Source organism: Salmonella sp. 32082101201600294FB01SM01 (assembly GCF_017572865.1).
Classification (GTDB): Bacteria; Pseudomonadota; Gammaproteobacteria; order Enterobacterales; family Enterobacteriaceae; genus Salmonella; species Salmonella enterica.
The window spans coordinates 634,388-692,058 of record NZ_JAGESB010000003.1; the positions used below are offsets into that span (position 1 = coordinate 634,388).

Below are 57,671 nucleotides of genomic sequence, written 5' to 3' on the forward strand. Positions count from 1 at the left end.
CATATTTCTTTTTAATACGCGTTATAATCATACGTATTTAATAAATTTGCCTCCAGAGGATAAAATGAATTTTCACAATTAAAACATAGGGTCATAGGGACTTCAATATAACTTAAATCATTAAAAATATAATAAGTGGGGAGTAAAAAATCAGAATTGCGTAAAAAAATACATAAATAAAACCATTTTTTATATAAAGCCAGCTATAAGTAACAACTTTATCTTCAGCAATTAAAAATAAAGCAAGATGCACATATCATATTTGAGCGCATCACAAGCTAAAGCAAACATTTAATTAACCATTGATAATACCGACCATTCTCTAACGTTATTTTATAATATCTTTTTGTTGTCAAAAAATGGCTATAAATTATATATTTTGCAGATGAGATTTCTCTTTCATATTTAAGACAATCCGGGTTATTGCAGTACATTTATGAACTTCGGCTGGATAATGATGTGCCGAGGCGAGTCGGCCAGAGGCGATAAGCGACATTTTTCCGTAAGATATGCGCTTCTCTTTTTTGAAAGGGAGACAAAGACAATAATACCAGGTAAGAAAATGCCTGGTTTACACCAGGCATTTCAGCAGACGAGAACTATAGCGAAAATGCAAATAACGCTTTGAGTTTTTTACCAAAAATCAGAACGGAATGTCGTCGTCAAAATCCATTGGCGGTTCGTTAGACGGCGCTGGCGCGGATTGCTGTGGACGCGACTGCGCGCCGCCGCTGAACTGGTTGCCGCCCTGTGGCTGCTGAGGTTGTTGCGGTTGACCCCAACCCCCCTGCTGCTGACCGCCTGCCGGTGCGCCGCCGCCCTGACGACCACCCAGCATCTGCATCACGCCGCCGATCTGCGGAACGTTAATTTCAGTCGTATAGCGTTCCTGGCCACTCTGATCGGTCCACTTGCGGGTACGCAATTGACCTTCGATATACACCTGAGAACCTTTACGCAGATATTCGCCGGCCACTTCCGCCAGTTTGCCGAACATCACCACCCGGTGCCATTCAGTCTGCTCTTTCATTTCGCCGGTCTGCTTATCGCGCCAGGATTCAGAAGTAGCCAGCGTTAAGTTGGCGACAGCGCCGCCACTCGGCATATAGCGTACTTCCGGGTCCTGGCCCAGATTACCAACGAGAATCACCTTGTTTACGCCTCTGCTGGCCATAATTGAGTCTCCTGAATACGTTTCATAAATAGTGTAAACGCGTGAGTGTACCATTTCCACGTAGCATTTTAATAGCTGCGATGCAGGTTCCAGGTCACTCGCGCGAACCTCATATTGTTGCATACTTTAGCTGAAGATGCATTCCAATACTGTATATTCAAACAGGTTAAATTGTGTCATAATTAGCCGTTTCTGCCGTTTGTCCTTCAAACAAACCAGGCATCCGAGTCTCTACCGGGAAAGGTGAATGGATAAGATCGAAGTTCGGGGCGCCCGCACCCATAATCTCAAAAATATTAACCTCGTCATCCCCCGCGACAAACTGATTGTCGTGACCGGGCTTTCGGGTTCAGGCAAATCCTCACTGGCTTTCGACACTCTGTATGCCGAAGGGCAGCGTCGTTACGTTGAATCGCTCTCCGCTTACGCGCGGCAGTTTTTGTCGCTCATGGAAAAACCGGATGTCGACCATATTGAGGGGCTATCGCCCGCGATCTCAATTGAACAGAAATCGACATCGCACAACCCGCGCTCTACGGTGGGTACTATTACCGAGATCCACGACTACCTGCGCCTGCTGTTTGCCCGCGTGGGCGAGCCGCGTTGTCCGGATCATGACGTGCCGCTGGCGGCGCAAACCGTTAGCCAGATGGTCGATAACGCGCTGTCACAGCCGGAAGGCAAACGTCTGATGCTGCTGGCGCCGATTATTAAAGAGCGTAAAGGCGAACACACCAAAACGCTGGAAAATCTGGCAAGCCAGGGTTACATTCGCGCCCGTATTGACGGCGAAGTCTGCGATCTCTCCGATCCGCCGAAGCTGGAGCTGCAAAAGAAACATACTATTGAGGTGGTGATCGATCGCTTCAAAGTTCGCAACGATCTTTCCCAACGCCTGGCGGAGTCGTTCGAAACGGCGCTGGAATTATCCGGCGGCACGGCGGTTGTTGCCGATATGGACGATGAGAAAGCGGAGGAGCTTCTGTTCTCCGCCAATTTTGCCTGTCCGATTTGCGGCTACAGTATGCGCGAGCTGGAACCGCGTCTGTTCTCGTTCAACAACCCGGCAGGCGCCTGCCCGACCTGTGACGGCCTCGGCGTTCAGCAATATTTCGATCCGGACCGCGTGATCCAGAATCCCGACCTGTCGCTGGCAGGCGGCGCGATTCGTGGTTGGGATCGTCGCAATTTTTACTACTTTCAAATGCTCAAGTCGCTGGCGGAACACTATAAGTTCGACGTGGATGCGCCGTGGGCAAGCCTCAGCGCCAACGTACACAAAGTCGTGCTGTACGGTTCCGGCAAAGAGAACATCGAATTTAAATATATGAACGATCGCGGCGATACCTCCGTGCGCCGCCATCCGTTCGAAGGCGTGCTGCATAATATGGAGCGCCGTTATAAAGAAACGGAATCCAGCGCGGTGCGCGAAGAGCTGGCGAAATTCATCAGTAATCGCCCCTGCGCCAGCTGTGAAGGAACGCGACTGAATCGCGAAGCGCGCCATGTATTTGTGGAAAATACGCCGCTGCCTGCTATTTCCGATATGAGCATTGGCCATGCGATGGATTTTTTCACTAATCTCAAGCTTTCCGGGCAACGGGCGAAAATCGCCGAAAAAGTGCTAAAAGAGATCGGCGATCGCCTCAAGTTTCTGGTGAACGTCGGCCTGAACTATCTCACGCTCTCCCGCTCGGCAGAAACGCTTTCCGGCGGCGAAGCCCAGCGTATTCGTCTGGCGAGCCAGATAGGCGCCGGGTTAGTCGGCGTGATGTATGTGCTGGATGAACCGTCCATCGGTCTGCACCAGCGCGATAACGAACGGCTGCTGGGTACGCTGATTCATCTGCGCAATCTTGGCAATACCGTGATTGTGGTGGAACACGATGAAGACGCCATCCGTGCCGCCGACCATGTGATTGATATTGGCCCCGGCGCGGGCGTTCACGGCGGCGAGGTGGTGGCGGAAGGCCCGCTGGAAGCCATTATGGCGGTACCGGAATCGCTGACCGGCCAGTACATGAGCGGTAAACGCAAAATTGAAGTGCCGAAACAACGCGTGCCGGCAAATCCAGAAAAAGTGCTCAAACTCACCGGCGCGCGCGGCAATAACCTGAAAGATGTGACCCTTACGCTACCGGTAGGGCTGTTTACCTGTATCACCGGCGTCTCGGGTTCCGGTAAATCAACGCTGATTAACGATACGCTGTTCCCCATCGCCCAGCGTCAGTTAAACGGGGCGACTATCGCCGAACCGGCGCCGTATCGGGATATTCAGGGGCTGGAACATTTCGATAAAGTGATCGATATCGACCAGAGCCCAATCGGGCGCACCCCGCGTTCCAACCCGGCGACCTATACGGGCGTCTTTACCCCGGTTCGCGAGCTTTTTGCTGGCGTGCCGGAGTCTCGCGCGCGCGGCTATACGCCAGGGCGATTCAGCTTCAACGTGCGCGGCGGTCGCTGCGAAGCGTGCCAGGGCGATGGCGTCATTAAAGTCGAAATGCACTTTCTGCCGGATATTTACGTGCCGTGCGACCAGTGCAAAGGCAAGCGCTATAACCGGGAAACGCTGGAGATTAAGTACAAAGGCAAGACCATCCACGAAGTGCTGGATATGACCATTGAAGAAGCGCGTGAGTTCTTTGATGCGGTTCCGGCGCTGGCGCGTAAGCTGCAGACGCTGATGGACGTGGGGCTGACCTATATCCGTCTTGGTCAGTCGGCGACGACGCTTTCCGGCGGCGAGGCTCAGCGCGTGAAGCTGGCGCGCGAACTGTCGAAGCGCGGCACCGGGCAGACGCTGTATATTCTCGACGAGCCGACCACCGGCCTGCACTTTGCTGATATTCAGCAGTTGCTTGACGTTCTGCATCAGTTGCGCGATCAGGGCAACACCATCGTGGTGATCGAACACAACCTGGACGTCATTAAAACGGCGGACTGGATTGTCGACCTCGGCCCGGAAGGCGGCAGCGGCGGCGGCGAAATTCTCGTCTCCGGTACGCCGGAAACCGTGGCGGAGTGCGAGGCGTCGCATACCGCCCGCTTCCTTAAACCTATGCTCAAATAACCTTCACGCCGCTTTCCGATTCGCCGGGAAGCGGCATCATTTTTCCTCATCCCACCTCATTGTATCCGTGTTGAGCATTTGTGATTTGCGTGCCGCCTCGCTCTGACATGTGATAGCGCAAACGGTCTGTTATGGAAAACACCATGAAGTTGCCCTACGCAATCACACTACTGCTGTGCCTGTTTTTATCCGCCTGTACGCTGCCTGACCGCTTTAGCGCCGTGGCTTTTCAACAACTGACGCTATTACAAGCGCGCTCAACCCGCTTCCTGCAGGACGCGGCGCGAATACCGTGGCAAAAAGAGACACTGCTCAAGGATGACCGCGATATCCGCCAGACATTTTTTCAGGCTGAGCGGGTCGCCCGTCAAGGTGGGGATAAACATCGACTCGATAATCTGGCGCTGCTGAAAAATCACTATTTGCGTCTTTATGCGCGGGTTATGCAACGTAAGCAACCACTTACTTACATCCAGGCTGAGAGATACCAACAGCAAAATAATCAGGTCTGGAAATTAGCCATACAGGGTGAGTGTCTGCATTGGGGCGCACGCTGTACTCAGGGAGAAGAAAATGGCGTCTATTAACGAAATACATAACCTGATGACCACCGCCCGGGCCGAACATCCTGTAGCCTCCTCGGCGATTGCCGAGTTTATCCAGGCGTATAAGCAGGCAAGAGAAGACAGCGACGACGGTATACGCGAGTCCGCTGCGTTTATCGCCCGCGCGCTTCAGGAACATGCTCGCGGCTGGCTGGACGACGACGATATGATTATTCTGTTGGAAGGACAGCGGGACCTCGCCAGGCTACGCGCCAATAATGCGCAAATCGCCCTCGACAGCCGTATCCGGTCTACGGTCATCCGCCTCATTGATATCGCCCTGGCGTTGTTGGTCGGCGCGCTATAATCAGGACTGCGGCAACTGCTTGCGTTTATCTTCCGGCAGCGCATTTACCGCCTGTTGATAAGAGGCATCGACCAGATAATAGAGTTGTGAATCCGGCAGCGATCCGTCCAGATAGACCGTGCTCCAGTGCGCTTTATTAAGGTGCCGACTCGGTCGTACATCGCTGTGCTGCTGACGTAACAACTCTGCCAGTTCCGGGCTGGTTTTGAGAGAGGCTGCCGGGCGTCCTTCAACTTCTTTTACCATCGCGAAAAGTACATCTTCCACTTTAATTTGCGTCGCTTTCCAGTCGCTGTGGACGCTCTGCTCTGCGCCAGGTTTTGCCATGCAGTATTGCAGTAATTCCGAAATGGTCATTATCATTCCCCTTGTAGTGTCGCGATGATTTTACGTGGACCGCCGTGAATACGGTGCTCTCCCAACCAGATACCTTGCCATGTTCCTAACTGTAAACGCCCCTGGCGTACAGGCAGCAGCAACGAGACGCCCAATACTGACGACTTAATATGCGAAGGCATGTCATCTGCGCCTTCGTAATCATGTTCATACGCCGCATTATCGGGAACGGTTTTCAGGAAATGGCGCTCCATATCAGCGCGCACGGTGGGATCGCAGTTTTCGTTTAACGTCAGCGAGGCCGAGGTATGTAGTAACAACAGATGCAGCAAACCCGTTTCGACAGGCGGTAAGCCAGACAATTTATCGATAATTTCATCTGTTATCAGATGAAACCCGCGCGGCTTCTCGCTCAGTGTAATGGTGCGCTGATACCACATAGGCTGCTCCTTCCTAAAAACAAACGTCTCCTGAATAGTGTGCAGCAAGTCTGGAAAAGGTAAAAGCCAGCGGGGCAAGTTTGTGCAAAAATCATGCAAAAAAGGAGAGCCTGTCGCTCTCCTGATTTTTAGTACTCCGAGTTGACAATGACTTCCTCGCCAAACGCTCCTGCCTGCGGCAGCGGTTTGTAGGTGGAGTTAGCCGCGCGCAGGATGCGAATACCGCGGATACCACAATCACGAGCCGCAGTAATATCGTTATCCGAATCGCCGTAGAAGATACGCATATTCTTCTCCTGCAGCCACTGAACTTTCGTATTTTGTCCCGGTTTATCGCCGGCGAAAATCACCGGATTCATATTCGCCGCCGGAATATGGAAGTTATCCGCCAGCGTTTTCGACACGGTTTCCGTTTTCGTCTGACTACGACCAGTGACAAAGTAAATACTGTCGCCACGGCGAACATGCATATCAATGAGCTGTCGGGCCACTTCTTTTGGAATACTGAACTCATCCCAGCCGTTGTTCATTTTTTCCCAAAAGGCCGGATTTTTCAGATAATCGTCGCTGTCCGGGGAGTAGGTTTTCTTTCCGCGCCAGAATCCGGGGCTGGAAAATAACACGGTGTCGTCAATATCAAAGCCGACCGCCATCGGCGGGCGTCCGGTGAGGCTGTTTTCAATCTGGGCGACAGAGACCCAATGGACAGGCGCTTGTTCCGCGAGTTTTGCAACGTTAGTGCCCGGATTGAGCGTCGAAGGGGAAGATACTAACGCATTCGCGGAATGGTTTAGCGTAAACAACAAACAGACGGCACTCAGCGCCAGGGTTATTTTTTTCATGCTTTTCCCTTAAAATTCAGAATATTATAGTTATTAAGATGAGTCTTTGCTCAAAAAACTATCTGACCATAACGCCAGTAACGGTCAAAAGGAAGGATTATCTGCGGTTTTGTTACGAAAAAAGAGGATGATCACAACAGCTATTGTCAGGCCGGAGGGCACTGTTATCGCCGTCCGGCCTGAATATTACATGACAGCGGCAAATGCCTTCGCCACGCGGTGTACATTTGAATCATTAAGCCCGGCGACACACATGCGGCCACTGGCAATCAGGTAAACGCCAAACTCATCGCGCAACCGCTCGACCTGCTCCTCGCTTAACCCGGTATAGCTGAACATACCGCGCTGCTCTAACAAGTAATCAAAGTTGCGGTCAGGCATCTCCGCCTTCAGCTCCTTCACCAGCGTCTGGCGCATCGATATAATGCGGTTACGCATCGCGTCGACTTCCGCCAGCCAGCCCGCTTTTAACACCTCATCGCCCAGGACCGTAGCGACCACCTGAGCGCCGAAACACGGCGGACTGGAGTAAATTCGGCGCACCGTCGCTTTTAGCTGTCCCAGAACCCGCGCGGCAATTTCAGCATCTTCACACACCACGGACAGGCCGCCGACGCGCTCGCCGTACAGCGAGAAAATCTTCGAAAAAGAATTACTGACTAACGCAGGTAACCCGGCGCTGGCAATGGCGCGAATAGCGTAAGCATCCTCGTCCATGCCTGCGCCAAACCCCTGATAGGCAATATCAAGGAACGGAATCAGATCGCGCGCTTTCACTATCTCAATCACCGCATCCCATTGCGAAGGCGTTAAATCCGCCCCGGTCGGGTTGTGACAACAGGGGTGCAGCAGCACGATACTGCGCGCAGGTAACGTATTCAGCGTGGCCAGCAGATCGTTAAAACGGATGCCGTTGGTCGCGTCGTCATACCAGGGGTAAGTACTCACTTCGAATCCTGCCCCGGCAAATATCGCAATATGGTTTTCCCAGGTAGGGTCGCTCACCCATACGCCTGCGTCGGGGAAATAACGCTTCAGGAAATCCGCGCCCACTTTCAGCGCGCCGGAACCGCCTAATGTCTGGATAGTAGCCACGCGCTGTTGCTGAAGAACCGGGTGATCGGCGCCAAAGAGCAAAGGCGCGATAGTATGGCGATAAGTATTGAGTCCTTCCATCGGCAGGTACAGCGAAGCGCCATGCGGCTGCGCGTTAAGCCGGGCTTCGGCTTCGGCCACCGTTTTGAGCTGTGGGATAATCCCGTCTTCGTTGTAATACAGGCCAATGCTCAGATTTACTTTGTCGTGACGGGAGTCGTCTTTAAAACGCTCCATCAGTGAAAGAATCGGATCGCCGGCATAGGCGTCAACTTTTTGAAACACGCGATGGTTCTCCAGGTTTACAGAGGGCAGGAAATAACACAATAAACCGGAAGGACGAGAAGATCGAGAGGATGTTGTGGTGGATGCGCATATTGTCGGATGGCGGCGTGAACGTCTTATCCGGCCTACAGTCAATGCGCGAGACAAGCCGGATAAGCGCAAGCGCCACCCGGCCCGCCGCGTATTTAATCAATATACTTCATCGCCACCCTTGAGGTCAGGCGCGTGATAAGTTCGTAAGCACTTACTTTTGTCATTTCAGCGATACGTTCAACCGGCAGACCTTCACCCCATAAAACCACCGGATCGCCCGCGTTATCCTGCGCGTTTGGCCCCAAATCCACGCAAATCATATCCATCGCCACCCGCCCGACAATCGGGACTTCACGACCATTGACCAGTACTGGCGTACCGGAAGGCGCCGCTCGTGGGTAGCCATCGCCATAACCCATCGCCACCACGCCCAGGCGCGTGTCGCGCTCACTCACCCATGTCCCGCCGTAGCCCACCGGTTCGCCCGCTTTGTGGTCACGCACCGCGATCAAACTGGAGGTTAAGGACATCACCGGCTGAAAACCAAAATCCGGCCCCCAGGGTTTGTGCTCCAGCGGCGATACGCCATACAAAATGATGCCCGGACGCGCCCAGTCAAAGTGAGACTGCGGCCACAGCAGAATACCGCCAGACGCGGCAATAGAGCGCTGACCGGGTTTACCCTGACAGAAGGCATTAAAAATGTCGAGCTGATGTTCGGTAGCGCCGCATTCCGGCTCATCCGCACGGGCAAAATGGCTGACGATATTCACCGGCTGGCGTACATTTTTACAGTGCGTCAGACGCTGGTAGAACGCCTCCGCCTCTTCGGGACGCACGCCGAGACGATGCATACCGGTATCCAGTTTCATCCAGACCGTTACTGGCTCCGCCAGCTCCACCGCCTCCAGGGCGGCAAGCTGCTCCTGATTATGTACGGCGGTATGCAGACATTGCGCGGAAATGGTCGGCAGATCGGCGGCGTCGAAAAAACCCTCCAGCAGCAGGATAGGCTGCGTGATCCCGCCCGCTCGCAGACGTAGAGCCTCTTCAAGACGCGCCACGCCAAAAGCGTCAGCATCAGGGAGCGTTCGCGCGGTCTCCAGAAGACCGTGTCCATAAGCGTTCGCTTTCACCACCGCAACCAGCTTACTGGCAGGCGCCAGTTCACGCAGACGTTGCAGGTTGTGTCGCAGAGCGCGGCGGTTAATGACGACTGTTGCCGCTTGCATTTGAATTCCTTGTTAACAGAATGACGGAGAGTTACTCATCATCGTATTGCGGTCCCGCATAGTTATCGAAGCGCGACCACTGACCATTGAACGTCAGACGAACCGTACCGATAGGACCGTTACGTTGCTTACCAATAATAATTTCAGCAATGCCTTTTAAGTCGCTGTTCTCGTGATAAACCTCATCACGGTAGATAAACATAATTAAGTCGGCATCCTGTTCAATAGAGCCGGATTCACGCAGGTCGGAGTTCACCGGACGTTTATCCGCGCGTTGTTCCAGGGAGCGGTTAAGCTGCGATAGCGCCACGACCGGCACCTGGAGTTCCTTCGCCAGCGCTTTCAACGAGCGGGAAATTTCGGCGATTTCCAGAGTACGGTTATCAGAAAGCGACGGCACGCGCATCAATTGCAGGTAGTCGATCATAATCAGACTTAACCCGCCATGTTCGCGGAAAATACGCCGTGCGCGCGAACGGACTTCTGTCGGCGTAAGACCTGAGGAGTCGTCAATATACATATTGCGTTTCTCCAGCAGAATGCCCATCGTGCCGGAGATTCGCGCCCAGTCTTCATCATCGAGTTGACCGGTACGAATACGTGTCTGATCGACGCGGGACAGCGAGGCCAGCATACGCATCATGATCTGTTCGCCGGGCATCTCCAGACTGAAGATCAGTACCGGTTTATCCTGCAACATCGCCGCATTTTCGCAGAGGTTCATCGCAAAAGTGGTTTTACCCATGGAGGGACGCGCCGCGACGATAATCAAATCCGAACGCTGTAACCCTGCCGTCTTTTTATTGAGATCCTGATAGCCGGTATCCACGCCTGTAACGCCATCGTGCGGTTGCTGGAACAACTGCTCAATACGCGCCACGGTAGCGTCGAGAATCTGGTCGATGCTTTTCGGACCTTCGTCTTTGTTGGCCCGGTTTTCCGCGATCTGGAAGACGCGCGACTCCGCCAGATCCAGCAGTTCGTCGCTATTACGCCCCTGTGGATCGTAACCAGCGTCCGCAATTTCATGCGCCACCGCGATCATATCGCGGACCACGGCGCGTTCGCGCACAATGTCCGCATAAGCACTGATATTCGCCGCGCTTGGCGTGTTTTTAGACAACTCCGCCAGATAGGCGAAACCGCCGACGCTGTCCAGTTGGCCCTGCCGCTCCAGCGATTCCGCGAGCGTAATCAGGTCGATAGGACTGCCGCTTTCCTGCAAGCGCCCCATCTCCGTAAAGATATGGCGATGCGGGCGGGTATAGAAATCTTCCGCCACCACGCGCTCGGCCACATCGTCCCAGCGCTCGTTATCCAGCATTAAACCGCCCAACACCGACTGTTCCGCTTCAATCGAGTGCGGCGGTACTTTTATCCCGGCAACCTGCGGATCGCGGTCGCGGGCATCAGTCTGTGGTTTGTTGAAGGGTTTATTTCCTGCCATAGTGAATGGAGTTACCGAGATAGTGATTGGGTCGAAAGATTACCACATTTCTTTTGGAGGAAGCATGGCAACGCGTATTGAATTTCACAAGCATGGTGGTCCGGAAGTGCTTCAGACCGTGGAGTTTACGCCAACGGAACCGGCGGAACACGAAATCCAGGTTGAGAACAAAGCCATTGGTATCAACTTCATCGACACCTATATCCGTAGCGGACTCTATCCGCCCCCGTCGTTGCCTGCGGGCCTAGGAACCGAAGCTGCGGGTGTGGTCAGTAAAGTCGGCAACGGCGTGGAGCACATTCGCGTGGGCGATCGCGTCGTCTACGCGCAGTCAACGCTCGGCGCTTACAGTTCCGTCCATAACGTCCCCGCAGATAAAGCCGCGATTTTACCTGACGCCATTTCCTTCGAACAGGCGGCAGCCTCTTTTCTCAAGGGATTGACCGTTTTTTACCTGTTGCGCAAAACCTATGAAGTGAAACCCGACGAACCCTTCCTGTTTCATGCCGCTGCGGGCGGCGTCGGTCTGATCGCCTGCCAATGGGCGAAAGCGCTGGGCGCGAAGCTTATCGGTACCGTCGGTAGCGCGCAAAAAGCGCAGCGGGCACTGGACGCCGGCGCCTGGCAGGTAATTAATTACCGTGAGGAGAGCATTGTAGAACGGGTAAAAGAGATCACCGGCGGCAAAAAAGTCCGCGTGGTCTATGACTCCGTGGGGAAAGATACCTGGGAAGCCTCACTGGACTGCCTGCAACGTCGGGGACTGATGGTCAGTTTCGGCAATGCGTCCGGCCCCGTCACCGGCGTGAATTTAGGTATTCTGAATCAGAAAGGTTCCCTGTATGCCACGCGACCTTCACTACAGGGGTATATTACGACGCGTGAAGAACTAACCGAAGCCAGCAATGAATTGTTCTCATTGATCGCCAGCGGCGTGATTAAAGTCGATGTGGCTGAAAATCAACGCTATGCGTTAAAAGATGCCCGTCGCGCGCATGAAGTGCTGGAAAGCCGGGCCACACAGGGCTCAAGCCTGCTGATTCCGTAATAGCTCTGCAAAGAAATTGGGCTTCCACCCGGGAAGCCCTTTCTTTTTTTGTTCGGCTGTATGTAGGGTACAGCGCGATGAATTCGTTACCTGCGCAATCATGACAGATTTAATAATCGATTCCTATTTGCCTGTGAGGGCAAAGTTCCAGGTTGTGACGAACCGCTCAATACCTTAGTAAAACCGACGGTTATTGCGCTGATACTGTGGGATTTTTGGCGTTTTTACTGCTTTGATCACCCACACCACAGCCACCGCCAGCAGTAGCCACGGTAACAGCTTGATCATCAGGGCGAACATTCCGCCCAGGAACATGACGGCAGTCGCTACAACCAGCGCGGCCAGAATGCCCAGCAAGGAGACGCCCGTCACCATTAACATCAGAAAAAAGCCAAGCACAAAAAGTAGTTCCAGCATAGTCGCTCCCCATAAAGATGGCATTGCCCGGCGGCACGACGCTTACCGGGTCTGGTCAGGTAAGCTATTACAAAAATCATGCCAATATTTATATTATTGATATATAAAGAAAACGCCCTGCAAGACTGCACAGAGCGTGGTGAGATTGACTAATTTTTGGCGAACTTTTAACGCTTGTCTGCTACCAGTTTTAGCGCCTGCTCCAGTACAGCAACATCCGCGCCAGCTTTATGGGCGTTTTCGCTCAGATAGCGACGCCACTGCCGCGCGCCGGGGATGCCCTGGAACAACCCCAGCATATGGCGAGTGATATGCCCCAGATACGCTCCCTGGCTCAATTCACGCTCAATATAGGGATACATCGCGCGAACCACCGTAACCGGGTCGGCATCGGTGGTATCGGCGCCAAAGATCTCCCGATCCACCGCGGCCAGTATACCCGGATTCTGATAAGCTTCGCGGCCAACCATGACGCCATCCATATGGCGCAGGTGCTCCTTCGCCTCTTCCAGCGATTTGATGCCGCCGTTAATGGACATGGTCAGGTGCGGAAAATCCCGCTTTAGCTGATAGACGCGCGGGTAATCCAGCGGCGGGATCTCACGATTTTCTTTCGGGCTTAAGCCAGAAAGCCAGGCTTTGCGCGCATGGATAATAAACATCTCGCATTCGCCCTGACCGGAAACCGTATTGATGAAATCACACAGAAACGCATAGCTGTCCTGATCGTCAATACCAATGCGGGTTTTTACCGTTACCGGAATCGAGACGACATCACGCATGGCTTTAACACAATCGGCGACCAGTTGCGCATTGCCCATCAAACAGGCGCCAAACATACCGTTTTGCACGCGATCGGAGGGGCACCCCACGTTGAGGTTAATTTCATCGTAGCCACGCGCTTCCGCCAGCTTTGCACAATGCGCAAGCTGAGCCGGATCGCTTCCACCAAGCTGTAGAGCGACCGGATGCTCTTCTTCGCTGTAAGCCAGATAGTCACCCTTACCGTGAATAATCGCGCCCGTGGTCACCATTTCGGTGTAGAGCAGCGTCTGGCGAGACAGCAAACGCAGGAAATAGCGGCAATGTCTGTCCGTCCAGTCGAGCATAGGCGCGATGGAGAAGCGATAAGCAGGAAAAGCGGAGGACTGGGTTTCAGGCTGCATGGCGAATAAATAAGCATCCGGTTAAAAAAGGGGCGTTACTATAGCATAACGCTAAACCGGAGGCGTAGCGCCTCCGGTGAAAGCACCTCAGAATGTCATTGTAAGCTGCGCGCCTGCCCCCCAGGTTTCATCTTCGCCGTACAGTCCCATTAAGTCGAGATGCACACGGTTAAAGGGCGCAAAACCAAGACCGCCGGTAACTACATTGCTATCGTTATTTTTCACATCCGCACGATACCCTGCGCGCACCGCCAGCCATGACAACGGTCGAACTTCAGCGCCGACACCCACGTACTGTGAATTGTCTTCGCTCTTAAAGCCTTTCGTTTCCGTCAGATCGCCATCGGCGCTTACGGTCAGCAAATCGTTATGCCATGCGACGCCCGCGGTAACCAGGGGGCGGATTTGGTATGTATCTTTGTAGTTGGTGGTTTCTCCCGTCATACCATTAGTGATGTAAATATCTTTCGTATCGATATCGCGAGATACCAAATTTTGCCCGCTCAGCCCCAGCGTCCAGTTTTCACCGATATCGGCAGCAAGCCCCGCATCAATGTTAAAACCCGTATCGTCATTGCGATAACGGCTGCTATTCCAGTCGCTACTGTCGTAGTTATAAATTGAGGTGGTGTAGTTATAGAGCCAGGTTTTTTGCAGTTTTGGCGTAACGCCAATGGAAACAGGCACCTCGCCCACCACAAACTGCTTCGCCAGCGCAATACCGTAGTCAGATACAATCGCTACCCGCCCCGACGCGGTAGAGTTTAAATGCTTTGTAATTTCGTCAGACCCCAGCAAAGCAGCGCGTCCTGCTTCACGAAGCGCGACACGTTCATCATGCTGGATATCGCGCAGATACTGAATATCGTTCTGATCAATGGACGAACTCACGCGCCCATGCGCATAACCTTTGGCGATAAACGCCACGGAAAGCGTTTGCCCTGGAATACTTACCGCCAACCCGGCGCCGGCATTGGCGCGGGCGGTTTTTCCGTTGAGATATTCCAGCTCATCGGCCAGGTCGCGCGCGGCGCCCTGAAATTGATTCAGCACGTCTCGCGGATTGAGCAGAATTTGCCCCAGCGTAAGGTTATCGACGACCTCATCGTAGTAATCCACTTTATCGCTGATATCGTCAATTTCATCCTGGAGATTGTCTTTATCCGTAATCTGGACGCCGACCGCAGGAAGGACAACAGTGATATTGTCTTCCGGTTTGGCTTTTGCCAGTAACGCCGGATTTAACAGTACTCCGCTGCCATAATTCGCGGACGCGACGCCCGTCCCGCCCATTGCGTCATTACGCGCTTCCGTCCAGGTATTGGCGGCGCTCGCCTGCTTTGCCATAAAAAGCGAGACCGCGATAGCAATCAGTGAAAGTTTGACGTTTTTGTTCACAGTTAGCCCATCTTATTATCAGGTGAAGTAATCCCTCCGCCACGCTTTATCGGACAGAGGCGAACCATTGCTGTGAAATAGTGATGTTAAATCCTGTTGTTATAATATCGACCCTCATTATGTATAGATGAGAATACTGGCGCGGAAAAGCTTAGCAGGCGATATATTGTCGCGGGGTAATTTCAGAGTTTTAAGCAGCTCGTGGTAAAGTAGCGGATTAGACTTTCATGCCATTCGAGGTGCTACATGGAAAAGACCACAACGCAAGAGTTACTGGCGCAAGCTGAAAAACTCTGCGCGCAGCGCAACGTGCGCCTGACGCCTCAGCGCCTCGAAGTGCTGCGCCTGATGAGTCTGCAACAGGGTGCCATCAGCGCATACGATTTGCTCGATTTGCTGCGCGAAACGGAACCACAGGCCAAACCGCCCACCATCTACCGCGCGCTGGATTTTTTGCTCGAACAGGGTTTTGTCCATAAAGTGGAATCCACCAATAGTTATGTGGTTTGCCACCTGTTCGACCAGCCGACGCACAGCTCGGCCATGTTTATCTGCGATCGTTGCGGCGTGGTGAAGGAAGAGTGTGCCGAGGGCGTGGAAGACATCATGCATACGCTGGCGGCTAAAATGGGCTTTGCGCTACGACATAACGTTATTGAGGCGCACGGTCTGTGCCCTGCGTGCGTAGAAGTGGAAGCGTGTCGCCATCCGGGCGACTGTGGTCACGATCACTCGGTGCTGGTGAAGAAAAAACCACGTTAGCCTGAACGGAAAAACGGGCGGCAGTAGAGAGGGGCACGCCCGCATTCACAGGCAAACAGGGGGAAGCACATCCATGTACTCCTGGTAGGGGAAAACATATTACCAGCGATAGTTGTTACGGGTTTCCCAGTCAACAACCTCTTTTTCCGCCTGATCTTTCTGGTAACCGTAACGCTCCTGGATTTTACCTACCAGTTGGTCGCGTTTACCTTCGATAACGGTCATATCGTCATCGGTCAGTTTGCCCCATTGTTCTTTCATTTTACCTTTAAACTGTTTCCAGTTACCGCCGGCTTCGTCTTTATTCATCATCTTGTCCTCATCATTCGGTTAGGAATAGCAGGTGTTATTCGCCCAAATGCACTGCAATTTCTGCTGGACGTGATAATAATTGTAGGCAGGAATTCGGCCTTCGGTTTTATATTCAGAATTTTTAACCGTCACGATCTGGCAAACCATGTACCCTCGCGCCAGTGACGACGCCAGATAAGGCTCAACGACAGACCGCGAAGCGCCAGGAACACGGTTAATGCCAGCCATAAACCATGATTTCCTAATACCGGCAGGGCGAAGAGCGTCAGCGCGAATCCTCCCGCGGCGACAGCCATGCTATTGCGCATTTCGGCAGCGCGCGTCGCGCCAATAAACATACCGTCGAGCAGATAGCACCATACGCCCACCAGCGGTAATACCACCTGCCAGATAAGATACCGATCCGCCAGTAGCTGTATTTGCGGCAATGAGGTCAGTAACGCGACAATATGTTCGCCTGCCAGGGCATAGACTGTGGAAAACAACAAGGCCACAATTCCTGACTGACGACACGCCGCTCGCCAGACGTCCAGTAGCTTGCTACCGTCACGCGCGCCGTAAGCCTGACCGGAGTGCGCCTCCACCGCATAAGCAAAACCGTCCAGCGCATAGGCCGTAAAGGTGAGTAAGGTCATCAGGACTGCATTTACCGCGATAATATCGCTGCCCAGCCGCGCGCCTGACACCGTGATTGCGCCAAAACAAAGCTGAAGGAGCAATGAGCGCAGCATGATATCGCGATTGAGCGCTAAAAGGCGGCGCACGTTGCCGCGCCAGGCCTGTTTTAGCATATCCAGCGACACACCGCGGAGATGGAGAACTTTACGTACCATCATAAAGCCGATCAGTAATGTGGCATATTCTGCGATGACCGTCGCCAGGGCGGCGCCCTGCACGTTCATATGAAGTCCCATCACCAGCCACAGGTCGAGCGCGATGTTGAGGATATTGCCCACGACCAACAAGATAACCGGCGCCCGCGCATACTGAACGCCTAACAGCCACCCGAGCAGCACCAGATTCGCCAGTGACGCGGGAGCGCTTAGCCAACGAATTTCAAGGAAGCGTCTCGCCTGCACCAGGACAGCGTCGTTCCCGCCGACAATATGTAAAGCCAGCTCGATAAGCGGCGTGCGAAATAGCACAATCATCACGCCAGCGCCCAGTGCCAGCAATAACGGTTGAATGAGCGCCCGGGCTAACGCCTGCGGATTTTTGGCGCCAAATGCCTGCGCCGTTAGTCCGGTGGTGCTCATACGTAGAAATAGCAGCAGCATGAAAAGAAAGCTGGTGGCAGTCGCGCCCACCGCCACGCCGCCCAGGAAAACCGGGCTGTCCAGATGACCAATCACCGCCGTATCAACCAGCCCCAGTAAGGGGACGGTGATGTTAGAAAAAATCATCGGCAGCGCGAGACGCCAGAGAGCTTTATCAGAGGAGGTAAAAAGCGGCATGGAGAAAAGCCTGACAAGGAGTTAAACGAAACGAGCGCATTGCCGGATGGCGACGTAACGCCTTATCCGGCCTACAAATTAATCATCTCAGGAACTGCATTCCCGTAGGCCTGATAGCGCAGCGCCATCAGGCTGCACGATTGCCGGATGACGGCTTACAAGGAGATTAAAAAGAGATTACAACCATTCCCCGTTGCGAATGACGCCTACCGCCAGCCCTTCAATCGTAAAGCTTTGTTCGCGCAGATCCACCACTATCGGTGTAAACTCGCTGTTTTCCGGCAGCAGCTCCACTTTATTGCCCTGCTTTTTCAGGCGTTTTACTGTCACTTCATCGTCAATGCGAGCGACAACCACCTGGCCATTACGGACGTCCTGCGTTTTATGTACCGCCAGCAAATCCCCATCCATAATACCGATGTCCTTCATCGACATACCGCTCACGCGCAGCAGGAAATCGGCGCTGGGTTTGAACAGTGAAGGATCGACCTGGTAATGGCCTTCAATATGCTGCTGCGCCAGAAGCGGTTCACCCGCCGCGACACGCCCGACAAGCGGTAATCCGTCCTCTTCTTCCTGTAACAGACGGATACCTCGCGATGCGCCGGAAACGATTTCAAGCACCCCTTTGCGCGCCAGCGCTTTAAGGTGTTCTTCCGCAGCGTTTGGGGAACGGAACCCCAAACGCTGCGCGATTTCCGCACGCGTCGGTGGCATACCTGTCTGGCTGATGTGATCCCGGATGAGATCAAACACCTCTTGTTGCCTGGCCGTTAACGCTTTCATTCCGCCCCCTGGGTGTATATACAGTCATGCTGTGAGTATATACAGTTAAAGGTGATTTTGGAACCACAAACGGCGCAAAAAACAAGAGATTTATAAAATTTGGAACCTTTATCGAAAATGTGACCATAACAGGATGCCCCAGGTCATCAGGGCAACGAAAATAGACAGTAGCACCGCAGCCGATCCCATATCTTTCGCACGGCCGGAAAGCTCATGGTATTCAGAACCGATGCGGTCAACGACCGCTTCAATAGCGCTGTTGAGGATTTCAACAATCATGATAAGTAAAACGGAACCTATCAATAACACACGGGTAATCGCATCCACATCCAGCCAGCAGGCGATGATGACGCCCAGCAATACCGCGATACTTTCCTGGCGAAACGCTGCTTCGTGAGTCCATGCGGCGCGAAATCCTTTCCAGGAATATCCTGCCGCTTTGATAATTCTGGTGAATCCAGTGGTATTATTGGCCATCAAAAGAACCTTTTTACATTATTAACGTCAATGACATTATACGGTTGCCCTGCACGATTCGGACTGCCGTAACGCAGCGCGAAGTATGACGGGATACAACAGAAATTCGCTAAACTTTCTGATATCCTTGCACCGCATTTGCATTATTAACCAGAGGCTTTACATCGTTTATGTCCGGCTGGCCACGAATTTACTACAAATTACTGAATTTACCATTAAGCATACTGGTAAAAAGCAAGTCTATTCCGGCGGAACCCGCCCAGGAATTGGGGCTCGATACTTCTCGCCCCATTATGTATGTCTTGCCATACAACTCAAAAGCGGACTTACTGACGCTGCGGGCTCAATGTCTGGCGCACGATCTCCCGGATCCGCTGGAGCCGCTGGAGATCGACGGCGCGCTGCTGCCACGCTATGTATTTATTCACGGCGGACCGCGTGTCTTTACCTATTACACGCCAAAAGAAGAGTCGGTGAAACTTTTTCACGATTATCTCGATCTGCATCGGAGTAATCCGGCTTTGGACGTGCAGATGGTGCCCGTTTCCGTGATGTTTGGCCGCGCGCCGGGTCGTGAAAAGGGAGAAGATAACCCGCCTTTACGTATGCTGAACGGCGTACAGAAATTCTTTGCCATCTCCTGGCTGGGTCGCGATAGCTTTGTCCGATTCTCGCCGTCCGTCTCATTGCGTCGTATGGCTGATGAACACGGCACCGATAAAATCATCGCGCAGAAGCTGGCTCGCGTGGCGCGTATGCACTTTGCCCGCCAGCGCCTGGCGGCGGTTGGCCCACGCCTGCCAGCCCGTCAGGATCTGTTTAACAAACTGCTGGCCTCGAAAGCGATCGCCCGCGCGGTAGAAGACGAAGCGCGTAGTAAGAAAATCTCTCATGAAAAAGCGCAGCAAAACGCCATTGCGCTGATGGAAGAGATCGCGGCGAACTTCTCTTACGAGATGATTCGTTTGACCGACAGGATTTTGGGTTTTACCTGGAACCGACTGTACCAGGGGATTAACGTGCATAACGCCGAGCGCGTACGCCAACTGGCGCACGACGGGCATGAAATCGTCTATGTGCCCTGTCATCGCAGCCATATGGACTACTTGCTCCTTTCTTATGTGCTGTATCACCAGGGACTGGTTCCGCCGCACATTGCCGCCGGTATTAACCTTAATTTCTGGCCCGCTGGCCCGATTTTCCGTCGTCTGGGCGCGTTCTTTATTCGTCGCACCTTTAAGGGGAATAAACTCTATTCCACCGTCTTTCGCGAATACCTGGGCGAGCTGTTCAGCCGCGGCTACTCGGTTGAGTATTTTGTCGAAGGAGGACGTTCGCGTACCGGACGTTTGTTAGACCCGAAAACCGGCACCCTGTCGATGACTATACAGGCGATGCTGCGCGGCGGTACCCGTCCAATTACGTTAGTGCCTATTTACATCGGCTATGAGCACGTCATGGAAGTGGGAACCTATGCGAAAGAGCTGCGCGGCGCGACAAAAGAGAAAGAGAGCCTGCCGCAAATGCTGAAAGGCTTGAGCAAGCTGCGCAATCTGGGTCAGGGCTACGTTAACTTTGGCGAACCGATGCCGCTCATGACGTACCTGAACCAGCATGTGCCGGAGTGGCGCGAATCTATCGACCCTATAGAGGCCATACGCCCAGCCTGGCTGACGCCGACGGTAAATAGTATCGCCGCCGATCTGATGGTGCGTATTAACAACGCTGGCGCGGCAAACGCGATGAACCTGTGTTGTACCGCGCTGTTGGCGTCGCGTCAGCGCTCGCTCACCCGCGAGCAGCTCACCGAACAGCTTGATTGCTATCTCGATCTGATGCGCAATGTCCCTTATTCCACAGACTCAACCGTTCCTGCCGCCAACGCTGGTGAGCTCATCGCTCACGCGCTGCAGATGAATAAGTTTGAGGTCGAGAAAGACACCATTGGCGATATCATCATTCTGCCGCGCGAGCAGGCGGTGTTGATGACCTACTATCGTAACAATATCGCGCATATGTTGATTATGCCTTCGCTGATGGCGGCGATTATCACCCAGCATCGTCGCATTTCGCGTGATGCGTTGCAGCAGCATGTTGAAGCGCTCTATCCGATGTTAAAAGCGGAGCTGTTCCTGCGCTGGGAGCGCGAGGAGTTAGCCTCGGTCATTGACGCGCTGGCCAGTGAAATGCAGCGTCAGGGGCTAATTACCCTGCAGGATGATGAACTGCATATCAACCCGGCGCATTCCCGTACGCTGCAACTGCTGGCGGCAGGCGCGCGCGAAACGCTACAGCGTTATGCCATTACGTTCTGGCTGTTGAGCGCCAATCCGTCCATCAACCGCAGTACGCTGGAGAAAGAAAGCCGTACCGTGGCGCAACGTCTGTCTGTCCTGCACGGTATTAACGCGCCGGAGTTTTTCGACAAAGCGGTGTTCAGTTCACTCGTGTTGACGCTACGGGATGAGGGTTATATCAGTGATACGGGCGATGCCGAACCGGCAGAAACGATGAAGATATATCAGATGCTTGCCGATCTGATTACCTCTGATGTCCGTCTGACGATTGAAAGCGCGACGCAGGGCGAGTAAGCCAGTGCCTGAAATGCCCGATGGCGTAAGCTTATCGGGCAACTGATATGACGTATTGAAAATTTTGGCTTTGTAGGCCGGGTCCGCCCGGCATGACATCAGAAGTGCCAGTAACTCATCGCCAGCCCTAAAAATAGCACCAGGCCAACGTAATTATTGTTCATAAAGGCTTTAAAGCAGGCTTCACGTTCACGGTTCGCAATCAGTTTTTGCTGGTAGACAAACAGCGCGCCCGCCACCAGCACAGCCCAGTAATATCCCCATCCCAGACCATTCAACCAGCCGATCAGCGCCATTAACGCCATGACGCCAAGCTGCAGAATCCCGATAATCAATGTGTCATAACGACCAAACAGGATCGCCGTCGATTTAATGCCTATCTTGATATCATCATCTCTGTCGACCATCGCATATTGCGTATCGTAAGCCACCGCCCAGAGAATATTGGCGAGGAACATCAGCCAGCAGCTCAACGGCAGGGATTCGCTCACCGCGGCGAACGCCATGGGGATTGACCAGCCGAAAGCGGCCCCCAGCACGACCTGCGGCAGGTGGGTGTAGCGTTTCATAAAGGGATAAACCCAGGCCAACGCCAACGCCGCCACGGAAAGCAGAATCGTCATCGCGTTCAGCGTCAGCACCAACAGAAACGCCAGCAGCACCAGTACCACAAACAGGTTGCGCGCTTCTTTCTCTGTCACGGCGCCGCTGGGTAAAGGCCGGTTGACCGTACGTTTTACATGTCCGTCAAATTTACGATCGGCATAATCATTTACCACGCAGCCCGCCGCGCGCATTAACCACACGCCAGCGACAAAAACCGCCAAAATCCACAGCTGAGGCATACCCGGTGTCGCCACCCATAGCGCCCAAAGCGTCGGCCAGAGCAGCAGCAACGCGCCAATAGGCTTATCTGTACGCATCAAACGGTGAAACGCCAGCAGCTTACTCTGCGTCAGACTCCACTCCATCTTTATCTTCCTCTCAGTACAGCGGCGATGCAGGTAAAAAAAGCTCGGTAAGCAACAGTGGCTTTCCGCTCAACCGCAGTCGAGAGCGGCGCCCCCATAGCGTTGCATCGCGTCCAATTTCAATAAAATCGCGGGTCAGTGTCGATGATGTAAATAGATAACGTCCAAGCGGGGTTTTACCCAGATGTTGTAAGACCTGTTCAGGTCCGCACAGCGTGGATTCCGGTACCACGGTACGTCCGGCAAGCCAGGGCTCGCCGTCAGCGCAAAGCAGTATCTCACGTAACCAGTAGCGGGATTCGGATGGCAGTAAACCTGATGCTTCCTCGACCTCACTTTGGCCGACAAACGCTTCCCGAATCAGCGTCACGCTTACCCGCTTTCCCTGCTGCTCAAAACGTTTAGTCATAGAATCTTCCAGCAACAGCCAGTCCAGCAAATGGGGTTCAAGCGCAGGAATCGCATCAAAATAGCGCAGCGCACGCAGTTGCGTTAACGCAGGGTGTGACATGCCTTACTCTCCGATTCATAACCTAAAGTCATTGTATCTCAGAAAAGACATTACGGGGGGCGCAATCACAATTAAGTGATCTGTTGCGCAACAAAAAAATAACAATTCGCATGAAATGATAAAAAAAGGTGCGCCAGGAGACGCACCAGTTGCTGCAAAATCAGCACTGTGGGGAAACAATTACCCCTTGCCTTTTACACTGCTGATAAAGGTGGAACGGGCAGATGTCGATCCCAGACGTTCAGCCTCATCAAGCAGTTTCAGCGCTTTATCGACGTCGCCTTTCGCTACGGCATCCTTAATCGCTTTATTAAAGTAGCTTTCCGTATCGTTCAACATCGGTTCGCTTTTCTTCGGCGCGACTGGCGCTGGCGCAGCGACCGGCGCGGCGGTATTGCCTACCGTTACCGGCCCGGTACCGGACGAGCCAAACAACGGCCCGACCAATACGCTGGAGCTACTGTTGGTTTTCACCTTCAGTTTCACCACGCCGTCAGTGGTATGGCGAGCAACTGGATCGGGAATATCCGGGATAGAGTTACCGACGCCTTTGGCATAGGCTTTTGCCGGATCGAGCAGCGTAGTGGTTTGCTGAAGATCTTTTTCGGTCGTAAACACCAGAACATAGAGTTTCTGCTGCCCCAACGCAGGCGTCAGGCGCATCACGCCTTCCAGCCGGTCTGCGCTCATGACGCCCGGCTGCTGATAAGTAAAGTAACTGCTGGGGAAGAACGCCGAAGGCGTCATATTTTGGTCAAGAATCAACACGTTTGGCGCAAAAACGCTGGCTTGCTTATTGACCTCGCTGGTCAGAGTTAATGTCAGCTCGCCGATATTCGCCGGAACGCTATAAGCGGCGACCGGGCCGGTAATGCCGGCGACGTCAAGGCGCTGGCCCCCAGTCGCCAGTTGGGTAGACTGCGTTTTTGACTGATCTACAGGCGTCCAGGTTAATTGCTGTAGCGCAGCAGCAGGAATAGCAGGCGCGGCGCTGGTATTTTGCGGTACATAGTTCACTTCCGCCAGGCTGATACCCGGCACGCTGGCGAACAGCCCTGCGGTTAAACAGAGGGCGACGAGACTTTTCTTCATTTTCATTATTCTCACCTCAATAAGGCGGGTTCAGCGGTAGCCAGGCAATAGCGCGCCAACCCAAACATATCGCCGAATGGCGGCTGGCGCCTTATTCGGCTTACAAGCATCATCAGACCTGATGTTTCAGAGGGGCTTGCGCCCCTCGTTACGTCAGATGACCATCGTATTACCACCAGATTTCCATCTGGGCGCCGAAGGTCCACTCATCGCTATCGCCACGGCTGTTGGTGGAAATGCCGGAGTTAGTCGCTGCGGCATAACGGGAAATGTTATCGCCGTCTTTGATATAGCCCCATTTCTCATCCCATTTCGCGTAGGTGGCGAAAATACGGATAGCCGGACGCGACCAGATGCTGTCGCCCGCCTGCCACTGTTGCGCCAGGGTGATTTTATATTGATTGTTACGATCGCCGGTCTGCTGAGATTTCACGTTGTCGTAGCCGACTTCCAGCAGGGTACTCATGATTGGCGTCCACTTGTACATTGGACGTACGCCCACGGTCCACCACTCAGTACCCAGGTTATTATCCCAATCGATATTCTGGTACATACCGACGTACATCAAATCCCATTTATCACCAAGCGAGATGGCGCCATGATCCAAAATACGCCACATATCGCCATTATTATTGATGACCTTATTGGCATAATTAATTTTGGTTCCATCAGGCAATTCTTCAGTGAAAGATGAAGAACCGTCGGAACCACGCGCCTGGCCTTTACCCTGCGTGGTCATGGCATCGGTGGCATATTGCACGACAAACTTGTTATAGCCTTTCAACATGCTTTGCGTGTGTTCGGCGGTGAACATCCAGCCGTCTTTCGATGCCCCATCAGCCAGCTTATAACCATCGGTCGTATTGGCGCGACCGTAATCAACGCCCAGCTCCAGTACGCCGTCCGGGTTCGTTTGCAGACCAGCCAGACGTACGTCAAAGACGTCGTTAGCGGTATCTTTCACTTCATCATAAATATTCTGGCTGCTGAAGGTGTAAGAGCCGCCCGCTTCAGTAGAGCGGGTCGCCGCCAGTGAAAGCTTACCGAAGCCCAGATCGATATTTTCGATACCCGCGCCAGGACCTGAAATATCCCAGTAGTAGAAGTCGATCATGTGTACGTCATGACGCTGATAGAAGCGCTTACCGGCCCAGATGGTAGAGCCCGGCAGCCATTCAATCAGGTTTTTACCCTGCACGTTCGCTTCGCGGAAGGCGGGATCGGTCGATTCCCAGTCGTTCTGCTGGTTAACCGAATAGGCGACGTTGGTGTCGAAATAGAAGCTCTTATCGCCCTCTTTCCACACTTCCTGGCCCAGTTTCAGTTCCGCATAGGTTTCACATTCGTTACCGAGACGGTATTTACTTTGTGCACCGGTCACCTGGAAACATTGTTGTTCGCCGCCGCTTCCCGTCCAGCCAATACCGGAACGGGCGTAACCGTGGAAATCGACAGCCATTGCCTGAGCGGACATTACGCCCGCTGCGACAGCAACCGCCAGAGGGAGTTTGCGCAGAGTAATCATCATTCTATCTCCTGAGATCATTGCTTTTCTTTAAACGCTGCCACCTTCTAAAACTGCGAATGGTTTTGCGTTTCGTTTTTTTATGGAGGCCTTAAACACCCGGCTCTTGATGCAGACGACGACATGCGCTGCCATCCTCGCGGAACAGATGACAGCGCTCTGGCGGCAGGCCGATAGCGAATGTGGCGCCCTCTTCTACCAGCACCACGTCATTCTGGCGATAAACCAGGTTTTGACGGATGGCGGGGATCTGGATATGAATTTGTGTTTCGTGCCCTAACTGCTCGACCACCTGGACTTCACCTTCCAGGGTGACATCGGCGATATCGCTCGGCAGCAGGTGTTCCGGCCGAATGCCTAAAGACATATTGGCGCCGACCTGCACGCCGCGACTTTCGACCGGCAGCCAGATTTGCTGGCGATTCGGCAGTTCGACCTGGACTTGTTCAATCGCGGTGGCGGTCACTTTCACCGGCAGGAAGTTCATCTTCGGCGAGCCGATGAAGCCCGCGACAAAGCGGTCCGCCGGATAGTGGTACAGCTCCAGCGGCTTACCGACCTGCGCGACGCGACCGGCGTCCAGCACCACGATTTTGTCGGCCAGCGTCATCGCCTCGACCTGATCGTGGGTGACGTAAATCATCGTGCGGCCCAGACGTTTATGCAGGCGAGAAATTTCAATGCGCATCTGCACGCGTAGCGCGGCGTCCAGGTTAGAGAGCGGTTCGTCCAGCAAAAACACACGCGGCTCCGCTACCAGCGTGCGGCCAATCGCTACGCGCTGACGCTGACCGCCGGAAAGCGCTTTTGGCTTACGTTCCAGCAGATGCGCCAGTTGCAGCACTTCCGCCACCTGGTTGACGCGTTGATTCATTACCTCTTTTTTGGCGCCCGCCAGCTTGAGGCCGAAAGACATGTTTTCTGCAACGGAGAGATGGGGATAGAGCGCATAAGACTGGAATACCATGCCCACGCCGCGCTCGGCAGGCGGAATATCATTCATACGGGTTTCCCCGATAAACAGGTCGCCACTGGTGATGGTTTCAAGCCCGGCGATCATACGCAGCAAGGTCGATTTACCACAGCCTGACGGTCCGACAAACACCACGAACTCCCCGTCATGGATATCGAGGTTAATATCTTTCGATACCACCACGTCACCCCAGGCTTTCGTTACATTTCGTAGCTGTACGCTCGCCATGCCCTTCTCCCTTCGTTACAACCTGTCATTGACAGCAACATTCATGATGGCCTGACTATGCGCGATCCCTGACTGGGGTAAATCCTCCACCCCCCGGCTTTTTTATGGGGGAGGAGGCGGGAGGATGAGGGCACAGCGCCTGAGACCACGGGCGCGGACAGAAAAGGAATTTCGTGATGCCGCCCGCAAAAATCGGCGTGTTTTTGTGTGCGCCAGCACGCATTACTCACATTTATGCAACACAGATCACATAAAGCCGGGGTGGGGCGTAGGGGCGGGGAGGATGGAAAGAGGTTGTCGTATAAAGAAACTAGAGACCGTTAAACCACCTCTGTGTACATCACCAAAAAGGATGGGAGATATGAAGATTAAAACTGGCGTAGGCATCCTCGCATTATCCGCACTTACGACGATGATGATTTCCGCCCCGGCTCTCGCCAAAATTGAAGAAGGTAAACTGGTTATCTGGATCAACGGCGACAAGGGCTATAACGGTCTGGCCGAGGTCGGTAAAAAATTTGAGCAAGACACCGGCATTAAAGTGACCGTTGAGCACCCGGATAAGCTGGAAGAGAAATTCCCGCAGGTGGCTGCCACCGGCGACGGTCCTGACATTATCTTCTGGGCGCACGACCGTTTTGGCGGCTACGCGCAGTCTGGTCTGCTGGCGGAGGTCACTCCGGATAAAGCGTTTCAGGACAAACTCTATCCGTTCACCTGGGATGCGGTACGCTATAACGGCAAGCTGATCGCCTACCCCATCGCCGTTGAAGCCCTCTCCCTGATTTATAACAAAGACCTCGTCCCGAACCCGCCGAAAACCTGGGAAGAGATCCCGGCGCTGGATAAAGAGCTAAAAGCGAAAGGGAAGTCGGCGATAATGTTCAACCTGCAAGAGCCGTATTTCACCTGGCCTTTGATCGCCGCTGACGGCGGTTACGCGTTCAAATTTGAAAACGGCAAGTATGACGTGAAAGACGTTGGCGTCGATAACGCCGGCGCGAAAGCGGGCCTGACTTTCCTGATCGATATGATCAAAAACAAAAATATGAGCGCCGATACCGATTACTCCATCGCCGAAGCGGCCTTCAATAAAGGCGAAACGGCAATGACCATCAACGGTCCGTGGGCATGGTCGAACATCGACAAGAGCAAAGTCAACTACGGTGTCACCCTGCTGCCGACCTTCAAAGGCAAACCCTCGAAACCGTTCGTCGGCGTGCTGAGCGCGGGGATTAACGCTGCCAGCCCGAATAAAGAGCTGGCGAAAGAGTTCCTCGAAAACTACCTGCTGACCGATCAGGGTCTGGAAGCGGTGAACAAAGATAAACCGCTGGGCGCTGTGGCGCTGAAATCTTTCCAGGAGCAGTTAGCGAAAGACCCCCGTATCGCCGCCACCATGGATAACGCCCAGAAAGGCGAGATCATGCCGAATATTCCGCAGATGTCCGCCTTCTGGTATGCGGTACGTACGGCTGTGATCAACGCCGCCAGCGGCCGTCAAACCGTGGATGCCGCGCTGAAAGATGCACAAAGCCGTATCACTAAGTAATGCCGCGAGCCTGTGCCGGATGGCGGCATAAATGCCTTATCCGGCCTACAACACACCGTAGGCCTGATAAGCGCAGCGCCATCAGGCACATCTCCGGCCAGGAAGTTTCAACGCTGTAGAGGAAAACCCCCATGGATGTCATTAAAAAGAAACACTGGTGGCAAAGCGACCAGCTTAAATGGTCAGTAATTGGTCTGCTGGGCCTGCTGGTGGGTTACCTTGTAGTTTTAATGTACGTACAAGGGGAGTATCTGTTCGCCATCATGACGCTGATTTTAAGCTCTGCTGGCCTGTATATTTTCGCAAATCGTAAAACCTATGCCTGGCGCTACGTTTACCCTGGCCTCGCCGGCATGGGGCTGTTTGTGCTATTCCCGCTGGTGTGCACCATCGCCATCGCCTTTACTAACTACAGCAGCACCAACCAGCTCACCTTTGAACGCGCCCAGCAAGTGCTGATGGACCGTTCTTATCAGGCGGGAAAAACCTATAACTTCGGTCTTTACCCGACCGGCGACGAGTGGCAACTGGCCCTCACCGACGGAGAAACGGGCAAACATTACCTGTCTGACGCATTTTCCTTCGGCGGCGAACAAAAATTACAGCTGAAAGAGACTGATGCCCTGCCGGGCGGCGAACGCGCCAATCTGCGAATAATCACCCAGAACCGTCTGGCGTTGAACCAGATAACCGCCGTCCTGCCGGATGAAAGTAAAGTGATTATGAGCTCGCTGCGTCAGTTTTCCGGTACCCGTCCGCTGTACACACTGGCTGATGACGGCCTGCTGACCAATAACCAGAGCGGCGTAAAATACCGGCCAAACAACGATAGCGGTTATTATCAGTCGATCAACGCCGACGGAAGCTGGGGTGATGAAAAACTCAGTCCTGGTTATACCGTTACTATCGGCGCGAAAAACTTTACGCGCGTCTTTACCGACGAAGGGATCCAGAAGCCTTTTTTCGCTATCTTCGTCTGGACCGTGGTCTTTTCGGTTCTCACTGTGGTGTTAACCGTGGCGGTTGGGATGGTATTGGCCTGCCTCGTACAGTGGGAAGCGCTGAAAGGTAAAGCTATCTACCGCGTCCTGCTGATTCTGCCCTACGCCGTACCGTCGTTTATTTCAATTTTGATTTTCAAAGGGTTATTCAACCAAAGCTTTGGCGAAATCAATATGATGCTGAGCGCGCTGTTTGGCATTAAACCTGCCTGGTTCAGCGACCCCAACACCGCGCGGGCAATGGTGATTATCGTGAATACCTGGCTGGGCTATCCCTACATGATGATCCTGTGCATGGGACTGCTGAAAGCGATTCCGGATGACCTGTACGAAGCCTCCGCAATGGACGGCGCCGGTCCATTTCAGAATTTCTTTAAGATCACCTTACCGCTGCTGATTAAGCCGCTAACGCCGCTGATGATCGCCAGCTTCGCTTTTAACTTTAATAACTTTGTCCTGATTCAGTTATTGACCAACGGCGGGCCAGACCGTCTCGGCACCACCACGCCTGCCGGTTATACCGATCTGCTCGTCAGCTACACCTACCGTATCGCCTTTGAAGGCGGCGGCGGTCAGGACTTCGGTCTGGCGGCGGCCATTGCCACGCTGATCTTCCTGCTGGTAGGCGCGCTGGCCATCGTGAACCTGAAAGCCACGCGTATGAAGTTTGATTAAGGGAGATAATAACAATGGCTATGGTCCAACCCAAATCTCAAAAATTACGTCTCTTCATCACGCACCTGGGGCTGCTGATTTTCATCGCGGCGATCATGTTCCCGCTGCTGATGGTCATCGCTATCTCGCTACGTGAGGGGAACTTCGCCACCGGAAGCCTGATCCCGGATAAAATCTCCTGGGAACACTGGCGGCTGGCGCTGGGTTTCAGCGTGGAACATGCGGATGGTCGGGTAACGCCGCCTCCCTTCCCGGTCCTGCTGTGGCTGTGGAACTCGGTGAAAATCGCCGGTATTACCGCCATCGGCATCGTGGCGCTCTCCACCACCTGCGCCTACGCTTTCGCACGAATGCGTTTTCCAGGTAAAGCAACACTGCTCAAGGGGATGCTGATTTTCCAGATGTTTCCGGCGGTTTTGTCTCTGGTGGCGCTGTATGCGTTATTTGACCGCCTGGGACAATACATTCCATTTATCGGTCTGAATACGCATGGCGGCGTGATCTTCGCCTATCTTGGCGGCATTGCGCTGCATGTCTGGACGATTAAAGGCTACTTCGAAACTATCGACAGCTCGCTGGAAGAGGCCGCCGCGCTGGATGGCGCAACCCCGTGGCAGGCATTTCGCCTGGTGCTGCTGCCGCTTTCCGTACCGATTCTGGCGGTGGTGTTTATCCTGTCGTTCATCGCGGCGATTACCGAAGTTCCGGTCGCCTCGTTGTTACTGCGCGATGTGGACAGCTATACGCTGGCCGTGGGTATGCAGCAATATCTCAACCCGCAAAACTATTTGTGGGGCGACTTTGCCGCCGCCGCCGTCCTTTCCGCTATTCCTATCACCCTGGTGTTCCTGTTGGCGCAGCGTTGGCTGGTCAACGGCCTGACGGCAGGGGGTGTGAAAGGTTAAGTCTTATCGAAGTACCTGCCCGGCAACGGGCAATGCCACTGCCCTCAACTTATGTTATCCCCACTTATGGTCGTATTTTGGCGCTCTTCGGAGCGCTTTTTTTATGTTATTTTGCATTGCTGTTACGATTATTTCCTTTCGTGGCCCCCATCACTGCAATTATATTTACCGCCTGAAAACAGACAAATTAAACAGAATTAAGATCACAGAAAAGACAAAACATAATTGCAATGTAAAAAATGATAATTGTTTTCCCTGCCTGTTAAATTCACCATCACGACACTGATCAAAAGAGCTGTATCCTCTAAGGCAGGTCTGAATGAACACCCACTATAATTCCCGCTATATTTTTTCCATTACCTTAGTCGCAACATTAGGAGGGTTATTATTCGGTTATGACACTGCCGTCATATCCGGAACGGTAGAATCCTTAAATACCGTGTTTGTCGCTCCGCAACATTTAAGTGAATCCGCCGCCAACTCGCTATTGGGCTTCTGCGTCGCCAGTGCGTTGATTGGCTGCATCATCGGCGGTGCGCTGGGCGGTTATTGCAGTAACCGCTTTGGTCGTCGGGACTCGCTGAAAATCGCCGCTCTGCTGTTCTTTATTTCCGGTATTGGCTCCGCATGGCCAGAATTAGGATTTACCACGATTAACCCAGATAATGCCGTACCTGTTTATTTGGCCGGATATGTCCCCGAATTTGTTATTTATCGCATCATTGGTGGTATTGGCGTTGGTTTAGCCTCAATGCTCTCACCGATGTATATTGCTGAACTGGCTCCAGCGCATATTCGTGGGAAACTGGTTTCCTTTAACCAGTTCGCCATTATTTTTGGTCAACTGTTGGTGTATTGCGTTAACTATTTCATTGCCCGCTCTGGTGACGCTAACTGGCTGAATACCGATGGCTGGCGATATATGTTTGCTTCAGAAAGTATTCCCGCCCTGCTGTTTTTACTGCTGCTGTATACCGTACCGGAAAGCCCGCGCTGGCTGATGGCACGTGGCAAACACGAACAGGCGGAGGGCATTCTGCGCAAAATTATGGGTAGCAGCCTCACTACCCAGGCCATGCAGGAGATCAACCAGTCTCTGGAGCATGGTCGTAAAACCGGCGGACGCCTGTTGATGTTTGGCGTGGGCGTGATAGTCATTGGCGTGATGCTGTCCGTCTTCCAGCAGTTTGTCGGCATTAACGTCGTGCTCTACTACGCGCCGGAAGTGTTTAAAACGTTAGGGGCCAGCACCGACGTGGCGCTCTTGCAGACCATTATTGTCGGCGTAATCAACCTGAGCTTCACCGTGCTGGCCATCATGACGGTAGATAAATTTGGTCGCAAACCGCTGCAAATTATTGGCGCATTGGGTATGGCTCTTGGGATGTTCAGCCTTGGCACCGCGTTTTACACCCAGGCTTCCGGGCTGATAGCGCTGCTGTCGATGCTGTTTTACGTCGCCGCATTTGCCATGTCCTGGGGACCGGTTTGTTGGGTGCTGCTGGCAGAAATCTTCCCGAACGCGATTCGTGGCAAAGCGCTCGCCATTGCCGTCGCCGCGCAGTGGCTGGCGAACTACTTCGTCTCCTGGACCTTCCCGATGATGGACAAAAATTCGTGGCTGGTTTCCCATTTCCACAACGGTTTCTCCTACTGGATTTACGGTTGTATGGGTATTCTGGCGGCGCTGTTTATGTGGAAGTTCGTGCCGGAAACCAAAGGCAAAACGCTGGAAGAACTTGAGAAGTTATGGACGCCAGCAGAAGAGAAAACGCCGAAAGCCGCCATACAATAAGCTGATTTATCGCCACGCCGTACGTCCGTTACGGTGTGGCGACGCCTATTCTCGCCGTAGTCGGTTCGAATTACATAACCACAACGTGATAACCAACAGGAGGATCGCCGCCGAATAGAGTAATACATCCATTGGCGTTTTATGATCGACAATGATCAGGCGCACAATCGCCGTGATCCCAATGTACACGAAATAGCGCAGCGGAAAGTGAAGGCCAGACTTAAAGTACTTCACAATCAGCGCAATAAATTCGAAATAAAGAAAGTAGATCACCAGCCCTTCCACCAGTTCATATTTGCTGGCTTGCTCAGGCACGAATAATGCATCCGCCAGATGCACCGTCTCTTTACCGAGAAAAACGACCAGGATCAGACCGAGGGTAAGCAGCCCCAAATTTAGTACGTTTTGTAAAATCGTGGCGATAAACTCAAGACGTGAGCGCGATAATGGCATCATAACAGCCCCCTCTTTCTCTGCGGCGAGGTTTCTGTATAACGCACAAATGTGACGAGCATCTATATTTTTTATTTATGTTTATATTTTGTTCAATAAGATAATTTGCCGGATAGCGCTTTGAACGCCTTATCCGGCCTGAGTATTAACGGAAATTTACGCTCCTGTCACTGGTCATATCATACAGGCTAAACTTACGGCCAAGCTGTTGACCACCGTCACGCGTCAGCGGCGTCCAGCCAATTGCCGCACGACTTCGGGTTGGGCCGGACGAGAAGAGATCCAGCGGCACGGAAACATATACGCCTTTGGTAAAATCCCCTTCCCCATATTCATCCGGCGACGCATCGGTAATCGTCGCGTAACCGCCGACAACGACGCCGCTATCGAAGCGTTTGGCGATCTCCAGCGTACCGCCTTTATCGCCCGCCAGATACTGACCAACGCTGGCTTTCACCAGCACATCCTGGGCGAACGACGGCGTCCAGTATGCGGTCAAATGTCCGGTCTTCACGCTGTAATCGGTAAACTTCATCATATCCTGCGCGCTACGCCAGTCACGCTGTTTCACGTAGTTGGCATCCAGACCAAACGCCCAATTGCTGTCTACCGGGCGATACAGGACTTCCGCCCCGGCACCGCCAAACATGGTCTCCAGATAACCACCGTAGACCTGCCCATAGAAACCATTGCCAAAATACTGGAAGTAGTTGGCCTGTAGGTTATTCACATAAACATCATTCTGCACATACTCACGGACATGCGTACGCACCCGCGGCAGATGCGAATCCTTCGGCGGATTGGTGTAGTTAAATTTGTCGTAGTTGTTGGCGATATTGGCAAACACGCTGCCCGTGGTGAGCAGATGATCCGTGACCCACAGATCCGCAGTTCCCATTACGCCCAACTGATACATATAGAAGTTTTCCGGGCCGCCTACCGACTGATTCAGCACGGGATCAAGATGAAAATCAATGCGCGACTTGTCGATATACCAGCCCTGTTCAGTACTCTCTGGCACGATCGGCTCTACGCGTTTTTGCGCCAGCGGGGTTTCATGTCCCAGCGGTTCGCCTTCCAGATGGCGTTTCAGGCTGGCGACATCGGTTTCAGTGGTGACCTGCGGCAGATTAAGGCGGTTTTCCGTCACGCGGATCGTGCGGATCCCCTCCGGCAGATCGTTCATGACGATCCGGTTAGCGCGCACGATCCCTTCACGGGAATCGCGGTACTTCACCTGTTCACCGGTAACGTACAGCGTATCGCCTTTGACTTGGATTTTCGGGTCCGCCAGACCAGCATTATATTTCAATAACGTTAATTGATTAGCCACTACCGAATGTTGCAGGATGGCATCCTGCGGCTGTGGACGGTATTGCGGGCGTGAATTGTCATGATACGCGGGACGTAAATCGTTGAAATTGGTGCGCAGCGTAACGCCAAACATAAAGGTGTTGCCGCGCTCGTAGCTGAGGTTAACGTCGGCCCAATCGGTGACGCGGTAAATGGCGCCGACGTTAAACTTGCTCTTCTGCTCCAGTTTACCCGCAAAATCCTGCTGATAGTTATTGCCTTCATACTCCAGCTTCAGGCGTAGCGGTTGCCACGGGGTCTGGTATTCCACGCCGCCAAACAGCGAGGCCGGGCCGTGAAACATATCGCTACCGTCGACGGAACCTGCCTCTTTATAACTGTTATCACGCGAACAGAATTTATCACTATACGAACAGAAAGGATTAGACACATTGCCGCTGGTGCCAAGATAGCCCCAGCCGAGACCTAATGAAAAATCAAATGGCCCCCAGGCCTTACTCGCTACAATATATTCCGCATCAAACAGCCCCGTCCCGCCGATATCGCGCGCGCCAACCGCCACCTGCGGCATCCAGTAACTCTCTTCCCACAACCGCAGTTTCACATCAAACGCTTTATCTTTGTAAGTCTGGTCGCCGGAGAATGATTCCACGCTGCTGTACTTTTTCGTACGGACATCGGTATAGCGCAACGTGGTTTCCAGCCACGGGAAAAGCTGAACCGAAGCCGAGTAGTAGCGGTACTGATCGTTATCACGATAGTTCAGGCTCATCTCCCCCTCACGCGCCATACGCGCTGTCGGCGTTTGCAGCAGGCCCACGCCGCCAAAGTCAGATTGTGAAGGCCCAATAGGGGCTGGATATGTTTCGGCATGGCAGGCCGCGCTAATACCCAGCGCCAGCACGCTGAGCAGATGTGTTTTTTTCATTATTCCGGTATCCGCTGCGTCAGGGTATGAAGAATGTCGGCATTTATCGCCTCCGGCGTGCCGCGCCAAAGGGAATCGGCAAAACCGACAAAAATAATACTGCCGGGCATTGGCTCGATATGACGTTTATTCCAGTAAGCCACCGGCGCTTTTTGGCTGCGTCCATCAGGGTAAACCACCCAGGCATAGCTACGATCCGCGCCGCTGAGTAAGCGCTGACCCTCGAGATAACTGGCGACGTCCCGCCCAGGGACGAACGGCTGGCTGCCCGGCTGGCTAATCAAGCCAAAGAGCGTCACCTGCGTGGGTTGCGGCCCGACCCAGAGCGTGTAGTGACCTTGCAGCGGCGGGTTACCTCGTTCGCTCACCCGAACTACGTCAGGATCAAGATTCACGAATTGTCTGCCCGTCACCTTCACCGCCTGAATCTGTCGGCGCAGTGTATTTATCGCCGCCGCCGCATCACCGTCTTCCTCAGCGCTGAGCGCCGCCAGTCGCCCGAGAAGTTCCTGTTGCTGCTGACGCGCCGTCACGGTCGCCTGTTCTTCGCCTATCACCGCCGCAGGCCACCAGCTCGTTGCCAGGCGCGGCTGTCCGACTAAATCGAGCAGACGCTCAGCGTCTGTCAGCGTTTTAGGCTCGCTATTACCTTGGGTAAAAACGGTAACAGTGCCGCTGGCAAAGGCGGATGACGCGACAAAGGCCAGCGCCAGCGCGCTTATCGTCCTTTTCATCATGATTTTGCCGCCTTAATCAGCGTGGTTTTCACCGGAAAGTAATTCGCGCCCAAATACTGTTCCGTCTGGCGAATTTGGCCTTCGCTATCAACCCAGTAGCGATTACGCCAACGCGTTTGATCGGTCGTCACTTCTTCATCCAGCACCCGCACGGCGGTCTCTTCACTGCCGACGCTAACGCTATCGGTCCCTCGCCATGTAAAAACGGAACGGGCGGTGGCGTAACGCACCTGGCGATGTTCGGTCCAGCCCAGGGTGCGAGTCCAGGTCGCGCCATCGATAATCTGTCCTGGTTTCGCCAGCGGGTCGGCCGCCAGATTATTCACATCGATCAGGTTGTCGCCGCTGAGCAGCGTTTTGACCAGACGGCCATGGTGTGTCACGATCGTCGCGCCATCCTGCGTCACCCATTTCTGCTGCCCGTTTTCCGAGAAAGCGAGCACCACAAACAGTTGAGGACCGCCGTTAAGCTGCATGTACTGGCTGGCATAAGGCATGTTTTGAATATCGTCATCCGTTAGCTGTACGCCTGGCGTACCGAACAAACTGTCCCACAGTGAATCGCCCAAGCCTTTAGTGGTGGCCGAACACGCCTGTAATAGCAGGCAAATCAGGATAAGTGCGAGTCGCTTCACGACGCTTCTCCAGAGGGGCAAAATAACCACACCGGAGTGTGGTTATGGTTAAACGTACCGATACTACTGGGTACTGGTGGTCGTGGTGGTCGTGGTTCCGGTATTGGAACCATCGCCGCCGCCGGTTGCCGCTAACGCGACGCCCACCGCCGAACTTACGGTGCTAACGCTGGTGGCGGAGGAGCTTCCCGCCGATACCGACGTCGCTGCCGACCCTGCCGCTTCACCCACCTGAACGGGGGCTGCCGAGACAGATGTCGCCGCAAGCGCGGTTATGGCAAAAATGCCATACAGTACTTTTTTCATCATAATTTCCCTTCATTGAATGAATGGAGATTTACCCAAAAGAATTTCGGGCGCTACCGAGTATACACAACCAAAGCAGGCGGATTATGTCCGGGAGAAATAACAGCGAGGTTTTAGGATAATTAAACTTTAAAGAAGTAACGTCTACATTGTTTAATTAACAAACAAATAAAATCAATAAGTTAAAATTAAAATAAAAGACATCGGCATCCGTATAATCTGAAAATAACGCAGAGTGATTTTCTGGTTATTGCTTATTTTAGGATTAAGCTCAATATAAAATTGTGGGGATAAAGACGGACAAGCGGAATTATCTTATAAAAAAAGCCGATGTGAATATCGGCTTTTTTATTATCTTATTCTCTTTTTGCCGGATGGCGGCGAAACGCCTTATCCGGCCTACAGACGCTATGCATTACGTAGACCGGATAAGCGCAGCGCCATCAGGCGCGCCAGGCTTTATAACGGTTAATCAGACCGTTGGTAGAGCTATCATGGGACGAAATAGCTTTATCATCGCCCAGCTCCGGCAGAATACGGTTAGCCAACTGTTTACCCAACTCAACGCCCCACTGGTCGAAAGTAAAGATGTTCAGGATGGCGCCCTGCGTAAAGATTTTATGCTCATACAGCGCAATCAGCGCGCCCAGGCTGAATGGCGTAATTTCGCGCAGCAGGATAGAGTTGGTCGGGCGGTTGCCTTCAAACACTTTGAATGGCACAACGTGTTCGAGCTGCGCCGGATCTTTACCCTGATCGCGATATTCCTGCTCAACCACCTCGCGGGATTTACCAAACGCCAGCGCTTCGGTCTGCGCGAAGAAGTTAGACAGCAGCTTCTGATGATGATCGGATAGCGGGTTATGGGTGATAGCCGGGGCGATAAAATCACACGGCACCATTTTAGTACCCTGGTGAATCAATTGATAAAACGCGTGCTGACCGTTGGTGCCTGGTTCGCCCCAGATAATTGGGCCTGTCTGGTAATCCACGGCGTTGCCGTTACGGTCAACGTATTTACCGTTGGATTCCATGTTGCCCTGCTGGAAGTAGGCGGCGAAACGGTGCATATACTGGTCGTACGGCAGAATGGCTTCGGTTTCCGCGCCGAAGAAATTGTTGTACCAGATGCCAATCAACGCCAGCAGAACGGGTAGGTTTTTCTCCGCCGGAGTGGTGGAGAAATGCTTGTCCATCGCGTGTGCGCCGGAAAGCAGCTCGACAAAGTTGTCGAAACCGACGGACAGAATAATGGATAGCCCGATGGCAGACCACAGCGAGTAACGACCGCCGACCCAGTCCCAGAACTCGAACATATTGGCCGTGTCGATACCAAATTCGCCGACCGCTTTGGCGTTGGTGGAGAGCGCAGCAAAGTGTTTCGCCACGTGTTTTTCATCGCCTGCAGCTTTCAGGAACCAGTCGCGCGCGCTGTGGGCGTTGGTCATGGTTTCCTGCGTAGTGAAGGTTTTCGACGCCACCAGGAACAGAGTCGTTTCCGGGTTCACTTTTTTCAGCACTTCAGCGATGTGGGTACCATCAACGTTAGAGACGAAGTGCATAGTCAGATGATTTTTATACGGACGCAGCGCTTCGGTCACCATGAACGGGCCGAGGTCGGAACCGCCGATACCGATGTTCACCACGTCGGTGATGGCCTTACCGGTGTAGCCTTTCCACTGACCGGAGATAATCGCTTGCGAGAAAGTTTTCATTTTCTCAAGCACGGCGTTCACTTCCGGCATCACATCTTTGCCGTCCACAATGATCGGCGTATTGCTACGGTTACGCAGCGCCACGTGCAGCACGGCGCGGTCTTCGGTGCGGTTGATCTTCTCGCCGGAGAACATGGATTTAATCGCGCCGGCCAGATCGGTCTCTTTCGCCAGATCCTGTAATTTTGCCAGCGTCTCTTCGGTGATGCGGTTTTTGGAGAAATCCACCAGCATCAGATCGTCAAACGTCGCGGAAAATTTAGCAAAACGGTCGCTATCGTTCGCAAAAAGCTCAGCGATCGTAACGTCTTTCATTTCATCGTAGTGTTTCTGGAGCGCCTGCCAGGCAGAAGTCTGCGTTGGATTGATGTTTTTCATTAGCAATACTCTTCTGATTTGAGAATTGTGACTGGGATCGATTGTAACGCCAGTCACAGAAAAGTGTGATTGTTTTAGTGCCGTTGCCCCAGGCACTGTCGAATGAGGATAAAAAGTATATACCCTAAATAATTCGAGGTGCAGAAAGGCAGCAAGTGGGTGAGTCGCCGGGCGCATAGATAAGCCAACATACTACAAACGGGTATCGGGGTTATAAGCGCTGTTACTGAGCCTAAACTCAGCATAAAAAATCCGCATAATCCCAACGTTGACAGTCCAGGCCACAACTTTTATTTATAAATACGTTACTTGCATTTGCGCCTGCACCGGTTTCTGTTCTGCCCTTGTGCCATGGTCGCGTTTTTCATTTCCTGACACGAGGTTGATATGACAGAGATCGTTGTTTCCAAATTTGGCGGTACCAGCGTCGCTGATTTTGACGCCATGAACCGTAGCGCGGATATCGTACTTTCCGACGCCAATGTTCGTTTAGTCGTGCTTTCCGCGTCTGCCGGCATCACTAATCTGCTGGTGGCGCTGGCCGAAGGGATGGAGCCTGGCGAACGTTTCGCTACGCTCGACGCCATCCGTAAAATCCAGTTCGATATCCTTGATCGTCTGCGTCATCCGAATGTCATTCGCGAAGAGATTGAACGCCTGCTGGAAAACATCACTATTCTGGCGGAGGCGGCATCGCTGGCGACATCGGCAGCCCTGACCGATGAACTGGTCAGCCACGGCGAGCTGATGTCTACCCTGCTATTTGTTGAGATCCTGCGTGAACGCGACGTACAGGCCCACTGGTTCGACGTGCGCAAAGTGATGCGTACCAGCGATCGCTTTGGCCGTGCGGAACCGGACGTCGCAGCGCTTGCGGAACTGGCCGCGCAGCAGTTGCTCCCGCGCCTGAACGAAACTTTGGTCATTACTCAGGGCTTTATCGGCAGTGAAAGCAAAGGCCGCACCACGACGTTAGGCCGCGGCGGCAGCGACTATACGGCAGCGTTGCTGGCTGAAGCGCTCCACGCCGCGCGGGTTGATATCTGGACAGATGTGCCCGGTATTTACACCACCGACCCGCGCGTGGTGCCCGTCGCGCAGCGAATTGATGAAATCGACTTTGAAGAAGCGGCGGAGATGGCAACCTTCGGCGCAAAAGTACTGCATCCAGCCACCTTACTCCCGGCCGTGCGCAGCGATATCCCGGTCTTCGTTGGCTCCAGTAAAGATCCGCAAGCGGGCGGTACGCTGGTGTGCAATAAAACCCAAAACCCGCCGCTGTTCCGTGCGCTGGCGCTGCGCCGCAATCAAACGCTATTGACGCTGCACAGCCTGAATATGCTGCACTCGCGAGGTTTCCTGGCTGAGGTGTTCGGCATTCTGGCGCGGCATAATATTTCGGTAGATCTGATTACCACTTCGGAGGTGAGCGTCGCGCTGACGCTGGATACTACCGGCTCCACCTCCACGGGCGATACGTTACTGACCCAATCCTTATTGATGGAGCTTTCCGCGCTGTGTCGGGTAGAAGTCGAAGAAGGACTGGCGCTGGTCGCGCTGATTGGCAACAACCTGTCAAAAGCCTGCGGCGTTGGTAAAGAAGTGTTTGGCGTCCTGGAACCGTTCAACATTCGCATGATTTGTTACGGCGCCTCCAGCCACAATCTGTGCTTCCTCGTGCCGGGAGACGATGCCGAGAAAGTGGTGCAAAAGCTACATCAGAACTTATTTGAATAATCGCCCTGACACGACAGCGGGTGAGCGCTATCAGCGCAATACGCTGCCGGATGGCGACGCAGGCACGTCATCCGGCGGTTCCCGCGCCAGGCGCTGCCGGCGGAATACTGCTCAGGAATCCGCAACACCCTACTCGTCCCACCAACATGGGCAACTTTCCCCCTATTTATGCACTCCCCATTTTGAACCTCGTCACAAAACCACACAAAACAACACAAAGCAAAAACATAAATTAATCATTATATTTTAATGAGTTATATTTAAAAATTGATATCTTTTGGTATAAGCCCACTTTTCCATTGTTGCTTTATTTTGTTTTAGTTGGAATTATGATTGCACTACAACACAGATAACCCCCTTACCCTATTTGAGGCCGCTATGAAAAAAATTGCGATTATTGGAAGCAGTGGAGGCAACCTCTACAACCTGGGTGGCGCCGAGCCAGAGAAGTTACTCCAGGAGATTTATCAGCAGTGTGAGGCTGCGGGCGTGAATGTGGCCGCCGTACAGTTTATCGCGGCAGAAGCCTCGATGGACGTCGCCAAACCGGATACCCCGGCATCGGTTTATGCATTAACCACAGAAAACCAACAAAAACCACAGCGCATATTTCAGGGCAAACTTTCGGAGGTAAACACCTCGGTAGTAGAAAGCGATCGCCAAATCGCTGAGATGATCCGCTGCGGTGAGATCGATGGGATCGTGGTAATGAGCGCCGATCCGGTAAAGGCGAACCAGGCCGTTTTTGCCGCCGCCGTTGAGATGAAAACACCGATTGTCGGCACCGGGGGAACCTCCATGGCGCTGGTGGCGGCAAAAGGGGCGAATGTGGTCGCGACCTCCGGAACAACCGGCACCACCAGCCGTACCCGCGCCGTCTCCTTCGTGGCGTCACTGTGTAAACATTGGGGTATCAAGTACAAACCACAGTTGGGTAGCGCTTCGCCCTCGCAGAGCGGTTCCGGAAAAAGCCTGCTCAAACGTTTTAACATTCGTAGCATCATGATCCCTGCGCTACCAGGCTTTATCGCCATGGCGATTGTACTCGCCCTGAGCCACATACCAGGACTGGAAAAACTTAACGATATCTTTGAAATATTACTAAAAGGTCTGCCGGTGTTAGTCGCGGTACTGGCGGCAAAACAGATTTCCGAACTGGATGAAGTTTCAATTGTGGCCGGAGTCGTCGCTGGCGTGCTTTCCGTAGAGGGCGGTCTTATCGGCGGCATTATCGGCGGTGTAATGGCGGGGATTTTCGTCCGTTGGCTGTTCGAGCTGTGCCTGAACTGGCGCTTCCCAATGACTACCGTCAACATCGTCGCCGGTGGGATATCGGGCCTTGCCGCTGGGTTAATCATGCACTATCTGCTGAGTCCGCTGGCGCTATCTGCGGGTAATTACATCAAACTGGCTATCGAAAGCACGCTGGCATTCAGCCCAATTCTTGCCGGGCTGCTGGCTGGTCTGGTTATCTGGCCTGCCATTCTCGGCGGCGTCTATCACGCGGTGATCCTGCCGTTGGTGCTGCTGGAGATGGAAAAATCCGGCGTCAGCTTCCTCGGCGCGGTCGATATGGTCGGTCTGGTGATGGTGGCCGCAGGTATTAACCTTGCCAATGTGATCGCCCCGCGTGAAAAAAGCGAAGCTGCCGTTGCTACGCCGGGCCTGCTCATTAACCTGGGCTTTGGCACCTTTGTTGAATCCGCCTATCCCTTCATGTTCGCCAACAAAATTGTTTTTGGCTCCGCCATTTTTTGGGCCGGAATGGGCGGCATGATGCTGGGCTTTTTTAACGTCAAAGGCGTGGCCTATGTTCCGGCTTTCGCCTCACCGTTCTTATCCAGCAATGCGCTCCAGATGGCCATCGTAATGATTGCCACAATGGCGATGACCTGCCTTACCACCATTATTGCTAACCGTTTCAAACCTGTCGTACAGAGCGAATCAACAACGACAGCCGTTAATTAATGCACCAACACCAGAGGTACACCATGTTTAAAGGCGATATGAATAAAAAACGCGCCAAAGCGTTACAGAAAGTGAAAGAAGCCATCACACTTCACGGCGGGCAAACCATCCTCAGCACAGGAATAACCGGCGACGATGCGCGCCTGGCGAAAGCCGTGTGTGAGGCTGGCGTTAAGCTACTGGAGCCGAACCACCCTGCGTTGGCGCTGGCGCGTGGACACAAAGGCGTGAGCAACATGCACGCGGCGGAGCAGATTCGTCACGAAATCACCAATAGCCAGATGGCTGAGGCCGTACACGGTGTGCGTAATGTGGTCCCGGACGATATTTTTATCACCGTTGGTATCGCCGGCGGTTTTACCGAAACCTTACCGGTGCCGCTCAGCGAAACGGAAATTCTGGAGATTGCCCGCGCTGGGGCCGACGGTTTACATACGCATAAATCCGACTGGGACGATCTGCAGGACATCGTTAATCTCGCCCATCAGTATGGTCTGACTGTCGATGCCTACATTGGCCATCCTGACGATCTGCATACTTTCGGTATTCCTGCACGCACGCCGGAAGAGGTCGCCAGCGTGGCGAAGCGAATGCAGGATATCGGCGTGGATATGATTGGTCTGATGACAGGCATGAGCTATGAAGGCGTAGCGGCAGGCGATATCCCGCAGATGATTAAAGATCGCCTGCGGGCGTTGGTCGGCGCGGTGGATGTTCCGACGCTGGCGGAAGGCGGGATTAACCTCGCCAACGCGAAAGCGTTTAAAGATACCGGGGTCAATATTCTGGTGGTCGGTACTGCTATCGACAACATGGTGTGCAACGCCGCCAAAGAAGCCGTTACGCCGTTTATTGTTCATTGATATCAGGGAACGAGAGATGTTGTTGATCACCGATCTGGATGGAACATTACTCACCTCGCAGAAAACAATCAGCCCGCGCACGCGCCAGGCGCTGATTGCGTTCCGCCAGAACGGTGGTCTGCTGGCGGCATGTTCCGCCAGACCGGTCTCCTCAATGGTACGCCTGCTACGCCAGCAACAGGTTGATACGTTGTTTAGCTGGTGCGCCGGTTTTAACTGCGGACGCCTGCTGGAGATGGCGGGGCCGCGCATTATTCATGCTGCCCCGCTGACCGCCACAGATCTATGGAATATTGACCAACATATTTCTCTTTCCCGCTATCACCACCACTTTTTTAGCGCCGAAGCAATTCACCATCGTGACGATAGACTAATTGCACCCTGGACAACATATGAAGCCCGCTTATTTGAGTTACCGCTTATAACTGAAACTGCAGAAAATATCTTTAATCGTCGCAATATATATAAAATTACACTTGTTGCCGCATCTTCGGAGATAGATACTCTGTGTACAGAAGTGAATAATCACCTGCCTTGTGGATATTATGCGGTTGTCACGGGAGAAAATTATATTGATATTCAAAGAGCCGATATAAATAAAGGGTTCATAATCGATAAATTAATTCATTATTTAAATATATCTTCTGACAAGGTGGTCGCGATTGGCGATCAGCAAAATGATGTCAGCATGTTTGCCGCCGCCGGAATCAGCATCGCAATGGGCAACGCGCCGGATGCAGTAAAGCGGCAGGCCGGCTATGTGACTGCCACGAATGATGAGGAGGGTATCGTCCATGCGTTGGAGTGGTTGCGTTGCCTTACGCATCCAGTTACCATGCGCCAAAGGTTGACGGCGGCGAAAGATAATGAATCCAATTAAAAGACGAAAACATATTCTTGATGAATTAAACAAATTCGGTGAAGTCACCGTTATTAAATTATCGGAAATGCTCAACGTCACCTCAGAAACCATTCGTCGCGATCTCTCCTTACTGGAATCTGAGGGCAAAATCACTAAGATTCATGGGGGCGCAGTCAAAAAGCAAGTTGTCCAGGAGGATGCGTTTAGCGCAAGAATAGAGGCGCATCGCGAAGAGAAAATAGCGATTGGCAAACTTGCCGCCGAAATGGTCAGTGAACGGGATACATTGTTTATTGATTCCTGTACAACTAACCTTATTCTGGCCGAGCAATTACCGCCTCTCGCTTTTTCCGTGATTACCAATTCAGCCCTGATTGCCGATAAAATTAAAGAGCATAACCTGCAGGCCCGCGTGTATGTATTAGGCGGCGAATATGATTACCATTTTCGCGCCAACCTCGGCGTCTCGGTGTGTCAGCAGATTAACGCGATTCACGCGGATATCTGTTTTATTGGCGCTGGCGGCATTTCTCCCCAGCATGGCGTGTTGGTGAAGAGCTTTGAAGAAGCCTACGTTGCCAAAGCCATGATTGCGATGAGCAAAAAATCAGTGATTCTTGCCGACCATACCAAATTTGGTCAGGACGGTGTGATGTGCATCGCAAGCGTAAAAGAAATCGATAACATCATCACGGATAAAGGATTTACGTCAACGGGTTATACGCCACAGGATTTCGCCGGAAAGCTGCGGATTGCTGACTGAGCGCTATCCGCCCGTTGCGTATTGCCGTAGACTAAGAGCCTATCCCACCAGGCGTTATTGGCGCAGCCAGTTTGGACACGGACAGCGCGCAAAAACCGGAGCGTACACGTAGTACGTGAGGATTTTGAGCACTGCCCAGGTCTAAAATGGCAAGTAAAATAGCCCTAATGGGATAGGCTCTAAATGCATCGGCTAACTGAGGGCACCCGTATGGCACTCCCCCGCATTACCCAAAAAGAGATGACCGAGCGCGAACAGCGCGAACTGAAAACGTTGCTGGACCGCGCCCGTATTGCGCACGGTCGTCCACTGACCAATTCTGAGACCAACAGCGTAAAAAAGGAGTACATCGATAAGCTGATGGCGCTGCGTGAGGCTGAAGCGAAAAAAGCCCGCCAGTTGAAGAAAAAGCAGGCGTATAAACCCGATACGGAAGCGTCATTCTCCTGGTCGGCGAATACGCCGACGCGCGGCAGACGTTAACGTCCTTTCTTCTTTCGTCCCGGCGAGGTAAAGCGCTTACCGCTTGATGTCGGGCGCGCTTTCTCATTGCTTTTTTCGATCGCAACGACCGGTCGCTTAATACCCGTGGTCTTCGGCTTCGCTTTGGCCTTTGGTTTGGCTTCGGAAGAGGAACGCTCAATCAATTTAAACAGATCGATCAGCTCATCGCCCGTCAGATCGCGCCACTCGCCCAGCGGAATCCCGCTCAGGCTGACGTTCATAATGCGCGTACGCTCCAGTTTCGTCACTTCATAACCAAAGTATTCACACATACGGCGGATCTGACGGTTTAATCCCTGCACCAGGGTGATACGAAAGACAAACGGCGCCTCTTTTTTCACCTTACATTTTTTGGTGACGGTACCCAGAATCGGCACGCCAGCGCCCATACCGCGAATAAACTCGTCGGTAATCGGTTTATCCACCGTCACCAGATACTCTTTTTCGTGATCGTTACCGGCACGTAGAATCTTATTGACCAGATCGCCGTGGTTAGTCAGAAATATCAGCCCCTGCGAGTCTTTATCCAGACGACCAATCGGGAAGATACGTTTACTGTGGTTCACAAAATCGACAATATTGTCGCGTTCGCCGTCTTCAGTGGTACTCACAATGCCAACCGGTTTATTCAGCGCAATCAGCACTAAATCATCCGCTTCTCGCGGCTCAATCAACCGACCATTTACTTTAACAACATCCCCGGCGACCACCTGATCGCCAATGGCGGCGCGTTTGCCGTTGATAAAAACATTGCCCTGTTCGATAAAACGGTCCGCCTCGCGACGCGAACAGATGCCGCTTTCACTGATATATTTATTAAGCCGGATAGATGTGTCGGTCAGCATATTTACTCTCTGAGAAATTTTTCTACATAAACGTCGGGAATGTGACTTACCACATCAAATCGTCGGGAACTTTAAAATCGGCATACGGATCATCTTCGTCCTGCTCTTCCTGACTCAGCGCACTGTTTACGACAATACTGTCCGCATCTCGTTGTGCGATTTTATCGGCGACGCTCGCGGGAATAATCGCATATTCACATTCACCGCTGTTATTGATAACCAAACGCGCAATCGCGAGACGCCCATTAATCAATTGCGTCTGAGTGAGCTTATCCACGTCTATTTTTTTGATGACGTTATTATCGGTGAAGTTAAAACCAATATCGCCTTTAGATACATTGATTCTATTCATTTCAATAAGTTGCTTAACCTGAGCTTTAAACTCTTTCGCTAAAACCGCTTGTTTTTGCTGTTCACTGAGTTGTTTATCACGCTCAAGTTGCGCCTTTTTATTTTCTTCCACCGCTTCTCTGGCCTCACGAGCCTGAACGCGTGATTTTTTAGCCGTGCGCTGGACTTTGGCCATTTTTTTGCTGGTCACTAATCCCGCTTGTAGCAGTTGCTCTTGTAAGGTCAGTTTTGCCATTTTCGTCTCTAAACGTGTTAAATAATTTTGCGGATTATACCTGTAATTTTTCAGGCGATACCAGATGGCAGATCTGGCCTGTCGTCACTTTTAGCGACCGCGCTTTGCCTGTGACACGCGTAACATCATGAGCCATATCAGTAAGACATTAAATGGATAATGGTAGCATTATTACGTTTTGACATTTCCTGATGAGGTGGAGAAGTAATGGAACTGCTTTTATTAAGTAACTCGACGCTGCCGGGTAAAGCCTGGCTGGAACACGCTCTGCCGCTGATAGCGAATCAGTTGAACGGTCGACGTTCAGCCGTGTTTATTCCGTTTGCCGGCGTCACGCAAACATGGGACGAGTACACGGATAAAACCGCAGAGGTGCTTGCGCCATTAGGGATAAACGTCACAGGGATTCATCGTGTCGCCGATCCGCTTGCGGCGATTGAGAAAGCGGAAATCATTATTGTCGGCGGCGGAAATACCTTCCAGCTACTGAAAGAATCGCGTGAACGCGGGCTGCTGGCGCCGATGGCGGACAGGGTAAAACGCGGCGCGCTGTATATCGGCTGGAGCGCAGGCGCCAACCTTGCCTGCCCGACTATCCGCACGACCAACGATATGCCGATCGTCGATCCAAACGGTTTCGACGCGCTGGATCTGTTCCCGCTGCAAATTAATCCTCACTTCACTAACGCCTTGCCGGAAGGTCATAAGGGCGAGACCCGCGAGCAGCGTATTCGCGAACTGCTGGTGGTCGCGCCGGAACTGACAGTGATTGGTTTGCCGGAAGGTAACTGGATTCAGGTGAGCAACGGCCAGGCGGTTCTCGGCGGCCCGAATACCACCTGGGTGTTTAAAGCGGGCGAAGAGGCCGTGGCGCTGGAAGCGGGTCATCGCTTTTAATCCCTGGCCACATTGAATGCCGAATAGCGGCCTACGCGCATGTTCTCCGTAGGCCCCGCCATCCGGCATTTCACTTAATACTCGCCCCGTTCCTCGTCCTGATCCGGCTGTTCCAGTACGCTATAGGCGACCGAACAGAACAGTGAGTTAAGACGCTTCATATCGCCCAGCAGCCCTAAATGGAGCGAGCTGGTTTCAATGCTTTGCACGTTCTGCTGATGCAGGCGGTCGACATGCGCATGTGAGTATCGGCGATTAAGTATACGGAAGCGATGTTTACTGCGGCGCAACCGACGGGCGCTGGTGACATCGCCGGAGAAAAAGACCGACATCGCCAGTTGCAGATTACTGAGCAGTTGATCGTAAAGCGCATCCAGCTCTTTCAATCCTTCTTCTGAAAATGCCCGACGCGCCGCCAGCGACTTGTCGGCAATCTCACTGCCCATTCGCTCGATAATATCCGACGCCTGTTCGAGGTTCAGGGCCATCTCAATAATCTCCGCCCACCGGCGGGACTCCTCCGCCGCCAGCTCGTCTTTTGGCATTCGCGCCAGATAAAGCTTAATCGCGGTGTAGAGCACGTTAACGTCATCCGCCAGCTTGCGCAGCGCTTTCTCTTCACGCGGCTCGCCGTGCATGACCTTTTTTAGCCCTTCCATCATCTGTTCCATCGCATCGCCAATGCGCAACACCTCGCGGGCAGCATTAGCCAGCGCCAGCGTTGGCGTATCCAGCGCGCTGACATCCAGATGTTTCGGCTTCAGATGGGTATCCAGTTCAGGCTCATCACGAATAATTCGTTTACAAAAACGCGCCATCAGCTCGGCAAATGGCACCATCGCCAGGCAGCGCACCAGGTTATAGAAAACGTGGAAATAGATCACCAGCTCTGATTTCGGTAGCGATAGCTCATCCATCAGATTCGCCAGCGGATGGACAAACGGCAGGATGACCAGGCTGCCGATCAATTTGAACAATAGGCTGCCGAGCGCTACGCGACGCGCGGCAGCATTGGCGGCGCTGTTATTGAGCATCGCCAGCAGCCCCGATCCCAGATTGGCGCCGATGACCAGGCACAACGCCACCGGGAACGATATAATCCCCGCCGCCGTCAGGGTCGCCGTCAGCAACACCGCCGCCAAGCTGGAATAACTGATAATAGCGAACATCGCGCCAATCAGCGCATCCAGCATAATGTCGCCCGTCAGCGACGCGAAAATGACCTGCACGCCATTAGCTTGAGTGATCGGCGTCACCGCCTGCACAATCAGCTCCAGCGCCAGTAGAATCAGGCCAAGCCCGATACCGACGCGACCCAGCTGCCCGGCGCGGGACTGCTTACGTCCCAAAAAGAAAATCACGCCGATAAAAATCAGCAGCGGCGACAGCCACGAGAGATCGAAGGTCAGGATACGCGCCATTAGCGCGGTCCCCACGTCGGCGCCCAGCACAATCACCAGAGCTGGCGTCAGGGCGACAAGATCCTGGGCGACAAACGACGTTACCAATAAAGTGGTGGCGTTACTGCTTTGTACCAGCGCGGTAACACCGATACCCGCACAAAAGGCGAGCGGTTTCTTTTCCACGCTGCGGCTGAGGACAGTGCGTAGACGCGCGCCAAACACGCGCATTACGCCAGTACGAACGATATGTGTTCCCCATACCAACAGCGCAACGGCAGAAAGTAGATGGAGCAAAGTTAACACGGCGTCAGGTTCTCCTTATCGTTATACGTTTTCCTGAAGCTCACTTGCGATAAATTGCCTGATGGCGCACAGCGTTAAGGCCTGCTGGCGTTGCACGCCACCGGGCTTACCATACGTAATACGGTATGCTGGATAAGGCGTTTACGCCGCCATCCGGCAAATTCAGCGTAGAGCCTTCCTTCAGTATAAGGGTTTAATTGTAAGAAAGAGACAAGGCACCCAATGAGTGCCTTGTATGTTGTAAGGAAAAGTGACGATTTTATGAATCAGTCCGCATCGTAACCCAGGTTCGGCGCCAGCCACCGCTCAACGTCCTCAACGCTCATTCCTTTACGGAAAGCATAATCAGTCACCTGATCGCGTTGGATCTGCGCTACCGCGAAGTATTTGCTCTCAGGATGGCTGAAGTACCAGCCGGAGACCGACGCGCCAGGCCACATGGCGAAAGATTCGGTGAGCTTCATCCCGGTATGTTTTTCGACATCCAGTAGCTGCCAGATAGTGCCTTTTTCGGTATGTTCCGGGCAGGCAGGATAACCCGGCGCCGGGCGAATCCCCTGGTAGTTTTCGCGGATTAATTCGTCGTTACTCAGGCTCTCGTTCGGCGCATATCCCCAGTAAACCTTACGTACACGCTCATGCAGGTACTCGGCAAACGCTTCCGCCAGACGGTCGGCAATCGCTTTCACCATGATCTTGTTATAGTCGTCGTGTTGCGCTTCGTAAGCATCAGCCAGAGCGTCTTCTTCAAGACCGCCGGTGACGGCAAACGCGCCGATGTAGTCCGCTTTTCCGGACAGTTTCGGCGCGACAAAATCCGCCAGACAGTAGTTAGCAAAACCAACTTTCTCGGTCTGCTGGCGCAGGTGGTGGCTGACCGTCAGAACATGAGTACGGGTTTCGTCGCGATAGATTTCGATGTCGTCACCCACACGGTTCGCCGGGAACAGGCCCACCACGCCACGCGGATTCAACAGTTTCTCGGCGCTCAGTTTATCCAGCATATCATTGGCGTCTTTAAACAGACGCTGCGCCTCAACGCCCACCACCTCATCTTCCAGAATGCGCGGGTATTTGCCGGCCAGCGACCAGGTCATAAAGAACGGCGTCCAGTCGATGTAGTTGCGCAGAGTTTCGATGCTGGCTTCCACTTCCTGCACGCCCAGACGGTGGGCTACTGGCGGGGTGTAGCGTTCCCAATCGAATGCCAGATCGTTATCGCGCGCCGCTTCCAGCGTGACCGGCGGCGTGCGCGGTTTTTTGCGGGCGTGCTGAATACGCACGGTTTCGTACTCTTTGCGGGTACGGGCGACAAAGTCATCGCGCTGGGTGTCGGAGAGTAGCGCCGCCACCACGCCCACGGTACGCGAAGCATTCTGCACGTAGACCGTCGGACCGCTGTAGTTCTGCTCGATTTTCACCGCGGTGTGCGCTTTCGAAGTGGTTGCGCCGCCGATCAGTAGCGGAATAGTAAAGCCCTGACGCTCCATCTCTTTCGCCACGTTGACCATTTCGTCCAGCGACGGGGTAATAAGCCCGGAAAGACCAATCAGATCGGCATTCACTTCACGCGCCGTTCTGAGGATTTTCTCCGCTGGCACCATCACGCCAAGATCGACGATTTCGTAGTTGTTGCATTGCAGCACCACGCCAACAATGTTCTTGCCAATGTCGTGCACATCGCCCTTCACGGTGGCGATGACCATCTTGCCGTTGCTGGAGCCTTTTTCTTTGCTGGCTTCAATAAACGGCTCCAGGTAAGCCACCGCTTGTTTCATCACACGAGCGGATTTCACCACCTGCGGCAGGAACATTTTCCCTTCGCCGAACAGGTCGCCGACCACGTTCATGCCGTCCATCAGCGGCCCTTCGATCACCTCAATCGGGCGGGAGGCCTGCTGGCGGGCTTCTTCGGTATCCTGTTCGATAAATTCGGTAATGCCTTTCACCAGCGAGTATTCGAGACGCTTTTTCACGTCCCAGCTACGCCATTCCGCCTGCTGGGCGTTGGCAGCTTCGTCGGTTTTGCTGCCGCGGTATTTCTCCGCCAAATCCAGCAAACGCTCAGTGCCGTCATCGCGACGGTTAAGAATGACATCTTCAACCGCATCGCGCAGTTCGGCAGGCAGGTCGTCATAAATCGCCAATTGCCCGGCGTTGACGATGCCCATGTCCATGCCGTTGCGGATGGCGTAGTAGAGGAATACCGCGTGGATAGCCTCACGTACCGGGTCGTTGCCGCGGAACGAGAAGGACACGTTAGACACGCCGCCGGAGATCAGCGCATGCGGCAGCTCGCGTTTAATATCTTCGCAAGCGCCGATAAAGTCCTGCGCATAGTTGTTGTGCTCTTCAATACCGGTCGCCACGGCGAAGATATTCGGGTCGAAGATGATGTCTTCCGGCGGGAAGCCCACCTCTTCGGTGAGAATTTTGTACGCCCGGCGGCAAATCTCGATTTTACGCTCGCGGGTATCGGCCTGCCCCTGCTCATCAAAGGCCATCACCACCACTGCCGCGCCGTAGCGACGTAGCAACTTCGCATGATGAATAAAAGCTTCCACGCCCTCTTTCATCGAAATAGAGTTGACGATGCCTTTACCCTGAATGCACTTCAGCCCTTTTTCGATAACCTCCCATTTGGAGGAGTCGATCATGATTGGTACACGGGCAATATCCGGCTCACCGGCAATCAGGCTGAGGAAACGCACCATCGCCGCTTCGGCGTCGAGCATCCCCTCATCCATATTGATATCAATAATCTGCGCGCCGCTTTCTACCTGCTGACGGGCAACATCCAGCGCTTCGCTGTATTTCTCTTCTTTGATCAGCCGTTTAAATTTGGCCGAACCGGTGACGTTGGTACGTTCGCCGACGTTGACAAACAGGCTGTCGTCGCCAATGTTCAGCGGCTCCAGGCCGGAAAGGCGGCAGGCAACCGGGATATCCGGCAGCTGGCGCGGCGGCAAACCGGCAACGGCGCGGCTCATGGCGGCGATATGCTCCGGCGTAGTGCCACAGCAGCCGCCAACGATATTCAGGAAGCCCGCTTCCGCCCATTCGCGAATCTGTTTCGCCATGGTGTCGGCGTCGAGGTCGTACTCGCCGAAAGCGTTCGGCAGGCCGGCGTTCGGGTGCGCGGTGACGTAGCATTCGGCAATCCGCGACAGTTCCTGGACGTACTGGCGCAGTTCATCTGGCCCCAGCGCGCAGTTAAGGCCAAAAGTGAGCGCCTCGGCGTGGCGCAGCGAGTTATAAAAGGCTTCGGTCGTCTGGCCGGAAAGCGTACGGCCAGAGGCGTCGGTGATGGTGCCGGAAATCATGATCGGCAGATCAACGCCCAGCGCTTCAAACTCTTCTTTCACCGCAAACACCGCCGCTTTCGCATTCAGGGTGTCAAAGACGGTCTCAATCAAAATCAGATCTGCGCCACCTTCCACCAGCGCTTTGGTGGATTCACGGTAGGCCGCCACCAGCTGATCGAAGGTGATATTACGAAACGCCGGGTCGTTGACGTCCGGCGAAATAGACGCCGTACGGTTGGTTGGGCCAAGTACGCCCGCAACAAAGCGTGGTTTTTCTGGTGTTCGCGCCGTCCATTCATCGGCGCAGGCGCGCGCCAGTTTGGCCGCCGCATAGTTAATTTCCGCCGACAGGGATTCCATCCGGTAATCCGCCATCGCAATGGTTGTCGAGTTAAAGGTGTTGGTTTCGATGATATCCGCGCCAGCCTCAAAGTAGGCGTTGTGGATAGCGGCGATCACCTCCGGCTTGCTGAGTACCAGCAGGTCATTGTTGCCTTTCAGGTCGCAGGGCCAGTCGGCAAAGCGCTCCCCGCGGAAATCTTCTTCATGTAGACGATAGCTCTGGATCATGGTGCCCATACCGCCGTCCAGCACCAGAATACGTTCATTTAACTGCGCACGCAGTTGTTCAACTTTGCTGCTCACACTCGCTCCCGACAACGCTCCACGTAACGGGCCATACTGGCACAAAGCGTGCTGGCGGAAAAGAGAACAACGGGCAACATGAGACATGTTCAGCTTGCCACCCACTTCTATCGCTTTGTCGGATGGCGGCGCAAGCGCCTTATCCAGCCTACAAATTACTTTGGCGGCTCCCAAAGCGTAGGCCTGATAAGCGAAGCGCCATCGGGCATCCTGTGATGTCACTCATCCGATCAGTTCAGGAACTCTTGCATTATAATTGAATAAAACGAAAATGATTTCCACGATACAGAAAAAGGAGTCTGCCATGGTTGCCCCTGTTCCCGCGAAACGCGGGAGAAAACCTGCCGCTACCACTGCACCCGTAACCGGGCAGGTTCAGTCTTTAACTCGCGGTCTGAAGCTGCTGGAGTGGATTGCCGAGTCCAACGGCAGCGTCGCGCTGACCGAACTGGCGCAACAGGCGGGTTTGCCTAATTCCACGACTCACCGTCTACTCACCACCATGCAGCAGCAGGGTTTTGTCCGCCAGGTCGGTGAGCTGGGCCACTGGGCCGTAGGCGCACACGCGTTTATCGTCGGCAGCAGCTTCTTACAGAGCCGTAATCTGCTGGCGATTGTCCATCCGATTTTGCGCAAACTGATGGAGGACTCCGGCGAAACGGTAAACCTTGCCGTACTCGACCAGAGCGACCATCAGGCCATTATTATCGACCAGGTGCAGTGTACGCAGCTGATGCGCATGTCCGCCCCTATTGGCGGCAAGCTGCCCATGCACGCCTCTGGCGCGGGCAAGGCGTTTTTATCACAGCTCAGTGAGGAACAGGTTACCAGTCTGCTGCATCGCAAGGGGTTGCACGCTTATACCCATGCGACGCTGGTGTCGCCGCTGCATCTGAAAGACGATTTGGCCCAGACGCGCAAGCGCGGCTATTCGTTTGACGATGAAGAACATGCGCTCGGTCTGCGCTGCGTGGCCTCGTGTATTTATGACGAACACCGCGAACCGTTTGCGGCCCTCTCTATTTCCGGCCCCTGCTCACGCATTACTGACGATCGCGTCACCGAACTTGGCGCCATGGTGATTAAAGCGGCGAAAGAGGTGACGCTGGCCTATGGTGGAACTCGCTGAAATGAGCAGCCTGAAATTATACTGGCAGGAGAAGTACCCACAGGCCTTCTGTTGGTCTTTCGGTGATTCGCCGACGCTGGCCGACGAGCTGGCGGCGCTAGTGGTCGCCGGTAAAAAGCGTGGCACCTGTAGCTCGCTGGTTAGCTATCAGAAAGAGCAGCCCCCTGTCACGCCCGGGTCATATCACATTGTGCTCAACGGCACAGGCGACGCCGTGTGCGTCATACGCACGCTGGCGCTCAGGCTGATCCGTTTTAACGAGATGAGCGCCGATCTCGCCGCACTGGAAGGCGAAGGCGATCTTAGCCTGGCGTACTGGCAAGCGGCACACAGGGCCTTTTTTGAGCGCGAGGGTAATTGGTCGCCGGAGATGGAACTGGTTTACGAAGAGTTCGCCGTACTTGAGATCGCGCCGTAACGCACGCTAAAGCGCTGGCGACGACGATAGGCATACACATCTTCTACATGCCCTTCTTTAATACGCGTCTGTAGCGCGCGCCAGTAATCGGCGCGAAACAGATCGGCATGCATCTCTTCAAACAATGGCCCGATACGCGGATCGGCACACAGCCAGTGGCGAAACTCCTCCGGGAAAACATCACCCGGCGAGACGCTATACCAGGGTTCGCTGGCCAGTTCGTCTTCCGGATAACGCGCTGGCGGAATATCGCGGAAATTCACTTCCGTCATGTAGCAAATTTCATCGTAGTCATAGAACACCACGCGACCATGACGGGTAACGCCAAAGTTTTTAAACAACATATCGCCGGGGAAAATATTAGCGGCGGCAAGCTGGCGAATCGCATTACCATATTCTTCTATCGCATCGCGCAACTGCTGGCCTTCTACCTGTTCCAGCCAGATATTGAGCGGCACCATGCGCCGTTCAATATAGAGATGGCGAATGACGATATGTTCCCCAAGATCGGTAATCTTCTCTGGCGCTTCTTGTCGTAACAGCGCCATCAGCGCCGGATCGATTTGCCGTTTATCCAGTACGAAATTCTCAAACTCCTGGGTATCCGCCATACGACCGACGCGATCATGCTCTTTTACCAGTTGATAACAGGCACGCACATGGGCGGCAGACATCTCTTTCTGCGGGGCGAATTTGTCTTTAATGATTTTAAATACGCGGTCGAAACCTGGCAGGGTAAACACCAGCATCACCATGCCGCGGATACCAGGCGCCTCAATGAATTTCTCATCACTTTCAGCCAGATAACACAAATATTCGCGGTAGCTTTCGGTTTTCGCATGTTTCTGGCAGCCAATCGCCATATACAGTTCGGCAGTGGTTTTACCCGGCAGGATTTCACGCAACCACTCAACCAGCGCGGCAGGCAGCGGCGCATACACCATAAAATAAGAGCGGGCAAAACCAAACACAATGCTCGCTTCTGCCGTGGTGGTCAGGCAGGTATCGATAAACAGTTCACCCTCATCAGTGCGATGAATCGGCAACAAAAACGGCAGCGTACCGTCAGGTGTGGTTAATTTACCTACCAGCCAGGCCGCTTTATTACGGTAAAACAACTCATTCGCCACCTGGACATGGCAGCGAGGTAGCGCGTCCTCGCCCAGTGTTTCAGTCAGGTGCGCGATAATATAGCGGATATCCCGGCTTTTATTCTGCCAGGGCAGACGCAGCGGTAAGTCACTGAGTATGCGCATCAACAGAGTCTCCCAACCGTGATCGGGAAAGAAGTCTTTGGCCAGCGGGCGCGGGATAGTACGGAAGCGACGCTCCGGTTGCGAACTGAAAATAAACAACCGCTCGGGTGTTAACGAGCGGTGGTCAAATAACCGGCAATAAACGGAGTTGAAAAAGCTCTCCGCAATCTCGAAGCGCGGGTAATCCGGCAACAGCCGGGTGTAATGCTCTTTAACGCGTAAAAGGAAATCCGCGTCGGTATTTTTGCCATCGGTAATACAGCGCAGTTGCTCCACCACCAGACCCACATGATGATCATAGAGGTGGATACGGCTTTTCATCGCCTGCTGGACGGCGTGCCAGTCGGCCTGTTCAAAACGCTGCTGCGCGCCGGAAGTCACTTCCAGAAATCGACCATACTGCGCGTCAAAGCCTTGCAGGATGGTTTGAGCAATCAGTAATTCCAGGCCACGCGGCATTTTTTTCCCTCATCCGGCACCACGTCATGCCGGATGGCGCGTTCGCTTATCCGGCCTACGCTATCTGTAGGCCCGGTAAGCGCAGCGCCACCGGGCATCAATCAAAACTGCGATTCTTCGGTGGAACCCGTTAACGCGGTAACGGATGACGCGCCGCCCTGAATAATGGTGGTGACTTTGTCGAAGTAACCAGTACCCACTTCCTGCTGGTGGGAAACAAAGGTGTAGCCATCTTTCGCCGCGGCGAACTCGGGTTGTTGAACCTTCTCAACATAGTGCTTCATGCCCTCGCCCTGCGCGTATGCATGCGCCAGGTCGAACATGTTGAACCACATGCTGTGGATGCCCGCCAGGGTAATAAACTGGTATTTGTAACCCATGTCCGACAACTGCTGCTGGAAGCTGGCAATGGTCTTGTCGTCCAGATTCTTCTGCCAGTTGAAGGATGGCGAACAGTTATAGGCCAGCAGTTTGCCCGGATACTTCGCGTGGATAGCATCGGCAAAACGACGCGCCAGTTCGAGATCCGGCGTAGAGGTTTCGCACCACACCAGATCGGCATACGGGGCATACGCCAGACCGCGGCTGATCGCCTGCTCAATGCCCGCATGGGTGCGGTAAAAACCTTCGCTGGTGCGTTCGCCGGTAATAAAACCGCTGTCATAGGGATCGCAGTCGGAGGTGATCAGATCTGCCGCATCCGCATCGGTACGCGCAATCACCAGCGTCGGGACGCCCATCACATCAGCGGCCA

At 53.5% G+C, this 57,671-nt stretch carries 52 protein-coding genes (1 of these 52 cut by a window edge); 19 read left to right on the plus strand and 33 right to left on the minus strand.

Going from position 1 to position 57,671, the window contains the following annotated elements:
- Positions 1-643: 643 nt before the first annotated feature.
- On the minus strand, positions 644-1,174 hold the full coding sequence (gene ssb1, locus J4645_RS16225) for a single-stranded DNA-binding protein SSB1 (protein WP_000168322.1): 531 nt from the start codon (positions 1,172-1,174) through the stop codon (positions 644-646).
- Between the two features lie 247 nt (positions 1,175-1,421).
- On the opposite strand from ssb1, the gene uvrA reads away from it, so the two are divergent.
- The 3 genes from uvrA to J4645_RS16240 all read left to right on the plus strand — a co-directional run bounded on the left by uvrA (position 1,422) and on the right by J4645_RS16240 (position 5,159).
- On the plus strand, positions 1,422-4,247 hold the full coding sequence (gene uvrA, locus J4645_RS16230) for an excinuclease ABC subunit UvrA (RefSeq protein ID WP_023207444.1): 2,826 nt from the start codon (positions 1,422-1,424) through the stop codon (positions 4,245-4,247).
- Between the two features lie 131 nt (positions 4,248-4,378).
- On the plus strand, positions 4,379-4,834 hold the full coding sequence (locus tag J4645_RS16235) for a hypothetical protein (protein WP_000432213.1): 456 nt from the start codon (positions 4,379-4,381) through the stop codon (positions 4,832-4,834).
- Positions 4,821-5,159, plus strand: a complete 339-nt coding sequence (locus tag J4645_RS16240) for a hypothetical protein (protein ID WP_000146586.1) — start codon at positions 4,821-4,823, stop codon at positions 5,157-5,159. Before J4645_RS16235 ends, J4645_RS16240 begins: the two co-directional genes overlap by 14 nt.
- On the opposite strand, the gene J4645_RS16245 is transcribed toward J4645_RS16240, so the two are convergent.
- From J4645_RS16245 to dnaB, 6 genes are all read right to left on the minus strand, one after another.
- On the minus strand, positions 5,160-5,516 hold the full coding sequence (locus J4645_RS16245) for an MmcQ/YjbR family DNA-binding protein (protein ID WP_000155665.1): 357 nt from the start codon (positions 5,514-5,516) through the stop codon (positions 5,160-5,162). It lies immediately after the preceding gene.
- 2 nt (positions 5,517-5,518) lie between these two features.
- Positions 5,519-5,935, minus strand: coding sequence for a secondary thiamine-phosphate synthase enzyme YjbQ (locus J4645_RS16250; RefSeq protein ID WP_000270392.1), 417 nt, complete (start codon positions 5,933-5,935; stop codon positions 5,519-5,521).
- A 128-nt stretch (positions 5,936-6,063) separates the two neighbouring features.
- Positions 6,064-6,777, minus strand: coding sequence for an acid phosphatase AphA (gene aphA / locus J4645_RS16255; RefSeq protein WP_000724436.1), 714 nt, complete (start codon positions 6,775-6,777; stop codon positions 6,064-6,066).
- A 186-nt stretch (positions 6,778-6,963) separates the two neighbouring features.
- Positions 6,964-8,157, minus strand: a complete 1,194-nt coding sequence (gene tyrB, locus J4645_RS16260) for an aromatic amino acid transaminase (protein ID WP_001818570.1) — start codon at positions 8,155-8,157, stop codon at positions 6,964-6,966.
- A gap of 185 nt (positions 8,158-8,342) precedes the next feature.
- Positions 8,343-9,422: an alanine racemase gene (gene alr / locus J4645_RS16265; protein WP_001147297.1), complete on the minus strand. Its 1,080-nt coding sequence runs from the start codon at positions 9,420-9,422 to the stop codon at positions 8,343-8,345.
- Between the two features lie 31 nt (positions 9,423-9,453).
- Positions 9,454-10,869 carry a replicative DNA helicase gene (gene dnaB / locus J4645_RS16270; RefSeq protein WP_000918353.1) on the minus strand — a complete coding sequence of 472 codons (1,416 nt, stop codon included), beginning with the start codon at positions 10,867-10,869 and terminating at the stop codon, positions 9,454-9,456.
- Between the two features lie 64 nt (positions 10,870-10,933).
- Here dnaB and J4645_RS16275 point away from each other — a divergent pair, with 64 nt between their 5' ends.
- Positions 10,934-11,917 (plus strand): quinone oxidoreductase, encoded by a 984-nt coding sequence (locus tag J4645_RS16275; RefSeq protein WP_000235555.1) that lies wholly within the window; start codon positions 10,934-10,936, stop codon positions 11,915-11,917.
- Between the two features lie 174 nt (positions 11,918-12,091).
- On the opposite strand, the gene pspG is transcribed toward J4645_RS16275, so the two are convergent.
- From pspG to J4645_RS16290, 3 genes are all read right to left on the minus strand, one after another.
- Positions 12,092-12,334 carry an envelope stress response protein PspG gene (gene pspG, locus J4645_RS16280; protein WP_000891414.1) on the minus strand — a complete coding sequence of 81 codons (243 nt, stop codon included), beginning with the start codon at positions 12,332-12,334 and terminating at the stop codon, positions 12,092-12,094.
- Between the two features lie 167 nt (positions 12,335-12,501).
- Positions 12,502-13,500, minus strand: coding sequence for a tRNA dihydrouridine(20/20a) synthase DusA (gene dusA, locus J4645_RS16285; protein WP_001527561.1), 999 nt, complete (start codon positions 13,498-13,500; stop codon positions 12,502-12,504).
- A gap of 87 nt (positions 13,501-13,587) precedes the next feature.
- Entirely contained in the window at positions 13,588-14,898 is a 1,311-nt protein-coding gene (locus J4645_RS16290) for a conjugal transfer protein TraF (RefSeq protein ID WP_023215120.1), read from the minus strand.
- A 246-nt stretch (positions 14,899-15,144) separates the two neighbouring features.
- On the opposite strand from J4645_RS16290, the gene zur reads away from it, so the two are divergent.
- Positions 15,145-15,660 (plus strand): zinc uptake transcriptional repressor Zur, encoded by a 516-nt coding sequence (gene zur, locus J4645_RS16295; RefSeq protein WP_000416271.1) that lies wholly within the window; start codon positions 15,145-15,147, stop codon positions 15,658-15,660.
- A 99-nt stretch (positions 15,661-15,759) separates the two neighbouring features.
- Here zur and J4645_RS16300 read toward each other — a convergent pair whose 3' ends face one another.
- The 5 genes from J4645_RS16300 to J4645_RS16320 all read right to left on the minus strand — a co-directional run bounded on the left by J4645_RS16300 (position 15,760) and on the right by J4645_RS16320 (position 18,689).
- A complete protein-coding gene (locus J4645_RS16300; protein ID WP_001030592.1) occupies positions 15,760-15,969 on the minus strand; it encodes a CsbD family protein in 210 nt (69 codons plus the stop codon).
- A gap of 21 nt (positions 15,970-15,990) precedes the next feature.
- Positions 15,991-16,104, minus strand: a complete 114-nt coding sequence (locus J4645_RS16305; protein ID WP_001575282.1) for a hypothetical protein — start codon at positions 16,102-16,104, stop codon at positions 15,991-15,993.
- Positions 16,101-17,426 carry an MATE family efflux transporter DinF gene (gene dinF, locus J4645_RS16310; protein WP_001128112.1) on the minus strand — a complete coding sequence of 442 codons (1,326 nt, stop codon included), beginning with the start codon at positions 17,424-17,426 and terminating at the stop codon, positions 16,101-16,103. Before dinF ends, J4645_RS16305 begins: the two co-directional genes overlap by 4 nt.
- A 177-nt stretch (positions 17,427-17,603) precedes the next feature.
- On the minus strand, positions 17,604-18,212 hold the full coding sequence (gene lexA / locus J4645_RS16315; RefSeq protein ID WP_000646079.1) for a transcriptional repressor LexA: 609 nt from the start codon (positions 18,210-18,212) through the stop codon (positions 17,604-17,606).
- 108 nt (positions 18,213-18,320) lie between these two features.
- Positions 18,321-18,689 (minus strand): diacylglycerol kinase, encoded by a 369-nt coding sequence (locus J4645_RS16320; protein ID WP_000002900.1) that lies wholly within the window; start codon positions 18,687-18,689, stop codon positions 18,321-18,323.
- A 170-nt stretch (positions 18,690-18,859) separates the two neighbouring features.
- On the opposite strand from J4645_RS16320, the gene plsB reads away from it, so the two are divergent.
- Complete coding sequence (plsB, locus tag J4645_RS16325; RefSeq protein WP_001631823.1) at positions 18,860-21,280, plus strand: glycerol-3-phosphate 1-O-acyltransferase PlsB; 2,421 nt, start codon at positions 18,860-18,862, stop codon at positions 21,278-21,280.
- A gap of 98 nt (positions 21,281-21,378) precedes the next feature.
- Here plsB and ubiA read toward each other — a convergent pair whose 3' ends face one another.
- The 5 genes from ubiA to malK all read right to left on the minus strand — a co-directional run bounded on the left by ubiA (position 21,379) and on the right by malK (position 26,580).
- The gene (ubiA, locus tag J4645_RS16330; RefSeq protein ID WP_000455249.1) at positions 21,379-22,251 is read right to left on the minus strand and encodes a 4-hydroxybenzoate octaprenyltransferase; all 873 of its coding nucleotides are present in this window, start codon (positions 22,249-22,251) and stop codon (positions 21,379-21,381) included.
- Positions 22,252-22,264: 13 nt separating this feature from the next.
- On the minus strand, positions 22,265-22,762 hold the full coding sequence (gene ubiC, locus J4645_RS16335; RefSeq protein WP_000019219.1) for a chorismate lyase: 498 nt from the start codon (positions 22,760-22,762) through the stop codon (positions 22,265-22,267).
- Positions 22,763-22,942: 180 nt separating this feature from the next.
- The gene (gene malM, locus J4645_RS16340) at positions 22,943-23,860 is read right to left on the minus strand and encodes a maltose operon protein MalM (RefSeq protein ID WP_000782497.1); all 918 of its coding nucleotides are present in this window, start codon (positions 23,858-23,860) and stop codon (positions 22,943-22,945) included.
- 163 nt (positions 23,861-24,023) lie between these two features.
- On the minus strand, positions 24,024-25,382 hold the full coding sequence (locus tag J4645_RS16345; protein ID WP_000973678.1) for a maltoporin: 1,359 nt from the start codon (positions 25,380-25,382) through the stop codon (positions 24,024-24,026).
- 88 nt (positions 25,383-25,470) lie between these two features.
- The gene (malK, locus tag J4645_RS16350) at positions 25,471-26,580 is read right to left on the minus strand and encodes a maltose/maltodextrin ABC transporter ATP-binding protein MalK (RefSeq protein WP_000179176.1); all 1,110 of its coding nucleotides are present in this window, start codon (positions 26,578-26,580) and stop codon (positions 25,471-25,473) included.
- Positions 26,581-26,941: 361 nt separating this feature from the next.
- On the opposite strand from malK, the gene malE reads away from it, so the two are divergent.
- The 4 genes from malE to xylE all read left to right on the plus strand — a co-directional run bounded on the left by malE (position 26,942) and on the right by xylE (position 32,508).
- Entirely contained in the window at positions 26,942-28,132 is a 1,191-nt protein-coding gene (gene malE, locus J4645_RS16355; protein WP_000695415.1) for a maltose/maltodextrin ABC transporter substrate-binding protein MalE, read from the plus strand.
- 131 nt (positions 28,133-28,263) lie between these two features.
- The gene (gene malF, locus J4645_RS16360) at positions 28,264-29,808 is read left to right on the plus strand and encodes a maltose ABC transporter permease MalF (protein ID WP_000382573.1); all 1,545 of its coding nucleotides are present in this window, start codon (positions 28,264-28,266) and stop codon (positions 29,806-29,808) included.
- 14 nt (positions 29,809-29,822) lie between these two features.
- Entirely contained in the window at positions 29,823-30,713 is an 891-nt protein-coding gene (gene malG / locus J4645_RS16365) for a maltose ABC transporter permease MalG (protein WP_001252081.1), read from the plus strand.
- A gap of 319 nt (positions 30,714-31,032) precedes the next feature.
- Positions 31,033-32,508, plus strand: coding sequence for a D-xylose transporter XylE (gene xylE / locus J4645_RS16370; protein WP_001091898.1), 1,476 nt, complete (start codon positions 31,033-31,035; stop codon positions 32,506-32,508).
- 45 nt (positions 32,509-32,553) lie between these two features.
- On the opposite strand, the gene psiE is transcribed toward xylE, so the two are convergent.
- The 6 genes from psiE to pgi all read right to left on the minus strand — a co-directional run bounded on the left by psiE (position 32,554) and on the right by pgi (position 38,974).
- Positions 32,554-32,964 carry a phosphate-starvation-inducible protein PsiE gene (gene psiE, locus J4645_RS16375; protein ID WP_000982752.1) on the minus strand — a complete coding sequence of 137 codons (411 nt, stop codon included), beginning with the start codon at positions 32,962-32,964 and terminating at the stop codon, positions 32,554-32,556.
- A 142-nt stretch (positions 32,965-33,106) separates the two neighbouring features.
- Positions 33,107-35,203: a YjbH domain-containing protein gene (locus J4645_RS16380; RefSeq protein WP_000750789.1), complete on the minus strand. Its 2,097-nt coding sequence runs from the start codon at positions 35,201-35,203 to the stop codon at positions 33,107-33,109.
- Positions 35,203-35,940, minus strand: coding sequence for a capsule biosynthesis GfcC family protein (locus tag J4645_RS16385; protein ID WP_000977974.1), 738 nt, complete (start codon positions 35,938-35,940; stop codon positions 35,203-35,205). The genes J4645_RS16380 and J4645_RS16385 overlap by 1 nt, the downstream gene beginning before the upstream one ends.
- Positions 35,937-36,575, minus strand: coding sequence for a YjbF family lipoprotein (locus J4645_RS16390; protein WP_023215119.1), 639 nt, complete (start codon positions 36,573-36,575; stop codon positions 35,937-35,939). The genes J4645_RS16385 and J4645_RS16390 overlap by 4 nt, the downstream gene beginning before the upstream one ends.
- Before the next feature lie 63 nt (positions 36,576-36,638).
- The gene (gene yjbE / locus J4645_RS16395; protein WP_001541297.1) at positions 36,639-36,881 is read right to left on the minus strand and encodes an exopolysaccharide production protein YjbE; all 243 of its coding nucleotides are present in this window, start codon (positions 36,879-36,881) and stop codon (positions 36,639-36,641) included.
- Between the two features lie 443 nt (positions 36,882-37,324).
- Positions 37,325-38,974, minus strand: coding sequence for a glucose-6-phosphate isomerase (pgi, locus tag J4645_RS16400; protein ID WP_023215118.1), 1,650 nt, complete (start codon positions 38,972-38,974; stop codon positions 37,325-37,327).
- A gap of 387 nt (positions 38,975-39,361) precedes the next feature.
- Here pgi and lysC point away from each other — a divergent pair, with 387 nt between their 5' ends.
- The 6 genes from lysC (at position 39,362) to J4645_RS16430 (ending at position 45,650) form a co-directional block, all read left to right on the plus strand.
- A complete protein-coding gene (gene lysC / locus J4645_RS16405) occupies positions 39,362-40,711 on the plus strand; it encodes a lysine-sensitive aspartokinase 3 (protein WP_000136392.1) in 1,350 nt (449 codons plus the stop codon).
- Between the two features lie 378 nt (positions 40,712-41,089).
- On the plus strand, positions 41,090-42,679 hold the full coding sequence (locus J4645_RS16410; RefSeq protein WP_000716847.1) for a PTS sugar transporter: 1,590 nt from the start codon (positions 41,090-41,092) through the stop codon (positions 42,677-42,679).
- A 23-nt stretch (positions 42,680-42,702) separates the two neighbouring features.
- A complete protein-coding gene (locus tag J4645_RS16415) occupies positions 42,703-43,542 on the plus strand; it encodes a hypothetical protein (protein ID WP_000472332.1) in 840 nt (279 codons plus the stop codon).
- Positions 43,543-43,558: 16 nt separating this feature from the next.
- Entirely contained in the window at positions 43,559-44,422 is an 864-nt protein-coding gene (locus tag J4645_RS16420; RefSeq protein ID WP_000924655.1) for a Cof-type HAD-IIB family hydrolase, read from the plus strand.
- Positions 44,409-45,167, plus strand: a complete 759-nt coding sequence (locus J4645_RS16425) for a DeoR/GlpR family DNA-binding transcription regulator (protein ID WP_001068171.1) — start codon at positions 44,409-44,411, stop codon at positions 45,165-45,167. The genes J4645_RS16420 and J4645_RS16425 overlap by 14 nt, the downstream gene beginning before the upstream one ends.
- A 210-nt stretch (positions 45,168-45,377) precedes the next feature.
- Positions 45,378-45,650, plus strand: coding sequence for a DUF3811 domain-containing protein (locus tag J4645_RS16430; RefSeq protein WP_001207628.1), 273 nt, complete (start codon positions 45,378-45,380; stop codon positions 45,648-45,650).
- Here J4645_RS16430 and rluF read toward each other — a convergent pair.
- Genes rluF through J4645_RS16445 form a run of 3 tightly spaced genes read right to left on the minus strand, consistent with a single transcriptional unit; the run spans position 45,647 to position 47,238 of the window.
- Positions 45,647-46,516: a 23S rRNA pseudouridine(2604) synthase RluF gene (gene rluF, locus J4645_RS16435; RefSeq protein WP_023215117.1), complete on the minus strand. Its 870-nt coding sequence runs from the start codon at positions 46,514-46,516 to the stop codon at positions 45,647-45,649. The two genes, J4645_RS16430 and rluF, sit on opposite strands and share 4 nt — an antisense overlap.
- A 46-nt stretch (positions 46,517-46,562) precedes the next feature.
- The gene (locus J4645_RS16440) at positions 46,563-47,102 is read right to left on the minus strand and encodes a DUF2058 domain-containing protein (protein ID WP_001096724.1); all 540 of its coding nucleotides are present in this window, start codon (positions 47,100-47,102) and stop codon (positions 46,563-46,565) included.
- Positions 47,103-47,136: 34 nt separating this feature from the next.
- On the minus strand, positions 47,137-47,238 hold the full coding sequence (locus J4645_RS16445) for a hypothetical protein (protein WP_001541281.1): 102 nt from the start codon (positions 47,236-47,238) through the stop codon (positions 47,137-47,139).
- Between the two features lie 71 nt (positions 47,239-47,309).
- Between J4645_RS16445 and pepE the strand changes: the two genes are divergently transcribed.
- A complete protein-coding gene (gene pepE / locus J4645_RS16450) occupies positions 47,310-47,999 on the plus strand; it encodes a dipeptidase PepE (protein WP_000421776.1) in 690 nt (229 codons plus the stop codon).
- 74 nt (positions 48,000-48,073) lie between these two features.
- On the opposite strand, the gene J4645_RS16455 is transcribed toward pepE, so the two are convergent.
- Together J4645_RS16455 and metH are read right to left on the minus strand one after the other, a co-directional pair.
- Positions 48,074-49,705: a Na/Pi cotransporter family protein gene (locus J4645_RS16455; RefSeq protein WP_000956811.1), complete on the minus strand. Its 1,632-nt coding sequence runs from the start codon at positions 49,703-49,705 to the stop codon at positions 48,074-48,076.
- A gap of 266 nt (positions 49,706-49,971) precedes the next feature.
- Entirely contained in the window at positions 49,972-53,655 is a 3,684-nt protein-coding gene (gene metH, locus J4645_RS16460; RefSeq protein WP_023215116.1) for a methionine synthase, read from the minus strand.
- 304 nt (positions 53,656-53,959) lie between these two features.
- On the opposite strand from metH, the gene iclR reads away from it, so the two are divergent.
- Both iclR and J4645_RS16470 read left to right on the plus strand, forming a co-directional pair.
- A complete protein-coding gene (gene iclR, locus J4645_RS16465; protein ID WP_000226434.1) occupies positions 53,960-54,784 on the plus strand; it encodes a glyoxylate bypass operon transcriptional repressor IclR in 825 nt (274 codons plus the stop codon).
- Positions 54,785-54,794: 10 nt separating this feature from the next.
- A complete protein-coding gene (locus J4645_RS16470) occupies positions 54,795-55,202 on the plus strand; it encodes an ASCH domain-containing protein (protein ID WP_077905741.1) in 408 nt (135 codons plus the stop codon).
- Here the strand turns inward: J4645_RS16470 and aceK are convergent.
- Both aceK and aceA read right to left on the minus strand, forming a co-directional pair.
- The gene (gene aceK / locus J4645_RS16475) at positions 55,166-56,917 is read right to left on the minus strand and encodes a bifunctional isocitrate dehydrogenase kinase/phosphatase (protein ID WP_023215115.1); all 1,752 of its coding nucleotides are present in this window, start codon (positions 56,915-56,917) and stop codon (positions 55,166-55,168) included. The genes J4645_RS16470 and aceK overlap by 37 nt on opposite strands.
- Positions 56,918-57,018: 101 nt before the next feature.
- Positions 57,019-57,671, minus strand: partial view of an isocitrate lyase gene (gene aceA, locus J4645_RS16480; RefSeq protein WP_023215114.1) — the 3' portion only. 652 nt of this gene lie beyond the right edge of the window; 653 of the gene's 1,305 nt are visible here — the last part of the coding sequence; its start codon lies beyond the right edge, outside the window — the gene reads right to left on this strand; the stop codon is at positions 57,019-57,021.

Bases quoted from the DNA above. Each gene is read 5' to 3' on its own strand.
- ubiC (WP_000019219.1), bottom strand. From the start codon at position 22,762: ATGTCACACCCTGCGTTAACGCAACTGCGTGCGCTGCGCTATTTTGAT.
- J4645_RS16425 (WP_001068171.1), top strand. From the start codon at position 44,409: ATGAATCCAATTAAAAGACGAAAACATATTCTTGATGAATTAAACAAA.
- J4645_RS16320 (WP_000002900.1), bottom strand. From the start codon at position 18,689: ATGGCCAATAATACCACTGGATTCACCAGAATTATCAAAGCGGCAGGA.
- J4645_RS16385 (WP_000977974.1), bottom strand. From the start codon at position 35,940: ATGATGAAAAGGACGATAAGCGCGCTGGCGCTGGCCTTTGTCGCGTCA.
- J4645_RS16445 (WP_001541281.1), bottom strand. From the start codon at position 47,238: ATGGCTCATGATGTTACGCGTGTCACAGGCAAAGCGCGGTCGCTAAAA.
- xylE (WP_001091898.1), top strand. From the start codon at position 31,033: ATGAACACCCACTATAATTCCCGCTATATTTTTTCCATTACCTTAGTC.
- psiE (WP_000982752.1), bottom strand. From the start codon at position 32,964: ATGATGCCATTATCGCGCTCACGTCTTGAGTTTATCGCCACGATTTTA.
- dusA (WP_001527561.1), bottom strand. From the start codon at position 13,500: ATGCAGCCTGAAACCCAGTCCTCCGCTTTTCCTGCTTATCGCTTCTCC.
- ubiA (WP_000455249.1), bottom strand. From the start codon at position 22,251: ATGGAGTGGAGTCTGACGCAGAGTAAGCTGCTGGCGTTTCACCGTTTG.
- lexA (WP_000646079.1), bottom strand. From the start codon at position 18,212: ATGAAAGCGTTAACGGCCAGGCAACAAGAGGTGTTTGATCTCATCCGG.
- iclR (WP_000226434.1), top strand. From the start codon at position 53,960: ATGGTTGCCCCTGTTCCCGCGAAACGCGGGAGAAAACCTGCCGCTACC.
- J4645_RS16300 (WP_001030592.1), bottom strand. From the start codon at position 15,969: ATGAATAAAGACGAAGCCGGCGGTAACTGGAAACAGTTTAAAGGTAAA.
- J4645_RS16415 (WP_000472332.1), top strand. From the start codon at position 42,703: ATGTTTAAAGGCGATATGAATAAAAAACGCGCCAAAGCGTTACAGAAA.
- zur (WP_000416271.1), top strand. From the start codon at position 15,145: ATGGAAAAGACCACAACGCAAGAGTTACTGGCGCAAGCTGAAAAACTC.
- pgi (WP_023215118.1), bottom strand. From the start codon at position 38,974: ATGAAAAACATCAATCCAACGCAGACTTCTGCCTGGCAGGCGCTCCAG.
- rluF (WP_023215117.1), bottom strand. From the start codon at position 46,516: ATGCTGACCGACACATCTATCCGGCTTAATAAATATATCAGTGAAAGC.
- J4645_RS16345 (WP_000973678.1), bottom strand. From the start codon at position 25,382: ATGATGATTACTCTGCGCAAACTCCCTCTGGCGGTTGCTGTCGCAGCG.
- alr (WP_001147297.1), bottom strand. From the start codon at position 9,422: ATGCAAGCGGCAACAGTCGTCATTAACCGCCGCGCTCTGCGACACAAC.
- malK (WP_000179176.1), bottom strand. From the start codon at position 26,580: ATGGCGAGCGTACAGCTACGAAATGTAACGAAAGCCTGGGGTGACGTG.
- malF (WP_000382573.1), top strand. From the start codon at position 28,264: ATGGATGTCATTAAAAAGAAACACTGGTGGCAAAGCGACCAGCTTAAA.
- J4645_RS16380 (WP_000750789.1), bottom strand. From the start codon at position 35,203: ATGAAAAAAACACATCTGCTCAGCGTGCTGGCGCTGGGTATTAGCGCG.
- pepE (WP_000421776.1), top strand. From the start codon at position 47,310: ATGGAACTGCTTTTATTAAGTAACTCGACGCTGCCGGGTAAAGCCTGG.
- aceK (WP_023215115.1), bottom strand. From the start codon at position 56,917: ATGCCGCGTGGCCTGGAATTACTGATTGCTCAAACCATCCTGCAAGGC.
- dnaB (WP_000918353.1), bottom strand. From the start codon at position 10,869: ATGGCAGGAAATAAACCCTTCAACAAACCACAGACTGATGCCCGCGAC.
- J4645_RS16235 (WP_000432213.1), top strand. From the start codon at position 4,379: ATGGAAAACACCATGAAGTTGCCCTACGCAATCACACTACTGCTGTGC.
- J4645_RS16250 (WP_000270392.1), bottom strand. From the start codon at position 5,935: ATGTGGTATCAGCGCACCATTACACTGAGCGAGAAGCCGCGCGGGTTT.
- J4645_RS16245 (WP_000155665.1), bottom strand. From the start codon at position 5,516: ATGACCATTTCGGAATTACTGCAATACTGCATGGCAAAACCTGGCGCA.
- lysC (WP_000136392.1), top strand. From the start codon at position 39,362: ATGACAGAGATCGTTGTTTCCAAATTTGGCGGTACCAGCGTCGCTGAT.
- yjbE (WP_001541297.1), bottom strand. From the start codon at position 36,881: ATGAAAAAAGTACTGTATGGCATTTTTGCCATAACCGCGCTTGCGGCG.
- plsB (WP_001631823.1), top strand. From the start codon at position 18,860: ATGTCCGGCTGGCCACGAATTTACTACAAATTACTGAATTTACCATTA.
- J4645_RS16430 (WP_001207628.1), top strand. From the start codon at position 45,378: ATGGCACTCCCCCGCATTACCCAAAAAGAGATGACCGAGCGCGAACAG.
- J4645_RS16410 (WP_000716847.1), top strand. From the start codon at position 41,090: ATGAAAAAAATTGCGATTATTGGAAGCAGTGGAGGCAACCTCTACAAC.
- malG (WP_001252081.1), top strand. From the start codon at position 29,823: ATGGCTATGGTCCAACCCAAATCTCAAAAATTACGTCTCTTCATCACG.
- malM (WP_000782497.1), bottom strand. From the start codon at position 23,860: ATGAAAATGAAGAAAAGTCTCGTCGCCCTCTGTTTAACCGCAGGGCTG.
- malE (WP_000695415.1), top strand. From the start codon at position 26,942: ATGAAGATTAAAACTGGCGTAGGCATCCTCGCATTATCCGCACTTACG.
- uvrA (WP_023207444.1), top strand. From the start codon at position 1,422: ATGGATAAGATCGAAGTTCGGGGCGCCCGCACCCATAATCTCAAAAAT.
- ssb1 (WP_000168322.1), bottom strand. From the start codon at position 1,174: ATGGCCAGCAGAGGCGTAAACAAGGTGATTCTCGTTGGTAATCTGGGC.
- J4645_RS16440 (WP_001096724.1), bottom strand. From the start codon at position 47,102: ATGGCAAAACTGACCTTACAAGAGCAACTGCTACAAGCGGGATTAGTG.
- J4645_RS16275 (WP_000235555.1), top strand. From the start codon at position 10,934: ATGGCAACGCGTATTGAATTTCACAAGCATGGTGGTCCGGAAGTGCTT.
- pspG (WP_000891414.1), bottom strand. From the start codon at position 12,334: ATGCTGGAACTACTTTTTGTGCTTGGCTTTTTTCTGATGTTAATGGTG.
- J4645_RS16420 (WP_000924655.1), top strand. From the start codon at position 43,559: ATGTTGTTGATCACCGATCTGGATGGAACATTACTCACCTCGCAGAAA.
- dinF (WP_001128112.1), bottom strand. From the start codon at position 17,426: ATGCCGCTTTTTACCTCCTCTGATAAAGCTCTCTGGCGTCTCGCGCTG.
- aphA (WP_000724436.1), bottom strand. From the start codon at position 6,777: ATGAAAAAAATAACCCTGGCGCTGAGTGCCGTCTGTTTGTTGTTTACG.
- J4645_RS16240 (WP_000146586.1), top strand. From the start codon at position 4,821: ATGGCGTCTATTAACGAAATACATAACCTGATGACCACCGCCCGGGCC.